Origin of the sequence: Bradyrhizobium sp. Rc2d (assembly GCF_900099855.1) — a bacterium.
In the GTDB taxonomy this organism is placed as follows: domain Bacteria; phylum Pseudomonadota; class Alphaproteobacteria; order Rhizobiales; family Xanthobacteraceae; genus Bradyrhizobium.
Window position 1 is genome coordinate 1 of sequence record NZ_FNCU01000040.1, and the last position, 57,671, is coordinate 57,671.

Sequence of the window (57,671 nt, forward strand, 5' to 3'; positions counted from 1 at the left end):
CGCAAAGCCAAGGTTGCGGTTGCCCGAAAACTTGCTGTCATTCTGCATCGGATGTGGATCGATGGTACCGAATTTAAATGGTCATCAAAGGATGCTGCTGATCAGCCTGCATAAAGGATAACGAGTTCCCGCCGAACAGCGGGAGCGAACGTCCCTGCCGGGACGCTGGCGTTGGTGAGATCGCCCCTGGCTTTGCGGTGCTCGAAAGGGCAAAGCGCGCTTCACACATTGATCCGCTAACGTCATCTTACGCCATCATGCGGAGGGCACGCCCCTACCGCGGAGAGAACCATGGACCCGGCAAGGATGTTCAAGGAGAGATTGACCTCGCGCCCGGAATTAGAGAACAGCCAGGGTCCGAAGCCGAACAGCGCTTAAGTCGCTATCACGTCAGCTGCCAGCAGTAGTCCGGACATCCTTACGATTTGAGGGAAAGCAGTCTTGAGATTAGCCCGGCGGTCAACAGAGTCGCCGGACCGTCTGGCGCTATGGCGTAAACGAGCGCGCGGCGGTTATGCGCCGCCGGGTCTTGCTCGATCTCGCGGGCGGCTTGCACGGCCGCGAGAACGGTGGGTCGCTTTTCGATCCGATATTGGCCGCGCCCGAGAAACAGCGAGGCGGTGAAGTGATCCGCTTTCCGGATCGCATATCGATGTCCGAAAATTGCGTCATGCGTTGATCCCCTTTTCGGCGCGCAGACCCGCAAGTCGGAATTGATGCTCGATTGTGCCGGCCAGCGGCTCGACCAGCGGCCGGGCCCGATCCTGTACGTCGGACCGAACAAGCAATTCCTGACCGAGCAGTTCGAGCCGCGCGTCCTGGCGTTGCTCGATCAATCGCCGACGTTGACCGCGAAGCTGGCGCGCGGCAAGCGGATGACGAAAACGCGCAAGATGATCGGCGGCGTGCCGTTCCGCCTCGCGCATTCGGGATCATCGACCGCCCTCAAGTCCGATCCGGCCGTACTCGCGCTGATCGACGAATACGATGAAATGGTCACGAACGTGAACCAGCAAGGTGGCCCGCTCGGCCTGGTCGAGCGGCGCGGCGATACCTATGCCGACTTTGTTTGCGTGGTCACGTCAACGCCGAAAAGAGGACAGGTCGCAGCGGTCGAGGACCAAAAAAGCAAGCTGGTCTTTTGGGACGTTGCCATGTCGGAAGATATCGCAAGCCCGATTTGGCAACTCTGGCAGCAACGCACCGGCACCACTGGTGCTGGCCGTGTCCTCATTGCGAGGAATATTTCGTCCCGCGCTTCAATCTGATGCGCTGGCCGCCGAACAGCACGCCGATGGCGGCGGCGCGCGCGGTCTATCTCGAATGCCCGCATTGAGCTCGCTGCTGATCGGCGGTGCATTCATCGCCGCCGGCATCCTGACGTGGCTGCTTTGGTATCAAAACCGCAATCCGACTTGAGGCACGGCCATGATCGCGACACCGAGGATTTCCGGCTCCGGATCGGTGGCGTCCGCGAGGAACTGTACAAGCTCGGCGCGGGCGATGTCGTCGAGGCTTCTCGGGCATGACGATCTTGTCGGCCGCGATGGCACGGATTTGTCGCCGCTGCCGATGTTCAAGGATCATCCGGATTGGCTGCTCTATTGGCTGATCGTCAATGGCTTCATCTCGGAATTCATTCGACGGCGCGGCACCGAAGTGGTCCAGACGCAAGCCTATGTCCCCGATGTCGGGCACGTTGACGTTTTGAAGCTCGTGGATACGAGCGTCCCGCCGCCGAAAGGCTGATCAATGCTGACCGCGATCTTCTCGCAATTCGGAATGTCGATCATCAACGGCGTGCTCGACAGGTTTCTCGATGCTTTCAAGGCATACGAGAACAAGCAAATCTCGATCGAGGAATTGAGGACCCGTCTTTACGAGGCGATGCTCGGCGTGGTCAAGGAGATCGAAGTCGCGCACGCCGACGCGCTTGCGAAAACCTATCAGGCGTTCATGGGCGCGCTGGCGCAATCGCCGCTGATGCAGCGCGTGTGGGCGACCGCCGTGCTCTCGCAGCTATTCGTGCTGGTCTATCACCAGTTCGGAATTCGGCTGATCGTGCTGATCATCCGGGCGGCCTATGAGCCGCGCTGGCAATATCCGTCGAGCGGGACGACGGTCGAGTGGGCCTATTTGCTGCTCGGCGCGTTGATGGGCATGGGGCCGATGGTGATGCGCGCCGGCCCCGGCGCTGGATCGTTCGCCGATCGGCTTAAGGCGATGGTTGGGGCGGGCCCAGCATAGAGCTGCCGACGTTCAAGAGTTGCGAAATGGCGGTGATAAGCTGCGCGGTCGCGAACGGCTTTTGCAGCAGGACGCTATTGGGCACGCCTTGCACGGGCCATTCGCCAGCATGACCACCGGTCATGTATACGACAGGGAATGCAGGATCGATCAGTCTGGCCTGTCGCGCGACCTCCCACCCGCCGGTGGGACCGTCGAGTTTAATATCGGTCACCAGTGCTCTGTAGTGGACCACGCCACTTTTCAGCAAGGTTACTGCCTGCTCACCGGAAGCAGCCGAAGTGAAATCAAAGCCTGCATCTCTCAAGGCTTCTTGAAGGATATGCTGCAACTCCTCTTCGTCTTCGGCAATGAGGACTACAGGCAGCTCGTTCATTCGCTTCCCCAGCGCGATCTTCTCGGTGCAATGCGGAATTACGCACGGTGCGGGGTTCCAGTTCCCAACAATTGAATTGTACTTTTGGCTGACGACCGCTGCTGCTGATTTTCGCTGAGTTGCTTGAAAGCAAACTCCTAACCCGTTCTTCGGCGCTGGCTGGCTTGTGCCGTAGCCGTGGCCCAGCCTGCGGTATCGGCTGTCAACCGTGCGACTCGCCGAGGGCCGCTCCAGAATTCTATCACCGGGTGCGCTTCGAGGAATTTCACAGCTCGACGCTTAGCATCATCGTCGCAGTCGCACTCCAGCTCATAGGTCGCATGGGTGACGCCCCACAGATCGACTGCATATGCCACGTAACGCATGGGTCCTGCACACTAAGAGGACGTCGGCTGACCGATTAACGACTCGTGCGCGCCCTGTTTGTTCCTCCTGTATCGAGTTTTCCGCCCCCAGCAGGACAGCGCGTCAAAGCTCGCGGTCTATCGCGGGGTGGCTGCGGTTCTTGACCTTGATCCAGAACTTTTGCGGGCCGCCGCGGTATGGCCGATCGCGATGCGGGGTGGCCGTTTCAGTCAGGATTCCGGTCACGACACGACATCCAGCGGGACGCTGCAAACGGCGGCACCATCCTCGTCGATAACGAAGATTGCATACTTTTTGCCGATCAGTTGCGGTCTCGTTTCGCGCAGCGATCGAGCGAGCTTGATAGCTTCTGTCCGCGCCTCCGCCTCGCCCGGCAGGTCATGCACGCCGAAATCCGAGACCAACTGGGAATCGATGAGCTTGAAGGAAAAGAGAGGCATCGAAACTTGCCTGGGTTCGTGCCAAAGCGAAGCCCCCGCCAGCGTTAGGAAGGCGGGGGCTCGCGGATGGATGGTTCGAGGCTAGGGAAAACCTAGGTGTCGCACCAAGGACCCGCAGTTATCAGAACGCCATCATGAGGCCTCGTGTACCGCGCAAATGTTGGGCAGGTCGCGCAAATAAGAGGCCGTTGCGCGAGAGCAGGCGCACACTCTTGTCCTCCCGGATCACCAGCATCCGGTAGCCATCATGCTTTACTTCGTGGATCCAGTCCGGCCCGTTCGGGACTCCTGCGGTCGCCAGGCACAGCTCGTATGCCTTAAACATACTAAGCAGATAAATAATTCGGCGCGAAATTGCGAGTCCCAGCCTCAGCGCCTCGCCGCTCTCTCCACGAACTTCAGGACGCATGCCGGCACTTCGTACTCGACAACTCTGCGGCCTAGCTCATCTGCGATCTCTACGGTTACATCGCGCGACCATCCCTCTACCGTGTTGAAGGCCACGATGCGAGTGGGATGCTCATATAGGCCGTCCATCAGGTGCCGCATCAGCGTCGCGCGACCGGTGTCCTCTTCGGCTGTTTCGCACCAGGCTCGCCGGCCGGCAAATTCCTCGACCACAAGGTAGACATCCGGGTGTGCTGCCATAGGAGGCACAATCGACGGGGAGCGGCTCATACCCCAGAAAACTCCAACAAAATTGCAAGTTCCACTCGCTATTAAATCAAGAAATAAATAACACATAATACCAATTAAACAATTAAATCGTGCAAACTATTTAAATTTTGATTAGGCTAGGAATGGTTCGGGGGAAATTGCGAGGCGAACCATGCACTTCCTATCGGCGGGTGATCTATTTCTCATATCCGCGATGACAGGGACGGTCTTGCTGGTTGAGATCGGACTTTTCATCATTTTGGGCATGATCTAACGGACGCCAGGAAGCGGGGCTTTACAGCATCACCGTTGCTTCTTGCGCTGCTTGCCTGCTCAATCGATCCTCGGCTGGAAGATGGGAGCGGAAGCCGTGGGGCTCAGCATCACCGCGCAGGAGTTCGCCTTCGACAACATGGCGCGCTTCATCGGCAACACGCTGACGGCATTGGGACGGCCGGTCACCAGGTTGCGCTTCCCGAGCAAAGACGTGCCGGCGGACACGATGAAGATCCTGGCGCTCGACGACGCGCGCCCCGAGGCCAGCCGCCGCCTGATCCAGCAGGCAAGCAACGACGCCGATCTCGCCAAGAGCGCCTGCGACGATCCCAACAATCCCGAAGGACGGATGGTGAAGGCCCTGATGATGGGCCTGCCCGCGATGCCGAAGACCGGCGTATAGATGGAGGTGGCGAAATGAAGGACTGCAGCGAACGGGTGTCCGGCTTCGAGCGCGCCGCTGTGCGCATGTCGAAGGACGACCGCGCCGATATCTTCGGTAAGGCCAAGATCAACCGGGCTCAAGTCTGGCCTCGAGCGCAACGGCAGCCCCAAGGCGATCGGGTCGCGCACGCAGGGCTCCTACGCCATGAAGACCATGATCCTGCACGACCGCGGCGACTATGACGTCGATGACGGGGTCTACTTCAAACGCGACAGCCTGAAGAACGACCAAGGCGAGGACCAGTCCCCCGAAGACGCCAGAAAGATGGTCAGCGACGCGCTGCAGGACAAGCGTTTCGCCGACCAGTCCGAACCCCGTAACAACTGTGTGCGGGTCTACTACAAGCAGGAAGGCTACCACGTCGACGTGCCGGTCTACCGCGAGAACCGCACCACGGATCCCATCACGAACGCGGAGAAGAAGTGGTTCGAAATCGCAGCCGGCGACAAGTGGAGGACATCCGATCCGCTCGCCAACACGAAATGGTTCAAGGACGCGAACGCCACGAAGTCGCCGGATGCCAGCGCCGCCGGTGCCGGGCGATCGCGTCCGGACCGTACAGGCGGCGCTCGCCGAAGCGTTCAAGCTCCTCACCGAGAACGAGACTCAGCAGCACGACGACGACTTCCGCGAGGATTTCGGTCTCTACTGGCTGAACTGGGCCAACAGATCCGATCTTCGCGTCGAAGTCATGCCGGGCACGGAGGGTGCCAACGAGTCGATGCTCGGCCGCGCGGCTCTGATGGAAGGGCGGGTCTTCGTATTCCCGGACAAGGGCTACGCTGGCAGGTTCTGCACGAACTTGACCGGAGTCGCGTCGAAGTGGCTCAAGGAAACGCCGGTCATCTCTATCGATCCTCTGCCAGCTCCCGATCGCTATCCTGAAACCGCCGACGAACTGAGGGCTCTCGTCGAGGCGCGATCGCAGGGCGGCACCGACCTGCTGGCGCGCCTGATGGCCAACGCTCCCAAGGAGGCGTTCGTCGTCCTCGCCGGCAAGGCTCCCTTGAGCCGCGAACATTACGCCGCCGTGTACCCTCGCCGGCCGTTGGATCGCGAAGGTCGACCGCTCAACCGGCGGGCCTTGCGGACCTCGGGGGCAGCGCGGTCGGTCACGGAACGGCCAAGGCCTTAGCGCATTCGATCCGTGCGGACTTCCCGATGATCGGCTTCGTGGAGAGCTACGTAACCACGTTCGCTACCTTCGCGCGGGCTTTCGACGAAGGCGGCAGGACGGCCTGTTCAAGTGCTTGTGCTAGGAACTATGGAGCGGGAGTGTTCAGATATCATCGCTAGATTCAAGAAGGCCATCAAATCGTTAGCCGAGGTCGTCAACGGATTCGATATCACGGGAGATGCGGATTTCGTTCTATACGTTACCGACGGCGCGGTCGTGATGTTTATGATGCCTTTTGTACGAAACGCACCGCCGAGGTGACGGACTCAGGCAAGAAACGAAATTGTTCGTTCGTTACGTACTGTATCTGTCGTAGCACGGTCCGCGGGACTAAGGTATTTGTCGCTGGAGTCCGACCCTAGCGTCGTATGGTGAAGTCATCCCTTGCTGTTCGGAAGGTGACGCTGGTCCGATGGTCCTAACATGAAAGACAGCAATAGCAGCCACCCTGGAATATCGGAGATGACAGATGACCAGCGCGAATTGAGGCGCTGCAAGCAAGAGATTGCGCGTCTCAAACAGCTGGTTGTGGAGCTTTCCGAAATTGTCTTGCGCAACGTCGTAAAGAGCGACGAGGGGCGACAATCGGAACGCCCGCTGAGTCTCTGAGCGACGTCGAATTGGTGCGCTGTTTCCCAGCAGCGTGGCTTCCCGCCTTGGGGAGCACGGGGAGCGGCCCTGCCCTTATGCTCCATGAGGCAGGGCTCTTAATTTTTAGTTGGAAGCGTAGGATAGGCCAGGAGACACATTGATGACGGGATGAACTGATCAAGCGCGCGTCTTGTTGTAGCTGATTGTAGCTGATGGCAGCGATTGCTTCTGATCTGGCGCGGCGCGCTCATTTCAACCGTTTTTTTGATGGATCACACGCGGCCTAGGCGAATGAGTGGTGGGAGCGGTCAAACGCCAATGTCACCATTCGACAAAATCGCGCTCTTTATCGACGGCGCCAACCTTCACGCAACCTGCAAGGCGCTTGGCTTCGACATTGACCTACAGGCGCTTGCTCGGGGAGCTTCAGAGCCGCGGCACGGTGCTGCGAGGAACAGGAATGTTCGCCAATCAGGCCGCTCATCGATTGGTTCAGGTATAACGGCTACACGGTTGTCACCAAGTTGACCAAGGAATTCATCGACGCCAGCGGCCGCCGCAAGGTCAAGGGCAACATGGATATCGAGCTGGCGGTCGACGCCATGGAGCTTGCCGAGCATATCGACCAGATGGTCCTGTTCAGGGGCTTTATGGCGATCCATTCATGGTCGGCGAGTTCGTAGCGCATGATTCGAGCCCCCAGTGCGCGGCGAGTTTGAATCACAGGGGGCCGGCCAAACGCAACGTCCTGGCCTGGCCGCGGTCATCGCTCACGGTGGAAACGCCCATGAATCCGCCCGATTCGATCGATGCGCGATGTCCGCTGCTACGCAGGCTCCAGGGATTTCCAAACAGCCTAAATCCTAGCCCGCCTTGCGCAAAAGATGTGCAATCAATGATTGCTGTAACAAAAATTTCAACTAAATCTTGGTAAAAAATTTACTGGATGGCCTGCAGCATGACGACGTTTAGGAAACATCGTCTTCCAATATTTTCCATTTGTGCTGTCGCTCATTTCGCAGGAGTCCCTTGCCATGCTTTCGCGCTATTCGATCAGGAGCAAACTCGTCGTCGTTATTTCTTTGCTCCTTCTCGTGTTCGGCGGCACTGGCCTGCTCGCCATCAGCAACATGCGGCTCATCCAGGGGGGCGTCGCTGAGTTCCAATCCCGTTGGCTGCCCGCGGTCCGCCTGCTCGGTAACCTCAGAGCCTACACCATCCGATATGGCAGCGTCGTGCGGGATCACATTCTGGAATCCGACTCCGCGAAGAAAGCTTCAGCCGAGAAGCTTCTTGCCGACCTGACGCGCGACATCGAAAAGGAGGGCGCCGCCTACGAGCTGCTGCTCTCCTCTCCGGAAGAGCGCAAGCTTTACACGGACTTCCAACAACTCTGGAGCGCGTATGTCGCGCAAGTTCCAGACGTGCTCTCTGCGTCCCGCAGGAATGATATTGCCACAGCCAGCGATCTGATCGTTCATCAAATGCAACCGCTGCGTCAGGACAGCGGACAGGCCCTGCTGAAGGCAATGGACATCAACAACAAGCGTGCAGCGGCCGCCGGTCAAAGTGCTGAGCAGACCTATGCCTTCGCGTTTGCTCTCATTGTTGGGACTCTTGTCCTCACCTTGGTACTCAGTTCTATCGTCGGCCTATTGCTGTTGCGCGACATCTCAATGGGGATTAGATCCATCATTGCGCCGATGCGGGCATTGGCCAACGGCGATGTTACCGTGGCGGTCCATAGCCGGGCCAAGCATACCGAGATCGGCCAAATGGCCGCTGCCCTGCAGGTCTTCAAAGAGTCCCTCATCGCAAAGCAAGCCGCGGACAAGCTTGCCGCAGCAGAGGCCGAGGCTAAGATCTTACGCGGTCGGCGGATTGACCAGATTACTGGCGGCTTCCGATCAATGATCGGCGAACTCGTCGCCGCGCTATCCACCTCCTCCGGCGAACTGGAAGCGGCCGCAGAGACTCTATCTAAGACTGCTGATACAGCCCTGCATATTTCGGCAACAGTGGCCGCGGCCTCCGAAGAAGCATCTCTCAACGTTCAGACTGTTGCGTCCGCTACTGAGGAGATGACATCGTCCGTTAGCGAGATCGGCCGACAGGTTGAGGCATCGACTAAAGTCGCGAGCGAAGCGGTTCGTCAGGCTGCAGAAACCAATCATCGGATCAACAAATTGTCCGCGGCAGCAACGCGCATAGGCGATGTTGTCAGCCTTATCACGACCATCGCAGGGCAAACCAACCTGTTGGCTCTGAACGCGACGATAGAAGCGGCGCGGGCTGGAGAATCCGGCAGGGGCTTTGCGGTCGTTGCTTCCGAAGTTAAAGCCCTCGCCGGCCAGACCGCGCGGGCGACCAGCGAGATAAGCGAGCAGATCAGCGAAATACAAATCGCAACGCAGGAATCCGCCGACGCGATCAAACATATCAGCACAACAATAGATCGCATCTCGGCGATTACGGCTGCAATTGCCGCTGCCGTGGAACAGCAGGCCAATACGACCGGAGAAATTTCGCGCAGCTTGCAGCATGCCGCCCGGGGAACGGTACAAGTCGCTTCGAACATAACTGAAGTAAAACAGGGCGCAGTCGAGGCAGGATCAGCATCCTCGCAGGTGCTATCGTCCGCGCAGTCTCTCACGAGAGAACGCAGTCGCTTGGAACACGAAGTCCAGAGATTTCTCTCTGCCATCCAGGCCGCTTAAGCGCGCATTTCGAGCCATTTCCAGTGCCGCATATTCAACAATCACGCCAGCAATCCAAAAATAGATCTGGAGATAGCCATGGGGACGGTCGTTCATTTCAAGCCAGCTGGTCGGCCGCTATTGCCGTTCGAGGTCCAAGAAGGTGAGCGCGTTCTTGCGGAGGCACTGGACAGACTCACGAAAGCGAGGCTGTGGACCGCCGTGGGCCATCTCCAGACAGCTCTGATTGGCGCCAACAAAATTCGCGACCGACTGCCGGCCGGACCGATCAAGGATGATTTCGAGCAGAAGCTGGCGGCGCTTATACGGCACCTCTCCCATTTGCGCGAACAGGTCGAGCAATTGTAGCCTCATGATGAGACACAGTTCGGAAGCCAGTGAGGTCACCAAGTGGCTCATCGCGTCATTTGAGCGGTTGCACAAAGGCGGCGGGTACCAGAGCGAAGCCGGCATCGACGCGCCCTAAACTAACAAGCCGGGCGGAAAACGTTGCATAGTAGCGCGCGGTTCGCGGCAGCGTGGCTCCCCGCCCTTGGGGGGCAGGCGGAGCGGCCTCGCCCTTGGCTCCATGGAGCCTCCATGACGGTGTCATTCGGCCTGCAATTTTGGGACGCCGATTGATATTCTAATAGAAGTAGTGCTCCGGGCGCACCGCACGGTGCAGATTTGAGCTTGACCCGCGGCCGGTACTCAGCAACCATACGTAGATTGACTGAGGAATCACCGCCTAGTGGCGTCGAGGTGGTGCTGAAAGATAAGCTCGGCGTCATCATGACAATGCAAAGCATGTTGTGACGTTTCATAGACTCGCGTCGTGGACGACGCGAACAGACGTATAGGATAATAGCATGCGGCTTCTTATTGTCGGCACCTTGAAGGGCCAGCTCACGACAGCCACCAAGATCGCCATCGACAATGGCGCGACCGTTACCCAGACCGAGGATTATGAACTGGCGATGCGGGTTTTGCGCGGCGGCGAGGGTGCCGACCTGCTCTTGGTCGACGTCGGGCTCGACATCCGCGACCTCGTAATGCGGCTGGAAGCCGAGCACATTTACGTGCCGATCGTCGCCTGCGGCATCACCAACGACGCCCGCGCCGCGGCCGCGGCGATCCGTGCCGGCGCCAAGGAATATATCCCGCTGCCGCCGGAACCGGAACTGATCGCAGCGATTTTCGTAACGGTGGCCGACGAGGCCCGCGACTTTGTCTACCGGGACGACGAGATGGCGCGGGGGATCATGCTCGCCCAGCAGATCGCCGCCTCCAGCGATACGAGTGAAACTATTCTATCCTAATGCTTCGGGGCCTTCATACGATGGAAGGCACCGGTGACGCCATGACCATGGTCGGTTTACCGCACCGTTGGTACCCGGGGGATAGCGCCGGTCGCAATGTGTTTCACATCGTGCTGTCCGCGGGCGGAGCTTGACCGGATGCGTACGTCCAAACAGCGACGATGCCTGTGGACACGGCTTTCTCCGTCGCAAGCGGCTATGGCTCGCTCGATATCGTCGGCAATAAGGGAATCCCGGAACCGAGCCAATCGCCAATTGGCGAAGAGCGTCCTGGTCAGCGCTGAACTACGCCAACCTCGTCGTTGGTCGGTGGCGGCTACGCCCTCATCTGATCGCGCTGAGCCGCATCGATGCTACGCCTCGCGTCCTGCGAGGCCCCGCGCTCGGCTACAGCGTCGCGCATCACGTCTTCGGCTTCGTCCTCTGGGCATGATAGTCTGTAACCATGCGGCGTAGGCCGCAGGATCAACGCTTCAGCAGTTTGGGGTTTTCCTTGTAGAACTTGATGAGCTGGATCAGGTTTACGAAGACCGTCCCTCCGATGGTTGTCCTGTAGGGCATGATCGGTGGTTATCCCCGGATCAAGGCGAGCGCTTCGGCATGAAGCCGCGGCGTTGCGGTTGCCAAGATGCACCCTTCCGAGTGAATCGAGAGCGGGCATCCCTCCCAATCGGTGATGCAGCCGCCGGCGCCCTGCACGATCGGCACCAGCGCCATGTAGTCATATGGCTGAAGCCCCGTTTCGAGAACGATGTCGCAGTGTCCCGACGCAAGCAGGCCATAGATGTAGCAATCGCCGCCGAAACGGCGCATCCGCGCAGCTCGCGACAGCCGCTCGAATGGCTCCATCTCGCCTTTGCGGAACATGTCAGGCGATGTGGTGTAGAAGCGTGCGTCGGCGACGCTCTCGCATGCGCTGGTCCGTGCCAATCCATCGCCGAACCGCGCTACGCCGGGCTTCGCCATCCACCGCTCGCCCGAAAAGGGGACGTCGATCAGGCCGCAGAATGCTTGCTGCTGATAGGTCAACGCGATCAGCGTGCCGAACAAGGGAAAGCCGCTGATGAAGCTCTTGGTGCCGTCGATCGGATCGACGATCCAGGTGAAAGCGCCACCTGGCTTGTTTCCGATCTCCTCGCCGATGATGCCATGCTCCGGAAAGCGCGCCTCGATCCTTTCCCTGAGACGCAGCTCGACGGCTCGATCGGCAATCGTCACCGGACTGGCGTCGGATTTGGCGGCGACGTCCAGCGGAGTGCGGAAATAAGACAGCACGATGGGCCTGACCGAATCTGCGAGTTCAGCGGCGAATGACAGATAGACGTCGGCATCGTCTGCCGTGACGGCATGCTGGGCCATTTCGAGCGTTCGGCGCGCTGCTCGAGGGCCGTTTCGGGATTGCCGAGCGCTTTCGGTGAAGGTGCCGATGGTAGCCATTGTATCATTCCCTTTGTTTTCTCGGGCCGCGCCGATCACGTCCTCGATGGCGGTCGTGAGACCGGAGACGGTCGCGTCAATGCGGGATTCGCGTCGCGCGGCCTCCCCAATACTTCCAGTCCCGCTCATCAACGGTTACGAAGAGATCGTCCGCTGGGAAGAAGCAAAAGAACACCGTTTGGCACGAGATCTCTTCATTTCGCGCCTGCGGTTGCGGTCCAGCCACGGCGTCCCGGTCCGGAACGCGCCAATATTGCCTCAAGCAATCCGCTTAGGCGGCTCCAGGCTCCCGCCCCAAACGTCCTGCGTCTGCCACCAGGATTTCAAGAGTCGTTTCGCGACAGCGGCGGGATCATCGTCCTTGCCAAGGGCGGCCTGATACGCAACGCCACTATCCTTGAACTTGTTAAGCAGTACGTATCCATCCTCGACCTTATATTGTCCTTCCGCTATCTCGCCGGTATCGCCCTTCGCGCCCGACGGGGACCGAACGATAACACTAAGGCTGCGATAGTCATGCGGCATTTGGACACCCTAGATATGTGATTTGTCTATTAACGACTTGCCGATCAACGTCGCGCGCGAGGTGCCATATGTGTTCGTCAAACGCTACGACATTGCCCCTCCACCTGATCGAGCATGACCGGTGAAGGAAACTGCCCGGGCATCTTTCGGGCAGCGCCTGACTAACCCCGTCCCCTGACCAAAAGCTGACGGCCGCGATCAATTCCTCGAATTCGGGAACTTGCGGGGCGCGATGCACCCCAGTCAACTTAGAACAGCGATGCTACAAGCCTCAAACTTGTCAGAGTTTTCCAGCCGCGCAGGCAGCCTTCGTCTTTGTCAAGGTCTTCACCAATCGTGGCGCCTTGATGAACCTTGCCGCCATCAGGCCACGTCAGCAACTGCGGGTTCAAGGCTCAAGGGCTGACCGTCAAAAACAAAGGAAACTTCGTCATCTTCGATTCGCTTTGACGATGTCAGCGTCGGAGGTTGATTGGGTAGTCGGCCCATTCCACTTCATTCGGCCGTGAATACGCCAACCCAATTACATTCTTGGAGCAAACTGTATCGGCGCTGCATCGAATTGGCGCCGAACATGAGGCTTGCCTTGTGGGCGCCAACCAGTGCTCCTTCCACCCACCGTGCAGAAAGACAGCGGATGACAATCGCTTTGCGCTGATTATCGCCGTGATTGCAATGCTAAGATGCGCTTGGTATTTGCCCAAGACCGATACGGTCAGTGTATTCGCAATACTGTCATGTTAGGCATTTTCCTCCGGAGTCGCCGCTGGCAATGCGACTTTGGATTTTGTGAATAGCTATGTTTCGCCCGCATGCAAACGCTTACCGCATCATTCGGTACTGGCCCTTGGTTCGAGCGAGCCTTGATCAAATGTGCTCATCGCGAGATGGTCCGCCATCACAACGCGGACTAGCGCGCCGGAGACTGCTAGTCTGGCAATCGCGTTCCACCCAACGGCCAAGGCGAAGGAATGAAAGTCAATCATATCGTGCTTAGGAACCGGTCTAGACGATGGAGCAAGGAAGAGGACAAGCGCCTGCTCGAACTTACGTCAAACAACGAAATACCGAAGCGCATTTCTATCCTACTCGAGAGAAGCGAACTCGCTGTCGTTCAGCGGATGAGGAAATTGCGCGTGTGGCGTCCAAACTCCGGACCTCCTGAGAGGCCAGACAAGCGATAAGCGAAGGCGCCGAGCGCGATCACCACCGTGCCGGAGGAGGCGCCGACCCCGGAGCACATCGCCGTAAAGCCGGGACAGAAACTCCGCTTCCGGCCCCGCCCACGTACCAGAGCCCGCCTATGACCGATAAGCCAGAGAGAGAAATAACGCACGAACGGGCCGCGCTGCGCGGCGATGAACGCGCCAAGGCCTGCCCGTTCTGCGGCGGGATGCCCGAGGTCGAGCTAGGCCTGACGGCAAGGATCGCCTGCATCGAGGTCGACTGCCTTAATCCTATCGTTCATTCGCCGACGCTCGCAGACGCGCTGGCCTTCTGGAACATGCGCCGGGCGTCCGGACCGGCGGTAAGCTTGACCGGCGAGCACGGCTCGAGGAGAGCGACTTCCTCAAGAGCTAAGATTGGCAGATGGCTCTCGATTGTCGCGGGCCGTAATCTCCGCCACGCAGAGACCGGGGATGATCATCCCATGGCCAAAACCCTCGTTGAATTTATTGGCGGCCCCGCACATGGAGCCAGGATGACGCGTCCGCGCGTTGCGACGGTAAACGTTCCTACTCCGAGTCTCGGCAGGTTCGCCTACACGATCCGACGTTGCCGCGACAATGACGGCAATCTCGTCGAAATCCTGGCGCCTGCCGGTCGCGAAGTCGATCCCGCCTTTCTTGCCAAGCGAGGACTCCGGAATTGATGGCGGTAGCTGATGTCCATAATGCTGCCGTCGGCGATGCGCTGGAGGGACCAAGATCTCCGATATGCTGGTCGCCAGGGACTTGATGGAGAATGTAGCGATGACGAAGGAACCTGACGACGTCCGCGTGTCGAGGAGATCGAAATCGACGAGTCGGCTGCGATCATAGTTGGGCAGATCGATGATGAGATCACCGTCGCCATTGCGAGGTTGTCGGCGTTCATTTCCGGGTAACGCGGATCAGGCGCTCAAACTCTCTCGCGCCTTGGCTGTGGCCGCGGAGAATGCGGCTAAATTCCTGGCATCCATCGAGAGGTAACGGCGGAGAGGACACCAAGAGATGCAGGCGGATTTTTCCAGCCGGAGACGAGCGAATCGCCCGTTGGACACCGGCACAAAGAGGGGCCTTGGGCGCGAGAGGCGAAGCTCCAGCAAAACGGCTTGCTCACTCTTGCGCGTCAATCAAATCGCGCACAAGCGACAGCACTTCCGATCCTGAGTCTTCGGTGTCAGTGATTTGTTCGATAACCGCGTCTATCACATTGAGGAGCGCGCGTCGAGCCGCTTCCCTGTTCTCGTTTCGCTGTCTGAAGTACGCGTCTATCAGGGACCCAAGTCACCGTACTCCTTCAGGCCATGATAGGCAGCGCTGGCGGCTTTTAGTTCTATTCGCGCGGCGTCATCTACACATGCATCCGAGAGCTTCAAACACACGTTTTTCGATGCGCTCGTCTTCGACCTCGTGATTCTTTTGGCGGACCACCCAACGATCCGCTCGCGCTCGGGGAAGCATGGATCGAGTAAGCGCCAATTGCAGCCGTCATCAGAAGGAGCAATCCGAAATCGACCATCAGCAAACCGGCGATTTTGATGTTTGCAAGCGCTTGCTGTCGCTTTCCAAAGATTTCAATTTAACGAGCTTGAGGTCTTGCTCAATCAGATTGAGGCCGGTTTCCAGTTTAGCCCTGGCTGAAGCGTCGCAATGTTTTTGTATGGTCGCTCGTATCTGACGATGGTTCTGCTCCAGCGTGGCGATGGCGTGATCAATCGTGAGTTTGGCATTCGCTTGAACGGTTTCAAGCCGTTGATCTGCACGTCGACCGGGATCGCGTGCCATCGGTAACGGCACTATCAGCGTGTCACACCTCCTGCATCCAAAGTTCCGCGCGTGCAGCTATGCGAATGGATCCCCGATATGAATCGAAACGCTTAACGAGTGACCCACATTTGCCCTGTATTGAAGTCTAACATCGGCGGCACAGACAGTCGCACCAGCCCTCCGGCGCCATTCACATGATGACGACAGGACTGAGATGAAAACTGTCGAAGAGCTCAAGCTAAATGATCTCAAAGTATCTCCGACGTTCAAAGTCGGTGACCCGATGTTGAACGGCTTCCCATTCCCAACGGCGGGAGCAAGAAAAGGCTTCAACAAACCTTTCTCCGAAGACATCATTGGCCGCTGGAGACTGTGCAAACCGATATGTTGCCTCTGATAGGCTTTGAGGCAGTCTCACAGACGGACGACACATCTCCACGCTTGCATCACCGACGATCGACGCCGGCAGTGCCACATCTGTCTCGACGCCCAGTATGCCGGAACCAATGGCACATGCGAGGGCGAGATATGGGTTCGCGTCAGCGCCAGCCAGCCTATACTCCAGGCGATGGGCAGACGGATCTCCCGGAATCGCCCGAACCGCGCAGGAGCGGTTGTCAACTCCCCAGCTTGGACAGATTGGCGCCCAGCAGCCAGGTACCAATCTCTTGTAGCTATTGAAGTTCGGCGCAGCGAGCACACAGAAATCATTCATGTACTCTAGTTGTCCGGCGATGAATTGCCTCATAAGCTTCGAAACGTTACCGAACGCATCGCTGTCGTAAAAGGCATTCTGACCATCCGAGGACATCGAGATGTGAATATGGCCGGACTGGCCGGGCCATTTCTCGGAAACCTTGGCCATGAATGTAGCCATCATGCCTCGCGTTTGCGCCCACGCTTTTATCATCGACTTGAATATGGTTGCTCGATCGGCAGCTTCCAGCGCATCACAATGACGAAGTGACGCTTCAACCACGCCAGGCCCCGTTTCAAAGTGCAGTCCGCTTAGAGGTATTCTCGCCTTCTCACAAAGCGCCAAGATCTCATCGAACAGCTCATGTTGAGCGACAGAACGCGCAATCGAGTAGCCGAACGGGCCCCGTGTTAAAGGAGCCCATTCGCCGAACGGCTTGTCTTCAATTGTGTCGGCGTTCTCCTTGAACAGCATAAACTCAAACTCGAACCCGGCAGTGCAGCCGTAGCCGTGGTCAGCAGCCCTTCTCAGGACCTTACGCAGAATACCGCGCGGGCAGATGTTCTCATGTGCGCCCGTGAACTCGGCGAGGTAGAGATATTGATCGCCGACATAAGACACCGAACGGCCGGTGCCTGACAGGATACGCAGATCAGCATCTCCGAATGCTGATAGCGGCTTTTGCGTGAAACTGGCCGGAATGATCTGATCCGAACAATCCCACGCCAGCACCGCTTCAGAGAACTTGATAACTTTATCTCCATCCGAGAGATCTTCACCTAAGACGTGTTTGCCTCGCAGGACGCCATCGAAGTCGCTTACGCCGATCATCGCCGCGCGGGCTGGATTCGCCCCGGTCAACCTGGCACCAGTTGGCATTAGTCGCGATCCATTAAATCGAACACCTGATCCATCCGCATTGCTCGCAACTTGCGATAGTCATCCTCAAGCTGTGTCGAGTCGCTATTCACGAGATAAACGATGCCTGGTGTCGACACCAAGTCGATCGTCGGAACCAGCTCTTGACCAATCGGAACGAATGCAATGGCATCCGCGAAGCTCGGGAGCTTGCGGATTGTTTCGAGTCCCGGGTAACCGGCAACGACACCGCCTATATCGGAGATCAGCGAGACGCATAGTGCGTGAGCCTGCCGCTTGTAGGGCCCGCGCAGCCTCATGTATTCACCAAAGCCCTTGGGATCTGCGTAGCGCCAGGCCGTCAGCGTCATATGGTTGTGCCCCAACGCCATGGTTCGTGCTTTTGCCGACATGGTCCCTTGAAGTCTCGCTCCGAAGTCCACCAGAACCGGCCCCCGATGATCGACAATGATCTCAGCATGAGCCGGTCCGTCGACGATCTGAAGCGCCTGCAGCGCACGCACCAAGTAGCCGGACAGCTCCTGAACGATTGGTTCGCTGCCGCCCAACAACCTCTCAAGTGAGCAGACCGATGATGCCCCCTCAATAGGAACGGTGTCATAGGTCCAGGCCTCCGTAACGAAGGCTTCCCCGTCGATCGAGACGGCATTTACGGTGTATTGCTGGCCGTTTATTTTTTCCTGCCCAAGGGCAAAATGATTCAACGCTCCGACACGGTTCGTCTTCCCGACAATTGCGCTTAGAGCCCGCTGAATATCAGCATCTGTCGAGCAAAAGAATACATCCTCGGTACCCGTACTGTTCAGAGGCTTGATCACGATCTGATCGAACTTCGCTTCACGCTTCCAGCTCGCGATCTCTACAGCACTGTCGGACACGACTTGTCTGATCGATCGCACGCCTGCAGAGCTCAGCGCGCAAGACAATCGCGCTTTGTCACGCCGAGCAGCCGATAGCGCGGTCCCATTTGAAGGTAAGCCCAGCCGCTCCGACAAAGAATCGGCGAGCTCAACTCCGGTCTCGCAGCCCGCGATAACGAACTCCAACTCCCTGCCATGGAGAGCCTGAAGATGATATTCAACGATGTCGTCATACCCCATGCGCTCGCTGGGGCGAATGACTTCATCATACAGATCCGCATTGAAATGCGATTGGAATATGGGTGGAATCTGTGCAGCCGACATCACATGCACCGTTCCAATTCCATAACGCCTGAATTCTTCCGGTAGGTACCGGCCGGTAGAGTATGCGTCTACGATTACACAGTTCCGTTCTTTCATGTGGATCTCCGATACTGCAAGTAGATGTTGCCGACAGCGACAGCCGTAATGAGAACATTTCCAACGAACGTATGTGACGAAGGCACGATGCGAGAATCGAAGTACTGGAACAGGAAGGTGATGATGGGGGCGGTGGACAGGACCATGTTGACGGTGAAGGGCTCTACGCGGCGTATGCCCTGCTGGATCAAGAGCAAAGGAACAAGGATCGTCGACAGCCCAATTGCTGCGATCGCAAACCAATGCTGCGAGATCTCGGGCACGATAGATGAATGGTCGACCAGGCCCAGCAGCAAGAGAATCGTTCCATAAAAGCGATGCGCCAGCACTTGTCGGCCAGAAAACCCACGGTCGAACAGCAGTTTGACCAGTATATTTGTGAGGGCCAGCGATAGGCCGGCCACGATCGCCAAGACGATGCCAAAGGACGATCGAGCCCCCCACTCCACGCCCGCGTTGCCGCTGGCCGAGATCCAAATCATGTAACTTCCGATCGTTGCGATCGTAACGCTCACGACGATATCGGATGCTGGAGGGGTACCCCGGCGCCTGATCAGTGCGTTTAACCACACAGTTGCGGTGGGCCCCAACGCCACCATGAAGGCGACGACGATCGCAGGTTCAGCGTATTTCAGTCCGATAAATAGGCCGATCCAGCTGATCGCTGTCACGACATTGAGCGCGACGAAGACCAGGAGCGACCATTTCGCCACCCTTGCCTCGCCTCCCTCGTGGCGAGCCAGGAGATTGAACGTCAGACAAACCACAGCGAAGGACAGCAGGAGCGCGACGAACACATCTGCTTGCTGAAAATACGATGCCGCATAAACCTCACCTGCCGCGCTCACGACGACATAAAGCGCCACAAAGAAAACTCCTAGAGCGAAGCGATTCGTCAATCGCTGCCCGCGCGGCGACGCACGGCCCGCGGAGGACCAGGCGCGTGCATCGGCTCCGAGGGACTCTCCTTTCGACCTGCACGGACCACGTTTGGTTTGAAATGTCACAATCCGCCTCTAGTGCTTCTTAGCTCTGCAGTACCCAACACACGCCTCACCAAGTGACTTGAACAGTTGCTTGCTGAGGAGATCGGTTGAGACGTGCCATTCGGGGTGCCATTGCACGCCGATTTGCAGTGTCGGCGCGCCAATGACCGAAGCCGCCTCGACCAGGCCGTCAGGCGCCCACGCCTCCCGCCTCAGCGCCGGGGCAAGCGCCTCGATGCCTTGATTGTGCAGCGAGTTGACTTGCGCTTCGATCGTCCGCGCGATTGGGAAGAGCGCGCCATCGGAACATATCCTGACGCTGTGCGCGGCGTCGTACTGACGGTCTCTTGGACGATCTGGCTTTTCGGCATGCATCGCGCCACTTTCCGGCCTCCACTCCGCAAGCGATGGGCGGAGTGTGCCGCCGAAATAGACGTTGAGTTCCTGAAGCCCACGGCAGATGCCCAGAATAGGCATTCCGAGCGCGATGGCGCTCTCTATGGTTACGGCAGAGAGCCTGTCCCGCGGACGGTCAAGGATCCCAACCTCAACGTCCTGCCGATCAGCCTCCGTCAAGGACGAAGGCGCTCTCAGGATGGCGGGGTCGATGTTCGATTCATCACCAGTCAACACCAGGCCATCGAGCCGGCCTATGATCGCCGGGGCGACCTCCTCCCTCGCATCTTCCGCGTCGACCGTCGGCAATATGACGCACGCCACTCCCGCATGACGATGGAGTGCCTGCACGTATTTGCGCCGCAACCAGTCGCGATGCACACCATCCACCAATAGACGGTTCGAAGTGACGCCGACCACGGCTCGGGCGCGCTCTGGCCGTAGCAACGTCACGCCACCTGCCCTCGCGTGCGAACCTCGGCAACGGACTGCTCATACAACCGTCGATTTCGCTCTTTCAACTGAGTTATGACGCTAGGTTGACCTTGGGGTCCCTTGACAAAGAGCCCGCCCCAGGTCTCGGCAACCTTCGCGTAGTTCGGATCCTGCATTCGGATTTTCTGAGCTTTGCGCAACAGCCAAAACGGGATACCCGGCGAAAGGTGATGCTCGAGGTGGTACTCATCCAGATTCTGTCCGAGGATGGCCCGCTCAAGGAAACTTCCTTTCCGATTCCTGGTGAGATAGACGTTCTGCGTCTCGGTTTCGCACATAGGTGAGTGCTCGGCGAGCTCGATAAACCAGCCGAGGACCTGAAACGTGGTGAGATAGGGCACGATCCAAAATAGGACGACGATATGGAGCAGCCCAATAGCATATGACCCGGCCAGGATGCTGATCCAGAAGAGATAGAAGCCATACTTGTCGATAAGTATGCCTGAGCGGCTCTGATCCTCGGCTTCTGTGATCGAAAACCGGTTGGTCCAAAGATACTTCAGATACGCCACTGTCGCGCCGCCGAAGATCGGCTTCCAGATCATGTTGAAAGCGTACCGCTCCGGAGGCTGCACGTCGTAAACGCCGCTGGCCAGGAAGAACTTCAGGTCGGGATCCTTGTCCGGGTCCCCGAGATAGGGATGATGCAAATAGACGTGCGAAATCCGGTAGGCCCAGTGGCGCTGGAACAAGGGATAGGAAGCGAACAGAATGCCGAGGACGTAGTTCCAGGTCGTGTTCTTCGCGAGCGTCCGATGAGCCGCATCATGAGCGATGGTTGTCAATCCGCGCTGATAGGCACCAATCAGAAGAACGGCGAGCGGGTAGAGCCACCATGAGATGGACACGGTCGCGAGCGTGCACGCTGCGATGACAGCGTAATCTTTGGCAATATAGGCCGCTCCCGTGATGTTGTCGGGCCTCAGCTCGGAGAGCTGCTTATTGACCTCCCGGCTGAATTGAACGGCCTCATAGCGTGATGACCTCAGTTTCCAAGCGTCTGCCTGATTCATGAGAACCTCTTCCTGATCGCCTTGCTGGTTGTCAGATTGCGGAAAGCGCCTTGTCCAGATCGCGTACGATGTCGTTGACATCTTCGATGCCGACGCAAAGTCGGATCGAGCCGCCATATATGCCGGCGGCTTCACGCTTTTCCCGCGGGACGGTGGTGTGGGTCGTCGAGACAGGATGAGTCACGAGCGTTCGGGCATCGCCTACATTCGAAACGTGATACATCAAGTCGACGTTCTGGATGAACTTGCGCCCAGCCTGCTCGTCCTCCACTTCGAACATGACCATCGCCCCGTGTCCGTATGCGGTATTGAGTGTCTGTTCGACGGTTTCCCGATCGGCGCGTTCAAAGAGCCCCGGGTAGAAGACACGGCGCACTTTAGGGTGCTCCTTGAGAACGTCGGCCACGATCCTGGCATTCGCGCAGTGCTGCTTCATGCGAAGGGGCAGCGTTTCAAGCCCTTGGATCAGTTGAAAGCTCGCAAACGGGGCGATGGCCGCGCCTGTATCGCGCAACCAGGTCATGCGAGCCTTGAGCAGAAACTCACTCTTTCCAAGATCGTCGACATCGCGCACCGCGTTATGCCAGACAATTCCGCCATGCGCATCGTCGGGACGGTTGAACAAGGGAAAGCGAGAGGCTTTCCGGTAGCTAAACTCGCCGTTGTCAACGATCAGTCCGCCAAGCGTCGTGCCATGGCCGCATATATATTTCGTTGCGGAGTACGTCGTAATCGCAGCGCCGAGATCTGACGGCCGGCATACCAGTGGCGTCGTCGTATTGTCCACGACCAAAGGCACACCGTACTTTCGGCCGATCTCCGCCAGCTGCTTGACGGGGAGCGGAATCAGACAGGGATTCGAAATCACCTCTCCGAACAGGCATATCGTGCGATCATCAATGGCACGTTCGAACGTCTCGGGCCTTCGAGGATCTGCCGTCCTCACGCTGATCCCAAGACGCTTTAATGTGTTGTGGAGCAGGTTCCAGGTATTGCCATATAGATAGGGAGAGGCGACGACATTGTCCCCCACTTCGCCACTTGAAAGGTTGACGATAGCAAGGAACGTCGCCGCTTGACCTGACGCAACGGCGAGCGAGTCGCTGCCCATATCGACGGCGGCGTAGCGCTTTTCCAGCGCGCGGGTCGTCGGATTGATGATCCTCGTGTAGGTGAACCCATCGGCCTTGACGTTGTAGACGTCAGCAATGTGGTTTAGATCGCCATCGAGTTCATAAGCCGTATTCTGGTAAATCGGCACTGCGACGGCTTTCGTCACCGGGTCGCGTCGATAGCCCGCATGCAGAACAGCAGTCTCCGCGGAAAACGGTAGCTGCGGGTCCCCGGCCGCTCGAGCCGGCATCTTTACGCGAGCCCCGCATGCCTCATGGCTCGACATCGGCCTTGCTGACCGAGCCTGACCGGACCGGAAATATGTACGAAAAGCGCACCCCAACTGCTCGATCCAGCTGGATTGGATTTCCCCAATGCAACCGACGCGAAAACTCCGCGTCGGAAGATGCAGCTTCGAGTAGACGTAAAGGTTGTGGGCCGCCAAGTGGCGATACAGCCCATCGAATCCTGCCTGGTCCACGATTCCGGACGGCGCACTGAACGCGACGCAGACCGGCGACTGCAAGTCCGGGGACAGCAGCGGAGACACCACTCCTTCGAGTTCCTTGAGGAGATCGTCCCTGACCTTCTCGTACCTGCAGCGCCTGGCATCGATGCCCTCCTCGTGCAGAATCTTCAAAGCCTTTGTCGTTGCCTGAACGATATGGGTCGGAGGGGTCGATCGCCACTCACCCGTGCGTTCGAGCGAGAGCCATTGATCTCTCACGTCGAGCACAAACGACCTCGGTTCTTGAACCGCATTCTCCAGCAGCTCGCGAGACGCGATGACAAATGCCACTCCCGGCGGCCCTTCTATGCACTTGTTGCTCGAGGTGACCAGGACGTCAGGTCCACGCTGGCTCAGGTCGATGTTAAGGGCGCCGAAAGAACTCATCCCATCGATGATGGTCTTTACGCCACGTCGCCTCGCCTCCTCCACGATTGCGTCCAGCGGATTGACGATTCCAGTTGTTGTCTCACAATGCACGAGACATAGGTGCGTAACGCCAGGATTTCGGCTCAGATACTCGCCAATTTCTTGAGGATCAAAAGGATCGGTCGCTCGCTTGACAAGCTTCAGTGCTTCGACGCCCCATAGCCGCAAAATTTTTAAAATGCGCTCGCCATAGATGCCGTTTATGCAGACGAGCGGCCTGTGGGCTCGGGACACAAATGAAGAGAGAGCGGCTTCCATTGCAAAGGAGCCGCCTCCCTGAATAGGCACCACCGAATAGTCGTCAGCATTTCCCAGCAAGTTGAGCATCAGCCGCCTCATGCAGGCGGTCACTTCCTTGAACTCGCAATCGCGCGATGCGAGATCAAGCTGCATCTGGCTCCTGACCGCCAGCGATAACGACAATGGACCAGGCGTCAGCAAAGAGCGCTGTCTTGTCAAACCATTCCTCCTCAAGTTGTACTCGTCAACGGATCTGGAATACGCCCACCCCACCAGTGAGCCCCTGTGGCGAGCGTCGACTTCCTCGGTCAACAGCTTTGGGTCAAACGCCATGGATCGCGGGCGCGTTTCGGGTCGCTGTCCGAAAACCCTGTCGGATGACAACCTCCATATCTCATCCCAGATGCAGAACGATCTTTCACAAAGCTCCTCACCGATGCCATTCAGACCTCCCAGAAATTGGCTTTGCCACCGCGCCCTCGAACGCAATTGGCGCCGACGCGCGCTCTCATCCAGCCATCACGCATGCGCAGGCTTGAGCGCGGTCGCCTTCTTGCGTCGCGAAGCGGCAGCTCGGCCGACCGAATTACGTGTGAACCTGCGCCATTCAGGCAAACTTGACGTTAGGAAAACGATGCAGTCGGATCATCGCGCCCGGATGCAGATCAAGGCATGGCACACTTGATGATCGTGGTTCGCGACGGGAGTCTGATGCGTGGGCTTGAGACTTGATGCATTCGCACTCCGTCGCGCGTTGGAGAGTTTGGGACGCTGATGACTGTCGTTGTCCATTTCGAGATCGTACAACTTGACGTTAGGGGCGTTTCAACCCTCTCCGAGATTTTCTTGCGTGAATTTTTCCTGACCGTACTCCCATCTGGCGGCGAGAAGCCGACGTAGGCAGCAGAGTGCGGAGATTCACAGCGAGCTAGAATAATTTGAGAGTTCGACATCAGGACCGTCGGCATTCCGCCTGCGAGCGCGCTACCTGCAGGTAAGTGATGGCCCAATCTTCCCGTTCACGTACGATTCCTCGCCACCCCCCAGACGGATGACCGAGCTTTTCCCCGGTGCCGGCGCGATCCTCCTGGATGCTGGTGCCTGGAAAGTGTACGCCCTCGTCGCACATGACTTCCGGTATCACGTCGTTGCGCTTGAATGGAGCGGCCTTGTCCGGGTGTGGTCGAGTCCGGCTTGAAGGCAATTGAGCGACCTTGGATCGCTGGCCGTTTAGCAACGGTCAGTTTGACACCTTTCGGCGAGTCGCCGCAGAACATGTCGTCCTGCTTTGCTAGGCTACGTCGAGCCGACTCCAGATGAGTGGTACGTGGCCCTCTCTGAGAGCGATCGCCAGGCTGGCAGCATCTCTCGGTTTTGCACGCCGCTTCGCGGCGAGAACGTCTCACGGATCAATCATCGCCAAGGTGAGCGTGCCGTGGTTGACGGCTGGTCCAAAGCGTGAGCCCCAGGGTGAGCCGGAGTTCCATCGCGTCGCGGCACTCAATGAACGCAAGTACCTCGGCGGTGAGGCGCTCTGGTTCGACGGATCGCACCTCCGAGCCGTTCTGCTCGCGTCGGCTCCTCTGCAGCGCCTGCTCGTTGATGGCGAGCTCACGTTCGATGCGGTCTACCGCGCGGTCGAACAGGTTGACGGTTGAAAAGAGCAGATCATCGAGAGATCGTCCTTGTCGCCCGCCATGGATGAGCTCCCTTGCCTTTTCGGCCGCGCCCATCGCCGCCTTCATGGCGATCAACGACGGCAGGCGGGATGGAGCAGAATCCGAAGCGCGGCGGCGGTCCGTAGCGCAGCGCAGGATGGCTAAGGTTCGCGGCTGCGTTGTCTCGCGACGCGAAGGCGCGGGGCTTACGCGGGCGGTGTCCGCCGACGAGCGGCGGGCCAAAAGGAGGCAAGCTTCCGAAAGCTGGCATGGCCGCGAAAGGAGTCGTGGTCGACTGCTAAGTTCGGATTGGTCAATATACTGAAGCAAGCGCCCGCTCGCCGGATGCGGCCAGGCCCGGAAAACCGAGGCCTCACCCTCATACTGCGCGAGAGATCGAAGCCGGCCGAGACGCTGCCTGGCTCGGCTTTAACGGGAGCTTTCGTGTCGCTGGCCGCACGCGTAGCAAGAAGCGCTAAGCGAAAAACTCAACCTACTGGAAGTCGGACTTCCTCTCTGGCCTTTGTTATCGCGTCGTAGATTCTGATCTGGAGCATGGGACGGCGCTTCTTGAGCTCCTCCGCTCCCGCCCATGCTCCATCTCTGCTCGCGTACTCGGTCTTGAATTGACCATCCACTTCCAGCACGTAACCGGAAGCGGGCAGTCGAGGAGTGGGTGCGACCATTTTGTTCCTTTAGAGTTGAGAAGTCCGATCGCAGGCCCGCCTGAGCCGAATCGCCTTGGCCGCGCCAGCAGGATATTGTGCGAATCGATGGTGCGATGTGAGGGACATCTAACCATCAAGAATTGAGCGCGCCATCAAAACATCCACCACCGCTTCCGCTGAATGCTCTAGGGTCTGCTCCATGGTCCTGAGATGAATCTCCGGTGTTGTTGGTGCTTCGTAGCACGAATCGATCCCGGTGAAGTTCTTGATCTTGCCGGATTTTACCTTTGAATACAGGCCTTTTGGGTCTCGCCGCGCGCATTCCTCGATCGGCGTATCGACAAAGACCTCTATGAACTCTTCCTTGCCAACCAGGCCGCGCACCCTGTCCCGTTCGGCCCTAGAGGGCGAGATGAACGAGCAGATCACGATCAAGCCGCTGTCCGCCATCAACTTGGCAACTTCACCGACACGCCGAATGTTCTCCACGCGGTCCACCTCCGAGAAGCCAAGGTCCGCGTTTAATCCATGCCGGAGGTTGTCGCCATCCAGCAGCATGGTATGCCGCGACATCGCAAACAGCTTTTGATCAACCAGGTTGGCAATCGTCGACTTTCCCGCGCCAGACAGGCCAGTGAACCAGATGACGCAAGGCTTCTGATTCTTGAGCGCGGCGCGCTCCCTCCTGTCCACGGATAGCGCTTGCCTAGCAATATTGGTGGCCCGCCGTAGCGGAAAGGCTATCATGCCGGCCCCGACCGTACGATTCGTGTAACGATCGATGAAGATAAATGATCCAGTCTTTCGATTGACGTCGTAAGGATCGAATACTGCGGGCATTGCGGTCGCAACATCGCAGAAGGCGATCTCGTTGAGGGAAAGCGTCCCGGCGGCCAGATGCTCACAAGTGTTGACGTCGATCCGATGCCTGATTGCGGTAATGCTGCCGGCAATCGTCTGCGATCCAATCCGCAGGACGTAACTGCGTCCGGGAGCGAGCGGCTCCTTGTCCATCCAGATCACATAAGCGGCGAACTGGTCGGCGACCTTCGGTCGGTCGTCCGGTCGGGACAGAATGTCGCCACGGCCGATGTCGATTTCGTCTTCCAGTGTAATGGTAACCGCATCGCCGGCTTCGGCGCCGACAAGGTCGCCATCATGGGTCACGATCCGCTTGACGCGCGTGGTCCGTCCCGACGCGGCGACAACGATCTCGTCTCCTGCCGAGATACTCCCGGAAGCCACCGACCCGGCATAGCCCCGAAAATCCGGGTTGGGCCGGTTCACCCATTGGACCGGAAAGCGGAAAGCCTGGCTTGCGGTGCTGGACTGGATGTCAATGCTCTCCAAATGCTCGAGCAGGCAGGGACCATGATACCAGTTGGCATGAGCGGAGCGGTCCACGACGTTGTCCCCGTAGCGCGCCGAGATCGGGATCGGAACGATCGAGGTGAAGCCGAGACCGGCGGCAAAGGCCAGATAGTCACGGGCGATCCGATCGAAGCACTCCTTGTTGTATGCGACAAGATCGATCTTGTTCACTGCCAGCACGACATGACGAATACCGAGCAGCGAACAGATAAAGGAGTGGCGGCGGGTCTGAACCATCACGCCTTTGCGGGCATCGATCAGGATGATGGCGAGCTGAGCATGCGAGGCGCCGGTAGCCATATTTCGGGTATACTGCTCGTGACCGGGAGTGTCGGCCACCATGAAGGAGCGCCGCGGCGTCGTGAAGAAGCGGTAGGCGACGTCGATCGTGATGCCCTGCTCCCGTTCGGCCTCCAGCCCGTCCACGAGCAGCGCGAAATCGATGTCATTCCCGGTGCTACCGTGCTTGATGCTGTCGCGTTCCAGCACCGTGAGCTGATCGTGGTAGATCATCTTGCTGTCGTGCAGTAATCGGCCGATCAACGTCGATTTGCCGTCGTCCACCGAGCCACATGTGATGAATCGCAGCTGATCCTTTGTCCTGGCCGGGACCGGTTCCGTCGTCGGCTTTGTAAACATCAAAAGTAGCCTTCCCGCTTCTTCTTCTCCATTGAAGCGGCTTCATCGGTATCAATTAGGCGTCCCTGGCGCTCCGACACAGTCGCAATCTGCATTTCTGCGACGATGTCTTCGATCGTCGTCGCATCGGATTCAATAGCCCCGCTCAAAGGATAACATCCAAGCGTACGAAAGCGGATCATCCGCATTTCCGGCGTCTCGTCGCAGTTAAGCGGCAATCGCTTGTCGTCGATCATGATCGTCGCACCATTTCGACGCACTATCGGTCTTTGTTTTGCGAAGTAGAGCGGAACGACCGGAATCTTCTCGAGCATGATGTATTCCCACACATCGAGCTCGGTCCAGTTTGACATCGCAAACACGCGCATGGTTTCGCCCTGGCGGATCCGTGTGTTGAATAGGCTCCAGAGCTCCGGCCGCTGGTTACGGGGGTCCCATACGTGTCCGGCCGAACGGAAGGAGAGTATCCGTTCTTTTGCGCGGCTCTTTTCCTCATCGCGCCGGGCTCCGCCAAAGGCCGCATCAAATCCGTGGAGGTCGAGCGCCTGCTTCAGCGCGTCTGTCTTCATCACCTGGGTATGGAGCGCGGAGCCGGAATCGATTGGATTGATCCCGCGCGCGATGCCCTCCTTGTTGACATGGACGATCAGGTCGAGGCCCAGCCGCCTGGCCGTCGCATCGCGGAAGCTGATCATCTCGCGGAACTTCCAGGTCGTGTCAACGTGAAGCAGGGGGAAAGGCACTTTTGCCGGATAGAACGCCTTGATCGCAATGTGCAGCATCACGCTTGAGTCTTTTCCGATCGAGTAAAGCATGACCGGCCTTTTGAACTCGGCGACCACATCACGCATGATTTCAATCGATTCAGCCTCGAGACGGCGCAGATGTTTCGGCAGCATATATCTTCTTTTCGATGCAGGATCTCTGTTCTTCGCCGTTCTATGGCTCCAGCCCAGAGTGGGAATATCCGCGACGGAAACGACCGGCCAAGACGCATGGCTCGTCCATGAGGTCAAGCCCCGTTGGACAGCAGACTTGCAGACGTGGCGCTGATGCTGCCGGCGCCTGCGTCACACCTGATCGGGAGATCAGCTCGCGCGGGTTAAGGATCTTGGCTAAATCAACCAGCGTGTTTTGATCGCAAGCATTCAGATCGGCCTAGGGGATATTGAGGATCTGCTCAAGCCGCGCGACCTCGCCTCGCAACATCTCGATAGCCGTGTCGCGGTTGCGAATGGCGTCCAGCCCCGCAGCTCGATCAGCTTCTGACGCCAACAGCGCCTGTTGCAACTGGGCCGCCATCGAAGTGGCCGGTCGCAAATTCTCCTCAACGTTTGCGCCCGATGGACCGTTCGCCTGTCGCACCTTGGAGACGTCGCACGCAGAGCGAATTTTCTCCGAAACGTCCCAAGCAGTATGGACCGGCTCTCCAGGGTGAGATGGGCCGGATAATGCTCCCGCCTTGGTACTTCGCACATCCCACCAGGTTCGGAATATCTGACGATAAAGTTCGGTTACCTCCCTTCCCCTATCCAGGACTCCGGCTTGCTGTGCAAGCAGCAGTTCCTGCTCATATCCGAGTTCTAGCAAAAGCTCGGCGCCGACCAGATCGGTCACGGTTTGCATCTCTTCGACGCTCAATTGAGATTGCCATGTCTTGACAGAGCTTTGGTCGACGGCGTTTCGTTCCAGGATTTTTCGGTCTCCGAAGCTGCTGGATCGAAGATAATCTGCTTGTCCCATCCCCGCCGATGCAACGGCCGCTGGATCACAGCCGAGCCCAGTCAACAGACGCCGGATCTCCTCGTCCGGATGCGCCACGAGGAGTTCGTAGTGCACGAACTGTGTCTGCGGGCGAGTGCGATGCGCGGCGAGCTTGGGAAGGCCCAGAACCAAATCGGCGAGTGAAGATATGATGACGTCGGGTAGACGGAGCATGAGATCGGCGAGACTGGATACGCTGACCGAATGCGAGCTTTCTGCCCGCAGTGGGATGCCCCACGTCGATTTCAGTGAAGCGGCAACGGCATAGGGGTTGCGCATCAGAAGGATGTGTGGCGCTTCTGGATAAACAGATTCAAGAAACTCAAGCGCCGTCCAATAGCGTGGTGTCTTGTCTAAGATGATGCGCTTGCCCGCTTCTGCCAGATACTGATCATATGCTGCATCGGCAAAAGCGCGGCTGACGATCGTGCGATCTATCCGCCCCAGGAATTCGGAGGTCGCGGCTTCAATCAGTGAGCTGCCCGCCGGATGGCGCTGATCCACCCTGCCAAATGCTTCAAGCGCCAGCATCAACCAGGGTTCAGGCGGAGCCACAATGTCTGGATGGTGCTGGAGCAAATGCGCCAGGAGTGTCGTCCCGGATCGTGGAAGACCGAGGAGAAAGCACACCGCAGGCGAACGGCCAAAACGTCCGCTCATCGTTCAGACCCTCGTGCTTGAAAAGCGAACCCTGTCGGCGCTCGCTCGATTGAGCGAAACAAAGCCAGCCGCGGGATCACATGAGGAACCGCTTGCGTACAAAGCGTCAAACGACAAGAATTTTGTCTGCCACTCATCAGGAGAGCCGTTGAGTTCGATCGATCGGGCGGGATCGCAGAAGGATAACTGCAATCGCCTCCTCGATTGCTCGACAGTTGAAACGAAGTCAAGCGCCGCTCAATTGCACGAAGATTGATCGCGGATATGGGAAGGTTGGAAAGAACTATACGGACGTTTGCCGAAGATCGCCCGCAGCACATGGAAGGTTATTACGTATAGTCACAAGCTGCCTGTTGGTGGAGCATTGAAGACGGAAATGCGACATGCACCTCGCTGATGCTCGGCATACACCAACCTCGGCAAAAGAGCGGACAGCTCGGCGAGTGCGGCAAAGAAGCAGACCATATCGCGGACATCTCACACCTGGCGAGGCGCAGCTATCTTGTCAACGCGTATCGATCCCGACGCAACTTTCCCGTGAGTGCTGCCGTTGGTCCTTCAAGACACTGAGCCATGGCTCCGGCCAGCCTGTTGTTCGCAAGCCCATCCGGCCGAACTGTACCAAGTATTTGATTTACCTGCTCTTGCAGCGCTGCCCCTCCCCTAATCGGCGCTAAGGAGGCTTGTAAAGGATGGAACCTGGCTTAAAATGCCGCCGGATTTACCTGATCCAGCAAGCGCGCTTGGCCGCATCACTGACGGAGACGAGATTGTCCGGCCGTTCACGTGGGAGATCAGATCGATCCATGCGTGTCTCGAAGAACTTGCCAAAATCCGCGCCAATGTGCTCGGCATCACTGGGCCACGGTGGGCAATCCTGATGGCGGTGACCTATTTGGGCAGAGAAAAGGATGTACCGGTCAATCTGATGTCACGATTGATGCACGTCGACCCTTGCTTCGTGACGACCCACTCAAAGCTGCTAGAGAAAAACGGTTTCCTGCGGCATAAGTCCTCCGCGATGCCCGGATCGTGCAGATGTCGCTGACGGCCAAAACGCGCAAGCATCTCGCGACTTTGGCGCCACGACAGCAAGCGCAGGATGAGCTCGCTCTTGATGAATTCGGCGTTGAGCGATCAAGCGAGTTCATTGCCAAGCTTGCTACAGTGAGGCATCGCCCGGAGAGGGCCCGCTCTGGCATTCAGAAGACCAAACGCACGACCGTCGGAAATGGAGCTCGCTAACGATGTCGAGTCTCCCGTCCTTCGAGTATTTCTTGAAGCAGCGCGGTCGAAGGTGGTTGTGGTCCGTTCACAACGCCGAGGGCGCGCAGGTGATGACGGGTTCAGGACGTAACCGCTCCGCCGCCATCTATCAGGCTAACAGAGCGCTTTTTCAATTGCTGCTGAGCGCGCCATATCGCCTCGGAGCTCGAGCTAGCCGACAGGCTCGGCGGCGTCCGCTTACGCCCAAACTTTAGCCTGGCATGAGCTTCGAGGATGCTCCATTCGCGAGGTTGTTTCCATATGGCTAACGCGATCAGTCCGTTCGGCCCAGCGCGCCCAAGGCTGCCTCGCCGAAGCTGAAGAAGCTGCTGGCCGAACGGATGCTAGATTCGGCCCCTGCGGAGTTCCTCTGCAACTGGTCAGCTTCTCGAAAGCTAACGCGCCTAGCACTGGCGTTGTTTTGTTGGCTTCCCGCCGGCAAGTTATTCGGAGATTGAAGCCTTTACCGGCTTCTCAGCGCTTACGCCCAGATCTGAGCTTGGCTGCGCAGACTTGCGGACAGCCTGGGGTTGGGACGGAGAGCGGTATGGATGATTCACACTCCTGGCAGTTGCACAGATGGGTGCCGCGATTTCCTCAGAATGGCGAAATCCCGGCGGGCCAAGAGGGGGATGATGCGAGCCTGCAAGCAAGCTTTGAGCATCAGCTGTACCAGTTGCAATCTGGTTCGCGCGAGGACGGCGGTGGACAGATCCAGCGAAGCGAACTCGGCCCTTCACTGGCGATACCGGTTTGGCCCAATGCGCGGGACGACCTGTTTAGTGACGGGCGCTACACCTCGAACGCGGCGGCGCACGAACCAGCCGCCTCGCCGCAGAATGGTTCGCAGCAACCGGAATTAGTGAATACGGAGATTCGTGAGGGTCGCGCCAAGCGTGACCGCTCCGAACCCTTTGCTGAGGACGTAACACTCGTCTCTGCCTTCAAGAAGGCAGCCCGCGCCGCAGGCATGCCCGAGCCAAGCGTCAAGACAGCGGGAGCCAATCTGACCGGTTTGAGCAGCTGGCTCCGCCAGAACTTTCGGGCCCCCATAGCAAACCGATTTGGCCGCGATTCTCCCGGCCATGATTCGTTCGTGAGTGACGTTGGGGCCTATCTGAAAGATGGCGGCCGTTCGGCTGTCGTTGGGCTGCTGAACAAGATCGCCCCCGGTAGCCTCCCTTCCGCCGACGAGCTGATCGGGGAGCTCCCTGCCGAAGATGCAAACCTGCTGGCAAGGTTACGAGCAGACGGCGCGCGAAGAAAAATTCCCAAAACGACCATAGACAAAAGCTTCTATGGACTTAGGGCGTTTATGCGGTGGCTCCAGGCTAACAAGAAGGATCCTATCGCTACTAGGTTGCAAGGCGATTCATTATCCAAGGATCTTTCGACGTACAGGAGCCAGGGGGGAGACCCTCAATACCGCCTCAAATCGGCCTTGGAGGATCTCCCGAGGCTCGCGTCTGGGGGTGAAAACGCCGAAGCACGCGGACCCGGAACGCGTGCGATGGGGCGGCGCCGAGGTACGCTGGCTCCTCATCCCGAAGACGACTCCCTCATCCAGAGTGCGCTCAACCAAGCCTTGCACGATCTCAGAAGTTCGACTCCGACGCAGAGGCAGTCTGCCCAGAAGCGGGCTTCGCGTCTGCGTGGGTTCAGTGCTTGGCTGAAGGATAAGGGCGGAGAGAGCGTGATCGCCCGGCTCAATGGCCCTGAGCAGCAGCAGGGAACGTTGCAAAAAGACGTGACGACGTTCAGGCAGGCCAGAGGTAGAGTAGCAGACGCGGATTTATCGCATCTTCGGAGCTACTTGAAACTTATCGAAGCGAACCGGGCACTGGGCATGCAAGCACGAGAGCAGTTGACTTCGCCAGCTGTGCCGGACGCCAGGCGGCCCAAACTGTTGCAGGTGCTTCCCGCGCCCAGCCCGAGCGGGGATGGTGCGGCTTTTTTGAGCGAGGCAGTGCAAGAACCCGCGTCATCATCGGCCGCCAAGGCTCGCTCAGACACCTACGCTGGCCTTGAGTCCTTTGTTGACTTGAATCCGCCGACGCCGTTTGAATTGCGCGACGATGCTCACTTTGCGCCGTTGCCCGCCAGGGCTCGCTCAGACACCTTCGCTGGTCTTGAGTCCTTTGTTGATCTGAATGCACAGACGCCGTCCGAATTGCGCGACGATGCTCACTTTGCGCCGTTGCCCGCGAGGGCTCGCTCAGACACCTTCGCTGGTCTTGAGTCCTTTGTTGATCTGGATGCACCGACGCCGTCCGAATTAGACGACGACGCTCACTTTGCGCCAGCGCAGCCTGCCAGGGCACGCTCAGACACCTTCGCTGATCTTGAGTCATTGATTGATCTGAATCCGCCGACGCCGTTTGAATTGCGCGACGATGCTCACTTTGCGCCGCTGCCCACCAGGGCTCGCTCAGACACCTTCGCTGGTCTTGAGTCCTTTGTTGATCTGAATGCACCGACGCCGTCCGAATTAGACGACGACGCTCACATTGCGCCAGCGGAGCCTGCCAGGGCACGCTCGGACACCTTCGCTGATGTTGAGTCATTGATTGATCTGAATGCGCCGACGCCATCCGAATTGCGCGACGACGCTCACTTTGCACCAGCGCACTCGGCCGACACTCGGTCAGATAGTTACGGCGATCTCTCTATTATTGATCTGAATACGCCGCCCCCGTCCGAATTGGACGAGGAGGTTGATTCTGCGCGAGCATTTCCGGCCCCCACCTCCGCTGCTCAGATCGGAGGTTGGGACCCGACAGCCCCTTCGCGAGGCCCCGGACTGGTGCTCGGGGATGAACAATGGCTCGGCGACGAGCACATCCAGAGGGATTACGAGTTGCTGGAGCAGTGGTTGCAGGAGAACCATCCGGATCTCGCCGTCCGGACGCAGCTCGTGGATCCCCTTGTCGCCCACTATCAGATACGCCTGGCGGCCGTCGATGGCGAGGCACGAAGTCGATTTCAGCGCCTCATCGATCGAAATGGCGACGATACTGCCGACTTCCTGTTTCTGCCAATGAACGATGCCGATCGTCCTGATCAACGCGGCACCCATTGGTCGCTGCTGTTCGTTGATCGCAGAGACCGGCAACGGCCGGTCGCCTATCACTACGACTCCATCCGGGGATACAATGACGGCCGTGCAGCAGAGCTCGCAAGGCGGCTGGGACTCAGCCGGAGACCAGCCGAAATGGCCCAGCAGCAGAACAGCTATGATTGCGGCGTCTTTGTCCTGGACGGCACGCGAGCGCTGGTTCGGGGATTGGCAATAGGACAGCCGGACCTGCTGAACCTTAAGAACCTCAGGGTCAGCCGGCTGGCGCTGCAAAACCGGCTAAGGAGCTGAGGTCGGCTAGCGGCTCTCGCCGAGGCCGGTCAGGCCGGTGTGCTTGCGCTTGCGGAAAACCGGTCGCCTCGCGCCGTTACCGTGACCAATCGAGGGCCGGTGTAGCTCTCGGCAACGATCCGCTGCTTCTCTTCGAATATACAGTGGCGCCGAGCGGCCGTTGATAATTTCCAGCCGGGAAACCGTCGAAATAGGATATGATCAGTCATAAGCCTAGTCTTCACTCTCGATCATGCCGCGCCAAGCGGCCTTCGCCGTCAATGCCTCCTTTCAGGACTCAACAAAGATGACGAAGCACTGGAGCCCGTTCCGCGACAATGAAAGGCCAAGTGCGTGAAAAGCTCTTTTCACCGCAATTGGTAGGGCCAATTTGCGACACAGTTTCAATGGCCATAAAGGGCGGCCCGCGAGCCGCCCTACTGGGCTACTTACCAGCGCTCATCAGTAAGCTACCGCTGATGTCCGAGTCCGATTCCGAGATTCAAGGCCTTCTGGCGTAGCGCACCGACGCTGCGTTTGGTCATTTTTGCTATTTTTATGACCGGGGTCCGCGCCTTCGAATGGACCTTGAGCTCTTTGATATCTGCCTTGGTCCACTCGCGCCGCTTAACGCGTTTCTTGGTTTCTTTTTTCACCATGAATGCTCCTTTTGAGGAGCGGCTTGTAACATAGTTTTTTCGGAGCGACGACCGTAAAAAAGGCAATTTAGGAACTCGCGCCACGTTACAAGCTCGGTCATGTGTTCACAAGACAAGGCGTCTGGACTCGTGCAGCTGTGGAATTGTAAACTTCGTACAGACGCCGTGTTGAGAGGCTTCGTTATAATTGAATGCAGCCCCAGACTCCAGGTACGCCAGAGGTGGTCAGAGCGCTGAAGGACCCGGCAGAGTCCCTCGCCAGACGACGTCGTCAACCAATACGCAGGTTCTCCGCACTTATTTTGCTTGAACGACCGGCGTTCATCTCGCAACTGACCCGGGCGCCTTCCGCAAGATTGGTGTAGCCGGCCTTCTCGACCGCGCTGATGTGCACGAAGACGTCAGCTCCTCCATCCTCAGGTTGGATGAAACCATATCCCTTGGTCGCGTTGAACACTTCACAGTACCCATTGCCACTGCATTATCTCCAAACTGAATTTGCGCGATCTAATCGGAGTACGTCGCCATCAGCAAGGGACCGAGCGGCAAGCCGTCACGCCGATAGCCCTTTGCGCGGGCTCAATCGCTTGCCGGGGAGCGCTTTCTGCGCGCGCTCGTTCGCGGCTGCGAAGTCACCAGGGGCGGCTGCTCATCTTCAGGCACTTGCGCGATGTCCCGCTCAACCGGCCCCTGCATAGCACCTCGATCTAGCTGTTCGAGCGTCTCAAGAGCCTTCCTTCCCTCCTCGGAGATAATCCAGCACCCGGCCTCTCGCTCGATCAGCCTTTGGCCGAAAATATCGAGTTGGGGCGCGCGGCTCGCGATGCGCTTCATACGCGCCGGCCACTCTGGGCCGCTGCTATAATAGATGGCCAAATGCTGTTTAACGATTTCAATGCTCGCCCGCCCGTGCGGCTGGCCGGCAAGTATCTTCAGTATGGACAGCTGAAAACTCACGCGCGGACGCCATCGACTCAAGGAAAAGCTCCATAATACTTATCCTGAGGGAAGCCGCAGCGCCGTGCGCCGCTTTTCAAAAGAAACCTTGCTCCTTAAGCCTAATGAAGCAGGATACCCACTGCCGTCGACGCGGTAAGCAAGGCTCTCGACGGCATCGGCGACATCCTGCCCAGAGTGTTTCGAAGAATGAGTCAGCGTAGATAGCCGCGTTGGCTACGCGTGTGACGAAGTCTCAACTGCCGCACTCGACCGATTTGAGATCAAACTACGTCGGTGGTAACCGCGCTGTTGCACATCTTGGCGAATGACATCGCTCACTGAACGCACCGCCCGCTTCTTTCGCTTCCAATTGCCGTCCAATCCCGCGGGGATCGCAAAGCCTCGCGGAACGACCAAAAGGTCGTGTCTTCCGTTCAAATAAATATCGAACATGTCGTCCCTCGTTTGATACGAGCGTAGATCGCCGGTTCATCCATTTGGTGACATCGAAGCAACAGTCGCGTTTAAAGACTCTACGCGAGTTTTCTCCGGATTTCGCCCGCACTTGAGCGTGCATGCCGCAGAGCGCGCCACGATATCGAGTGCACCAAAGGAAGACAGAGCGGAGGCTCTGGTCCGCATTGGCGCGAACAGGCGGCAACAAGCGCCGCAGGGCCTAACCGTTATCCACCAGTCACGCCTCTCTGGCGGCTTTGAGACGGCAGAATGTAGTACACCAAGGTGTCGGCGCCGAATGCGGACAGATGAAGCTCACGTGCGATCGCATTGATGCCCTGCGGGCTCAAGTAAGCCGGTTCGGATGTCCGGGACAGGCTCGCGCGTAACCGGCTGAGCAGATTTCTAATCCGTCAAGGACATTGATATGTGCAGATTGGCCAAGCATGCGTACCCTTCGAAACAGCCATAGCTGCCGCAGGCAGACTTGTTTTTGACGTGAATCAAACAAGACCGATGTGGGAGCAAATGCTTCGATCCGGATGGCCCTGCCGGTACGACGCTTGGCGGAGCGCTGCAGAGCCAGTTGAACGGCAGGCCGGCAAACCCTCCAGCAAGGTCCGCTTAGGTGTCGCGAGACAACAGGGCGCCTGCCGAATTGACCAGCATCACGGCACGACCCTGTCCGGGATCACGCCTAGATTCACAGATTGGCCCCACAATTCAATTCGCAGACTTCCCTCGCCAAAGTCAGCTAACCACCCCATGCCGGCGGCAATGCAGGCGGGGTTCGAAGCTCTATCACATCGGCGAAGACTGTCCAATCGCGGACACTCTTTTGCTTGCAGAAATCGGTCTCCGCCTGCTGTGCAGCAGCACTCAGCGAGTCGGCATCGACCTTGAACGCTGCCTGACAGGCACGATGTTCGTGGCCGGTATCGTCACAAACGGTCTTAATGAATCGAACGTTAAATGAAGGCATGGCACCCTCTTGCCGTGGGTTTGCTTATCCATCATTCTGCCATTCGCGCCACAAGAGTATTTGATCTGCCTCAAGCGGCATTCCCAAGAGGTTGTCCGCTCCTGCATCGAGATAAGCTCGAGACTTTGGCAGCGCGACGCGAGCGCTCCTGTTGTCCCGCAGACCAGGCGATTGCTATCTGTCCAGTTCGGCGGATCGCACTCTGTTTTGAGCCGAGGGACAGCGCCTTCTGGTCTGCTCATGCCCTCGACCGACAAAATTGAGGCGATGATCGAGGAATGTCTCGAAGAGACGATTGAGAGCAGCATGCGCCGTCACGCCGAGATGCCGGCTATTGATCTCTATCGATCCCATACTTCTCGAGACGCCGCGAACTTTGCACACGATACTTGGTGGTCTCACGAGGCATTGCCGCAAACACCGGATCATTGCGCCAATCACCGGGCAGAGCCATTTCTGACGCGCACCGGCGGGCGGGGGCTATCGACGGCGAGACCTACGCGCACGTGATCGTGGGGCCAATGAGGCGAACGCCCCGATCTCGCTTCTGACGGTCCACCCTGCCGCCGCGACAGCAAAGCCGATGATCAGGCTCGTCGCAGCCAACGTTTCGATAAGCCCAAGGTTCAGGACTTCAGCTCCAAAGCCTATGGCTGGGATCAGCGCCGGCAAGGCTACCGACAATGCGAGGCGAGCGATCAATTCCCATCCGCTTGCCGGCTATCGCGGCATTGAGGACAAATGCTGTCGTGGCCCATTCGCGAGCGGTGCGCCTCAAATCAACCCGGCTCCACGCTGGCGTGTTGCCGGACCAACGCGAGGCCCTGGCGGATCGCCGGAGTTGGGACATGTCGCCTGCCAACGCGGGCCTGTCCGGCTCGCAGCGGCCGCTCGAGCTCGGCCATTCTGGACACGCATCAGCTCTTTTGACCTGTATCAATACTGCGGCGAGTGCCTACTGATAGAAGCGATCTCCCAGTCCAAGGTCACACACATGGCAGACAGAAAGACTTGGCGCCCCATCACCTTTTCATGTCCAGATACCGGCGACCGAGTTCAAGGACTGCTGCCGGACGCACCCGAGTCGCGTGCCGATGACCTGTACCCGATAACCTGCGCCGCGTGCGATGGTGTCCACTTCATCGATCTGCGGACCGGCGCGATGATCGGCGCCGAGCGCAGCTAGGCCCATCCGAATGGTGTCAAGCGAATTCTGGCGTCTTCCCGTTCTCGCTTGGGGATGCCGCCCCGCTCGCAAGGGCGCGGCTGACGTCATCACAACCCAACGCCCCACGCTGACGCCGTGGGACAAGGAGATTTCTCACCAACGAAGGATGTTCGACATGACAGACCACGGGGACATTTGTCCCGCCGCGGGCCAGCTTGCGGGAGCGGCAGTCCAGTTTAACTTCTGCAGAACAGCGATTAATATCAACCGCCGAGGTCTTGAGCTGATCCAGATCGAATCGACCGAAGCCCGGGAGTTGTTTCGCCGCGCCAATCCTAATATTTCGGTTGGCGAGCGGATCATGTCCCGGCACGATAGGTTCCACGGCGCCACGGCCGATAAAACCCCGGCCGCGGCTGACGCGATCGAGACCACGCGCCGCCTGCCCAATATTGGGCTGAGCTTGTTCGCGCGGCGACCAAGCGATCTCGTCCGTCGTGTTCAGAAGGTTGCCTGAATTTGTCAGCCGGCAGCGATGAACACCGTCCAAGATCCAATGGCGACCTGACCTGGGAGCGGCTCGAAACGACGCCGCCCTTTGATCGGGATCTGGAGATTGCCGTGGTCGAGGATAATACCATTCACCGGGTGGTCTTTCCTTGCCGCCGGATCTTCGGCGGCTGGATCAAGGCCAAGACCGGAGAACACGTAGCCGTGCAGCCGACGCACTGGCGCATCTGGCCCAGATAGCGGCGACCATCCTGCACAATAGATTGGCGCGAGTTGAGGCGCGTCTGCCTCCGGCGGCCTCTCGTGGGAAACAATGTAGAGTCGATCGAATGAGAGGGTCTGCCAGGAAACATGTCCGACCACGTCTGGTACGGCTATGGCACTGCCGCGGCAGCCGCCGCGCTGGCTCTCGTGCTGCGCCTGGCGCTAGATCCATAACTTCAGGAACGCACGTTCACGAACATCTACCTTCCGTCGTCGTTTTTGCCGCTTTCGCCGCGGCCGCGGACCGGGAACTTCGCTACCCTGCTCTGCCTCGTCATCACCGTGGCGTTTCTTGCGAAAGGTCTTATCACCGATTCCGCAAACATGATCGATATCGCGGAATTCGCGGTACTTGGTCCCCTCCTTGGCTTCGGGGGCAATCGGCTGCGGCGGGAAACAGAGCAGGCGCGGTATGGGCTAGACCATCTGCAGTTGAGCCTAGATACCGTGCCGGAAGCCATGATCGTGATTGACGAGAAGGACATCATTCGCTCCTTCACCGCCGCGGCAGTGCGTTTATTTGGTTGGTCTCCGGACGACGTGGTCGGAATGAATGTATCGAGGTTGACGCCGCAGCTCTACCGCGCCGAGCACGAGCGCTACATTAAACGTTATCTGACCAACGGCGAGCGGCACATCATCGGCATCGGCCGCATCGTGGTCGGCGAACGGAGCGACGGCTCGACCTCCGTCGGTGAGGTCAAAGTGCGCGGCGAACGGTTCTTCACCGGTTTCATCCGAAAACGCATCAAAGGGCGGGCGCAGGAACGGCGGTTGCAAGAGCTGCAATCTGAACTCGTGCACGTGTCGCGGCTGACCGCCATGGGTGAGATGGCATCGTCTATTGCCCATGAGATCAACCGGCCGCTCTCCGCAATTACAAACTACATGCGCGGCGCAGAGGCTCTGCTGGCGCCCGATAAGCCGGACACCAACTGCATTAATGATGCACTCGAACACGCCGCCCAACAGGCTCTGCGCGCCAAGGATATCATCAAGCGCCTGCGGGAATTCGTTGCCAAGGGCGAGCACACTGTGGAGACTCCGCTCACGCTCCTTGAAGAAGCTGTGGCTCTGGCCCTCGTCGGCCCCAAGGAGCAAGGCGTACGCGTGATGATCCGCAGCGATCGCGATCTGCCTTTGATAGTCGACGAGATCCAGATCCAGCAGGTTGCGCTGAACCTGATACGCAATGCAATCGAGGCCATCGCTTCCTGCCCGCGCCGCGAATTGACCGTCGAAGTTGCCAAGGTCGACAGGTTTACCGTTGCTGATAAGGGCCCCGGCATCAGCCCTGGTATCGCCGACCGCCTGTTCCAGCCCTTTGTCACGACTAAAAAGCATGGCCTGGGTGTGGGGCTATCAATTTGCCGGACGATCGTCGAGTCACATGGCGGCCACATCGTCGCGGAAACGAATCCGGGCGGCGGCACGATCTTTCAGTTCACCCCGCCATTTGTGGAGGTTAGTGAAGAGACATGATTGGGCGGCGCATTCTTGTAATCGACGATGACGCCGCGATGCGGGACTCGCTTGCGTTTCTGCTTGATGTTAACGGTTTCTACGTAGCAACCTATGAGACGGCGACCGCGTTTCTCAATGACGTCGCGAGCGGTCCGGTTGACTGCATTGTGTCAGACATCCGCATGCCGGGTATGAGCGGGCTCGAACTGGTCCGCAAAGTGAAGGCCGATCGCGTCGACTGCCCCGTCGTCCTGATAACTGGTCATGGCGACGTATCGCTCGCAGTCGAAGCGATGAAAGCGGGTGCGGTCGACTTCATCGAGAAGCCGTTCGAGGAGGAGGTGCTATTGCGCGCGATCAATAGTGCTTTGGAAGCGCGACCAACAAAGCCAGCCGATGACGCAGCGAAACTGCAGGCGGAAGCCCGCCTCGCGGACCTCTCGTCGCGCGAGCATGACGTCCTGCAGGGACTATTAGCCGGCAAGATCAACAAGGTGATCGCCCATGATCTCGGCATCAGTCCCCGGACAGTCGAGGTCTACCGTGCGAACCTCATGGCCAAGACCAATGTCCGCAGCATGTCCGAGTTGATGCGGATCGCCATTACGGCGGGACTCTAGCAGCAGCGCAAATGACGCGAATGGCCTATTCATGCATTCAAGCTGCGCAATCCAGACGACGAACGGAGGGTTTTCGGGCGCGCCGCGCCGAACCGATCATGTTTTCGGTGACGGCTACCGATGCAACGCACGCGATGCTGGTTTCTTGCCACCGGACCATCGCGAGAGCTGCTGCCTGCCGGTTTGATCGTGCTTAAACAAAATCACGGCGGCGTATGAAGCAGATCAATTGCGCCGGCCCAGGTTTGTGCTCCGATGGGCAGCAGGTCTATCACCCCGGAGAACGGCATAGTTCGGCAATATATTGGTCCATCCTCCCACGGAGCTCCCGGTGCGGGCTGTAAACGGTCCGATTTCCTTCGCATTGGGCATGGGTGCGCATCTTGGCGCTGTGGCGGTCGGTTACGGGAGGACCATTGTGCGGTCATTGCGCTCGGCTGGGCGGCAGTCACTTCGGTCTTCGAAATCAAACGGTCGCGTGCGTTGGAGCGGGCCGAAGCGGCACTGCGGGCACGGAACGCCGGCAGCCAGGCCGGCGGCCCTGTTTGGTACCTGCCATGGATTTTCCATGGCGCTTTTTCGATCAGACGAATTCGGATTTGCTGGCGCGGCCGCCGCCGTGCGGCCCGCGCGTTGCAAGACGCGATGCCGCTGCTGTGTAAAGCAGACGCCCCGTCGTCGCGACCGCCACTCCGGCAGGGTGCCGGCGGAAAGCTCCACCGCCTGTCTGGGTCAGTATCTTGCAAAGCCGGGGCTTTCTGCAAAGGTCGTCTCAGACATCCCGGTCGGCGCAGCGCGCCCTCCTATCGCTTGCGGCGGACGCAAGCCTCGACCTGCTGATGATGGGTGGATACGGCCGCTCTCGGCTGTAAGGCTGTTCGGCGGTATCGCGGGAGATATCCTTCGTGCAATCACCATCCAGTCCTGATGTCGCACTGAGGGCAAGAATTCCAGATGCGGTCAGAACGCCGTCGCAATCGGCGCAATAGCGACGCCAGGCGCGCGACCAGGAACAGGAGTGCCGTCTGTCCGGGCCCTCACGCGTTCGTCGGCGCCCCATCGACGAGGTGCGGGCGAACCCGCCATCATGCGACACTGCTTCGAACGCTACACGCTAACGGTCGAAATGCCGCATGACAGTCTGTCATCGGCCATCCGACGATGCCCCGAGCTCAGCTTCAAGCCAGGCCAAGTCGCGATTTCCTCCCGTTTCAAAAATCGCTGGAGAGCGGCAAGCTGGCCGTTGAGCCAGGTCAATCTGTCACGCGAGCCGAATTCTATGATCCGGGTCCCAACTCGGTCCACATGCGTACGTATCGGATGATGTCCAAGCACGTCGTCCACATCGGCCAGCGTAGATCGATCAGGATGCCGTCAATATCCGCTTCGTCACACGGCCCATCGATGCTGATCGGGACTCAGAGTCACGGCGTCCGAACAAGACTTCCTGCGGCGAGCCGAAAGTGGCGGTCGACGACAGCGTTCGGCCTGGCTGGAGTTCTTCACGGGTTCGGCCGTGCGCTTCCGACTGGTTCCATGGACGCGGCTGACGAAGCCAGCATGCAGCTTTCTAATCCGATTTGAGCATGTTTGAGCAACCAAGGGACAGCGCCGGTTCAAGACGCCCTCCTCCACGGGACCTACGTGTAAATACTTAGGGGCTTCTACCTAGGGGAAACATCCAAATTTCCCAGTTCGTCAGGAGCAGCCAATTTGCGTCCCATCGACGTTCGCAAGATAGGGTCCGCCATGCACGCCCAGGCCCCCAGGTTTACCGAGACCAGCCGCCATCCGACCAGGGTCTTGCGTGGGCAACCTCATGCGTGTGGACCGTTTGGCATGATTGCGACACCGATGCGGTTCACTCGCAATAGCGAGATCTACAGCGAAGACGAGGCGGCGGAATACCTGTATCAGGTGGTCTCGGGCGCTGTGCGAACCTACAAGATTCTGGAAGACGGACGCCGTCAGATCGGTGCGTTTTATCTGCCCGGCGACATCTTCGGCTTCGAGGCCGGAGGAAGTCATATCTCTTCGGCCGGAGCGATTTGTGAGACACAGCTGCTGCTGGTGAATCGTACCGCCCTCATTGTTCGCGCCAGTCACGAGAGGGAGCTAACACGGCAGCTGTGGGACGCGATGGCGCTCGAACTCCGCCGCTTTCAGGAACATATGATGCTCCTGATCAGCAGCGCTGAAGACCGGGTCGTGGCCTTCCTGCTCGATATGTCTCGCCGCGCTACGAAGAACGCTGCCATCGAACTGCCCATGTCACGGCAGGATGTTGCCGATTATCTTGGCTTGACGATCGAAACGGTGTCGCGCACGTTTACCCAACTTGAGCAGAATGGCGTGATCGCCCTGCCGACCTCACGCCGAGTCGAGCTGCGTACCGACAGATTGCCCAGGAGCTTTGTGCAAAACTTCGGCTAAGTTCATTTACGCCAGCTCGAATTGAATCGCGCTACTTTTTTGCGCCGAACAGCGCGGACAAATTGCAGCGCAGCGAAGGACACCGAATTCGGCTTGGGCGATCTGGCAAATTGTAGAAACGCTTCCAGCCTACATTGTGCCTCCAGGAGTACCGCAATGATCATCGATCTTTTGCTTCGCGAGCATCGCAATATTGATCTGCTTCTGGTCGCTCTTCAACGCGAATTGGAGATTTTTGAGAAAGGGATTCGTCCCGACTATGAGGTCATTCGCGCGATTATCAGCTATTTCGAAGTTTACCCCGAGGTGTACCATCATCCACAGGAAGACTTGATTTTTTCCAAGCTCAAGGCTCGCGATTCGGATGCAGCTGCAATCGTCGGCGATCTCGCGCTTGAACATCAGGAAGTCGTCGACCGTTTGCACCACTTCGCGCAAGCTATTGACGCCATCCTCGCCGATCGTGAACTCCTTCGGCAAGACGTCGGCAATATCATACGCGACTTTATAGTACGCGAGCGGCACCACATGATATGGGAAGAACGAGATTTCTTTCCCGCCGCCCTGACGGCTCTCTCGGCTCAGGATTGGACCGAAATCGCCTCCGCCCTCACCGATCATGGAGATCCGCTGTTCAGCGAGACAGCGGCAGCGACTTCCGATGCGCTAAGAGCGCATATTCTGCAATTGGAGCAAGAAGCTGAGGCCGAACGGGGCTCGGTCGCGTTTTCGTCCGCCAAGGCCGGCAACCCGCGACACGGCGCCGAGACGGATGGGGCGTATTGACCGCTGCCGTTTCACAGCAGGGAGTGGACCTCATGCTCATCCTGTCGAAATGAAAATGGGGATGCTCGCGGGCGCGTAGGCTGCCGTACCGCCAAGATGGCTTCTGCACAATATGATCGCTTCCTCGACCACCGGTGCAAACGGCATGGCCGAGCCTTCCCGAGCTCTGGTTCCGGCACGTTCCACAATGTGACCGTCGCAGGTTTGGCATGCGCAGTAATATCGCGCGAAACGGACGCCTCTCATGTCCGCCGACCGATAAGGACGAGCGATTGCAGCGGCGCGGGTGCGGCGAAACACTTCCACTCCTTGAGCCCCGCCCGGCACGCTCTGAACCATCCGAGCGCAGCCGGTTCGACTCACTGCACGCCAACTGGACGTCGATCGCCTGGCGCAGTTCTGGCGCGATTGGATCACAACGATCTATGGGGCTCCGCATCGTAAAGGATGCGCATTCCTGGCGTGTGACCGCTTCATCGCGATCCAAAATACGATGCATGCGGCGTGCGCATGCCCTACCAAATGCGCTTTGGAGTGGCGATCAGCAAACCAGATATTTTGAGGCAGCGCAAAGCTTGCCCGGTCTGCGTCCGATAATCGGACCCAGAAAGCAAGAAAGGCGTCCGAATGCGACCGGACCTGGCACAATCCTACGGGCAGCATCGCCTACCGCGCTACACTAGCTATCCGACGTCCCCGCATTTCTCAGCGTCAGTTCGCGAGTTGGACTATCAAGCGTGGCTCAAGTCCTTGGGCGGGCAACAATCCGCCTCGATCTACGTGCACGTGCCATTTTGTCGAAGTATGTGCTGGTACTGCGGCTGCCACACGTCGGTCACGAAACGCGACGAGCCGATCGCGATCTATGCAGCTGGACTGCGCACTGAAGCCTACCTCATTGCAGAGGTCGTCGGCCAACGACAACCAATCTCTCGTATTCACTTCGGGGGTGGCACCCCTACGGTCATGACGCCTGAAACGTTTGCTGATCTGGTCGGTTCGTTACGTTATTCGTTCGCCGTCCTGCCTGATGCCGAGATCGCCGTGGAGATCGATCCACGCATGTTGAGCGAGCCGATGGCCGAGATGCTTGGCTATTGCAGGGTCAACCGGGCGAGCCTTGGCGTCCAGAGCTTCGATCCAGTTGTTCAGCGGGCCGTCAATCGTCTGCAGAGCTTCGAACAGACCGCAACCTCGGTCGATCGGTTACGCCGCGCCGGCGTCGGCCGGATCAATTTCGACCTGCTCTATGGCCTGCCCCAGCAGACAGTCGCGTCGTGCCCGGACACTGTCGCCAAATGCCTCGAGTTGCATCCGGACCGGTTTTCGGCCTTCGGCTACGCGCACATTCCTGCGTTCAAGAAGCATCAACGCAAGATCGATGAATTCACTCTGCCCGACAGTGTCGAGCGCTATCTCCAATTCGAAACGATCGCGGACGCTTTAGTTGATGCTGGATACGTACGCGTCGGCATCGATCACTTTGCCCTGCCGCACGAAAGTCTTGCCCGGGCGAGGCGGGAAGGCAGGCTGAAGCGCAACTTCCAGGGCTATACCGACGATTGCGCGGACGCCCTAATTGGTCTCGGCGCCAGCGCCATCGGGCGCATGCAACAAGGGTTTGTCGCGAACGCTGTCTCGGCAAAGGACTACCTTGCTCGCATCAGCGAGGATCGGCTCGCCACCGCGAAGGGCTATTTGCTGACGGATGAGGATCGCTTCCGCGCCGAGATCATCGAGCGAATTATGTGCGACATGGCAGTCGATCTCTCCGAGACATCCCGTCGTCACGGTCTGGATCCGAAGCTCGCCGTCGTCGATCGTTCTCGAATCGACAGCCTTATCGCAGATGGCGTCGTGGTGATTGACGATGGCCGGCTTTCCGTAGCTGGTGGCGCAGAGTTCCTGGTCCGGAGCGTCGCATCGGCGTTCGACGCTTATCTTCCTCGGTGCGGGGCTACACACAGTCCGGCGGTCTAAACCGGCTGCGCCGAGCCGAGTCGTGTCGGGTCCGAAATCGCCGTCACTTAAATGGCCTATCTTTGGGGCAGGACCACACTCACGGCTGAGGAGCACCCTATCGGCACCCGCCACCTTCAAGCCCATGACATCCTCTGCGTCGTCCGCTCATAGATCTCAAACAGAGGCCCAAGCCGAAAACTGACTATGGGGTGGAACCGGTCGACCAAAGACCGCCTTAAGCAGGGTCCAAATCAATAGGAACCGCTCATGCATCGGCTACGTTTGCGAGATCCTTGCAGCCGGGTTTTTCGTATCGTCGCGCTGATCGAGCATATCGTTACAGGCAGGAAAGCGCACCAAGTTTGCGGTTGGTGCCCGTCCATGCGGCGACCGCCTGGCATCATCGCCCCTCGTTGCTTTCGGCAAACCGTTGCGAACGTGCTCATGAGCGACAAACCTTGGTGTAGATTTCTAATCTCGGGCTATATCGGTCGCATACCACGGCATAATTGAATCACGCTGAGCTTGTGCTTTAACTTGGCTTAGATTTTCGGCGAATGTCCTCGCCGTGATCGAACCGTCGGCCTCCCTCTCTCCGCCGATGGAAGTCCGCGCGATGCGTCAGCGTCGCTCCTCCTAGACCTAACTTCCGCCCGGCCCGCTAAGCGCGGCCGGGCTTTTTGTGTTCCCAAGGCTCCCTCGAAATTACTGAGAGCGCAAATGACTACAAGCGGATCAGCTTTCTCGAGGAGAGACCCAAGCCCGGGATCAACGGCCTCGCGGATCGGATGCAGCGCGCAGTTCGCGGGCGGCAGCGACCATGTTGGCCAGCGCCGGCCGAACCTCCTCCCATTTGCGAGTCTTCAGGCCGCAGTCCGGATTGACCCAGAGCTGCGAATCCTGCAGCCGTGTCCGAGCCAACGCGATCAGCTCCTTCATTTCGCCCGTCTCGGGAACGCGTGGAGAGTGGATGTCGTACACGCCCGGCCCGATCTGATTTGGATATTCGTAGTTCCTGAATGCGTCGAGTAGTTCCATTTTCGAGCGCGACGTCTCGATCGAGATGACATCCGCGTCCATTGCAGCGATCGCACCGATGATGTCGTTGAACTCCGAGTAGCACATATGCGTATGAATTTGCGTTTGATTGGCGACGCCCGATGAGCAGATGCGGAAGCAATCCACGGCCCAGTCGAGATAAGCCGTCCACTCCGATCGACGCAACGGCAATCCTTCGCGGAGTGCCGCTTCGTCGATCTGGATCATGGTCGCACCAGCATTCTCGAGATCGCGGACTTCGTCTCGGATCGCGAGCGCAATCTGGCGGCAGACCTCGCTTCTGGGAATATCATCGCGGACAAACGACCAGTTCAAGATCGTCACCGGTCCGGTCAACATCGCCTTCATCGGCTTCCTGGTTAGTGATTGCGCATAGCGCCACCAATCCACGGTGATAGGCTTCGACCGCAAGACATCGCCAAACAGGATCGGTGGCCTGACGCAGCGCGAGCCGTAGGATTGCACCCATCCGTTCCTGGTAAATGCGAAGCCGGCGAGTTGCTCGCCGAAGTACTGCACCATGTCATTGCGCTCAAATTCACCGTGCACGAGGACGTCCAGACCGATGTCCTCCTGCCAACGTACGGCGCGCGCAGTCTCCTCCTTGAGGAACCTGTCGTATTGCTCGTCGCTCATCGCGCCTCGCGCATGCGCCGCGCGGGCATTACGGACCTCTGTGGTCTGAGGAAACGATCCGATCGTCGTGGTCGGAAAAGCCGGTAGTCCGAAGCGATTGCTTTGGATCTCGGCACGACGGGCAAATGTGCTGGCGCGCCGGCGCATGGTCTGGTCGATAGCTCTCATCCGGACAGCGACATTGGCATCACGGATCTTCGGCGAAGTCCGGCGGACGGTCGCGGCACGTTCCGACTCGGCAAAGGCTGGCGCAACATTTTGGTCGCCCGCGAGTGCACGCGCCAGGATCGCAAGCTCGCGCATCTTCTGAACCGAGAAAGCAAGCCAGCTCTTGACGTCGGAAGCGAGACCGGTCTCGAGTTCAACATCGACCGGCACATGAAGCAGAGAGCAGGATGGGGCGATCTGTACACGATCCTTGCCGAGCTTCGCAATCGCGGGTTCTAGCCGCTGGCGCAGCGACGACAAATTCGACCGCCATACATTCCGGCCGTCGACGACACCGAGCGAGATGACGAGATCACTTCGCCCGCCGGCAATGATCTGATCCAATAACTGTGGCGCTCGAACCAGATCGAGGTGCAATCCGGCAATTGGCAGCCTCAAGGCGGTGTCTAGATTGTCGCCGAGGTCGCCGAAATAGCTGGCAACCATGATCTTCATGGCCGGGCCCTCCTTGGCGAGCCGGTCATAGGCATGTAGCAAAGATTTTCGCGACCCCTCATCCAGATCAAGAACCAGGCAGGGCTCGTCGAACTGAACCCAATTTGCCCCGCGTTTGGCCAATTCCTGCAGAACCTCGATATAGGCCGGTATCAGATCATCCAGTAGTGAGAGTGGCAGGAACGCAGGATCGGCACTCTTGCCGAGCTTCAAGAATGTAACCGGCCCGATCAGGACAGGGCGGGTCTGGAAGCCAAGGGCCTTGGCTTCCTCATACTCCTCGATCGGCTTTCGAGAGCGCAATCTGAAAGTCTGTCCCCTGTGAAACTCGGGGACCATGTAGTGGTAGTTGGTATCGAACCACTTGGTCATCTCCTGCGCGGGTGCGCCAAATCCGCGCGGTCCGTGACCGCAACTCGCACCCTGGTCGTCGCATTGTGAACCGCGGGCCATGGCGAAGTACGTCTTGAGCGAAACGGATTCGGTTTTCGAGGCGTAGATCTCCGGGATAGCGCCAACCATGAGACTTGTGTCGAGCACCTGGTCATACAGCGAGAAATCGTTCGATGGAATGACCGTGACGCCGATAGATTTCTGACGAGCCCAGTTCGCGGCACGCAGGCCAGCTGCGTCCTCGAGCAACTGCTGTTCGCTGCTTTTTCCGGCCCAGTAGCTTTCTAGAGCGAGTTTGAGCTCGCGCCTGGGACCGATGCGTGGCGTTCCGAGCGTGGCAACCGGAAGAGAGAGAAGAGACATAGCGTTAACCCGATGTTGGGGGCAAAGGCCATGGCGGACGCAGGCAGGGGAAGTCGCGCGGTGCGACGGCTGCTTGGCGCACCACCGGGACACCCCGCCCGTGGACGAATATATTGTCGGGGCAGGTCTCCTGGCTCGCGGGTCATCGCTGCTGTCCGGCCTTCCCGAAGCCGCGCAGGCTTCAGTGACATCGTTGGACAGCGGCTCGCCGCTCACAGTTGCGGGGGCAGCGCCGGCATTTTCACCGGCTTCCCTCTTAGCTCCGGATCAAATGGAAACCGGAGAACCTCGACGACTTGGATTATCGGCAAGAGAACTCTTCCGTCAACCTCTCAGATTTGTCTCAAGCTAAATGCTGCGACATCTGCTACGCGAATGGCCATGCATCTCTATCGTTGAGACGATGTAGAAGCGCTCTCCAATCAGCGATATCGGAATGACCATCGGAGCTGCCCGCGGCCCGCACGCCGGATAGGTGGCAGGGACAAATGCGGCTTGCGCGGTCGGGACTGCGGCCTCGAGCAGAACGCATTTGATGCGAGTCCCGGCTTCCGAGCGGTTCTTCGAGCACGTCCGCCGTCCAGCCGCCTTCTCGACCAACAGGATCCGTGTTGAATAGGCCCAAGACACCTGGCGAAGCCAGCAACAGACCCGGCGAGCACGTTGATTTGCGGTGCCAGCCCGACTCCAAATGCTCGGCGGTGAAGATCGGCTTCGCGTCGTTGGCCATCGTGTGCAAAGCGCACCTGGCTGAGGCTGCTCTCGAATTCCGGAGCGCCGCATGTCGCGAAAGGCGCGCCAAACGCGCCAGGGCCCTTCGTCGCAAGTGCCCAACGGCATGGCAGAGATCGAAAGCCCATATTCCGGCAACGATACCGAACCAAACGGTTCAATGGCGGCAACGTGCTCCCAATTCTCATCAGGAACTTGGCACCGAGGCGTTCCGCTGCGCCGTCGAATACCCGCTGCGTGCGAGGTTGCATAAGCCGCGATGGATAGGCTGAATGGAAACATCGAGACGTGGGCAAGTCGGAAAGTCGACAAAGAGGACATAAAACCGGTGCGAATTGCCGTCTATTACGTGGCACGAAGAATGCAAGTCCTCGGCATGCCCAGTCTCCTCCTGCTGGGCAGGTCCAGCACAGCAAATTGAGGCTGTCGCTGGCAACTGAAGTTAGCGGCGCGCGACATAGAGGGGAGCGCATGCTCGCGCGGGACCGGCGGTCGCCCCGTTGCGTCGCCGCTAACTTCTTGCGCTCGCGCATAACAGGTTGAAGGTTGCCCGCTTTGGAATGATGTGTGGATGAATAGGCCGACGGTTATGAAGAAAATGTCTCGAAGACGCGCGCTATGGTTTTGTCTCGGTCGATCACTGATCTGCCTGGCCGGGCTGGCTGCGACGAGCAACAGTGTTCGCGCCAACGACAGCGCGCCTGTCGAAAGAGTCAAGTCAACGTGGCGAGCGCAGGACGGTGAGACAATAGAACAAATTCTCTCCAACGTCTCGAAGGTGGCACACTTCGTCCCTCGAATGTGGGGCGTCGCTGAAGGAGTTGACCAAAGTGAATATGTTTTCGTTTCGTGGACCAGGCACCGGGACAATAAATCAGACGAACAGTACGTTATCGCTTGGAAGATCGCGCTCGACGGGACGATTGAACTTGCGTCGACCTATGCAAAGCCGATGGAATTGGGCTGGCGCGCCCTGGCGCTCTCGTTGATCGCCAGTGAAGTCAAGGCTGGCGAAAGGGACGCAAATCTTCGCTTTCTGCATGACCCGGCCAACTTCAACTTTGTGACGACCAAGCAAGGCCAGCTCGGCAATCTTCTGCGGCAGGGCCGCTGCACTATCGTTGAGCCTGTTGGAGTGGACTACTTGCCGAAGCAGAATGACAAGCCGACCGAGAAAGGTGATCTGTGGCGCGTTCTGCTTTTGGTGAACTGTGATATCCCAGGGCCCCGTTTTTTTACCCACAACGGCGTCATCACTTTCGAGAAGAGCGAAGGACAAGATTGGGAGCCGCAATCCCCTTTTGCCGAGCGTATCGCGGCCTATCCTCCTGGCTCCTGGTTCACTCGCATGGAGCCAAGGAACGGGAAGAGTTAAAGGGGCGGGAAACGTCTCGGTAAATGGTCGCGCAGGGCAAGATCGCGCCGCAGCTCCTTTAGCGCCGAACGCCTCAGAGCAACTGCAAGACATATCAGCTCTAAAGTCGCGGTGTTTACGCCTTCGCAACAGTCGCGAGCCTTTCCCGCAGCCTTCAGCCCATCATCGGAAAAGTCGGGCAGCACGATTGGGCTCGACTCTTTCCGCGAGGAGTCGAGCTCAACGGCGCGTGCCAGCTTGCGAGAACTGGTTTGGCCCCGGCGCACCCCCACGCAGTGAGAGGACACCAATCTGCGAGGGAACCAGCTCTCAATGCCATTCTTCACGGGACCGGGCCTGGAGATGCCTCGGGCCCAAGCCCGATCCGGCGTGCGCGCCGCGCATCGCGCGACTGACTGGCACCCGCAAGAGCGTGGAGCATGCCGACGCCGAGGCGGCACGCGGGATCGAGTGCGGCGACGACACCGGTGAAGACGGCAACGGGGTCGTGTTAGCGACGCCGGCATACCCCTGAGCGCCGGCCCTTTTTCCGAGTGCACCCGGCGAGGAGCCCAGGAGCCGTGCGCGAGGCATTGAGGACCGAACTTGAGTCGGCGCTAGATTTCCTCGCGCGCATTCGTCTGCGCGTCATAGATCCGGATTTGAAGCATCGGAAAACGCTTCTTTAGTTCTGCTCCACCTGCCCTGGCGCCGTCTCTGGTTGCGAATTCGGCTCTGAGCCGGCCATCTACTTCTAGCGCGTAAGAAGAGACCGGCAATTCACGGGTGGCTGCAACCATTTCATTTCCATTGTGCAGTGAGGTGGTTGAGAATGATGCGTAGCTTGAGTCGGCCAACCGCACCAGAGCTACCTGGCCGAGTGCGGTGATGGGCCAACGCATGTTGTGGATTGATGCCTCGCACTGAATGGCTACGATGGCCACTCGCGATCGCCCGACCAGGCGGGCAGCTTACCGCTTGCCCGGTGCGTATACGACAAAGCAACGGCTCGACATGGTTGCCCTTCCAAATTCCCTGGCGCAAACGCACGCCCTCATGCCGGGCTTGGTGGGTCCACTTGTGACCGTGGGGAAACGTACTACGAAAGAGCGGCCGCCCGTCGCGCCGCCTGGGTCATGAACAATCCTGTCCTTGTTACGAACGGGGCGGCTGCACCACGAACGATTATGGTGCAGCGCGGAGGTGCGAAAAGCCACAATGCGATTGGCATCAGCGACCATCCCGGCCGGCTCCAAAGAGGGCTCCGGGTTCTGCACGGTCTGCGCAAACGATACCCATTCAGTTACGCAGCGAGCGTTGAGCTGAACTCCCTGGCGCCTTTGTCCAAATCTCAGAGGAAGCGAGACCAGATTTCTTTCGAACATCGGTCTTTTCGTGACAAGAATTTACGGCGAAATGTCATCCCCCTCGTCGAAACCGTCGGCAGCCTTCTGTCTGCCGATGGAGGTTGGCACGAAGCATAGCAAGGTTGCTCCTCCACGCCTGACTTCCACTCAACCGCCGAAATTCACAGGCGCTTTTTGAAAAAGCGCGGGAGAAACAGCGTTCCGAGGTCGGCTTTCTCCTGACATCGCGAGTTTGGCCCTGAGCGATGGGGATCTCCTCCTCAGGTCGAGAGGGTGCGCGCCCAGAGAGAGAGAGACAGAGAGAGAGAGAGAGAGAGAGAGAGACGGGCGAGGCTCGACGGATACCGCGACACGCACACCGGAAGAAATCGCTTGAACCTCACGCAGCGTCAGGTCGTAGGTTCGAAATCACGACCAAGCTTTCATAAAGCACACGTCAAACGATGCGGGCCCAATAACGGACATGATGCGTCCAGCAGTCGAATGTGGCGGCACCGGATCGTGCGTGAACATAGATCAAGAGCTAAAGGTTATTGTCGGGATGAAACACCGCGTAATGATGGTCGCATTGCTCGCTCTCATCACATCTCCGGTCTGCGCGGCGACACTCAGCGGTGCTCCGCGCATCGTCGACGGCAATACGATCGAGATCGAGCAAACCAAGATTCGGCTCTCAGGCATCGAAGCTCCTGAGACTGATCAGATTTGCCTCGACGCCCACGGCCGGAAATGGGCTTGCGGCGTAGCTGCTCGCGACGAGCTTATCAAGCATTCGAACGGACGAACGTGGGATTGTCATACCACAGGAGTTGATGAGTACAGGAGGTCACTCGGCAGTTGCTTCATCGAAGGCGAGGATGTGAACGCCTGGATGGTGCGCTCGGGCTGGGCACTATCGTCGGGTCCATCTAACCATACCTACGCTATCTATGAGTTGGTAGCGAGCACAGGCTATGCAGGGCTGTGGTCGGGCGCGTTCATCGCGCCTTGGGACTGGCGTCGCCGCAACAAGAGGACGATCATCGTCGGCGCGAGCTCGGTTCCGATCGACGCTCAGGAACTCCTGCTCGGATCCGCTCTGCTATCGGACCCGCCCTCGCCCGAGTGTCTGATAAAAGGCACCGTGGACCTCAACGGCGAGCGCATTTATCACCTGCCCGGGCAACTCAGTTACGGACAGATCGACATGACGAAGAAGCCCGGTGAACGCTGGCTCTGCAGCGAAGCGGAAGCCGAAGCCACCGGGTGGCGTAAAGCCGCGCGATGAGGTGACACGCATGCATGCAGGCCGTTCTCCGAATATGTCCTATCTGACCAAGATCGCGCCTTCGCGCCGCTCGCTGTTGCTGTTCGCTGTTTCGGCGGTTTGCCTGCGGCTTGGCAACAACATTGTCGATGCGAAGCAAGCAAAAGCGCCGCCCAAGCCGGATAACCTGCTCTCGCCGGATGCTGCCCTGAAGCGGCTGATGGAAGGGAACGATCGCTATGTCCAGGGTGCGTCACGAGGCGACGATTTCAAGCGCGAGCGCCCGGTTTTGGTTGATGGGCAAAATCCATATGCGGCGGTTCTGAGCTGCGCCGATTCTCGCGTGGCGCCTGAACTTGTCTTCGGCAGCGGACTTGGTGATCTGTTTGTCTGCCGCCTCGCCGGCAACTTCGCCAACGATGACACGCTCGCTAGTATGGAATATGCGGTCGCCGTGCTGAACACGCCGCTGATCCTGGTACTTGGCCACGATCATTGCGGTGCGATAGACGCCACGATCAAGTCGCTCCACGACGATAAGCCGCCGCCGGGGCACATTTCATCCCTCGTCGCTGCGCTTGCGCCTGCGGTAAAAGCATCGCGCCAGCAAACCGGTGACATGTTCGCCGAAGCAACCCGACAAAATGTAATCGATAATGTCAACAAACTCAAATCGACGGGGCCGATTCTGAACGCGGCAATTGAGCAGAACAGACTGAAGGTCGTCGGGGGCCTGTATCGGCTCGACACCGGCAGGGTCGATTTGCTGAGCTGACGCTGGCACCTTCGCGCGGACGGCTAGTCGTTTGCCGCCTGATACAGCGCTTCGGTCGAGTTCCGCGCAATTCGCTCGTCCATCGGCTGCATCAAATGCACCGAATACATTCCGCTCCACAATTGTCATAGCTTCGGGAAGACCTTTGGTATGCGCGGCCTCTTAATTCTCCTCGTATTCTACGTACTCATGTTGGCAACGCGCGGCCAGCACCAAGAAACACTCATACCGCGGCCGACAGCATTCATGCCTCCACGTTGATGCGCCGGGTCAACAGAGGTGGTTCAAGCGGCAGATTGCGGTGCGAGGCATGCTGGGTCTGAGCTCTCGGCGTACGGAACACGCGACATTTCCGGCACGCTCTCACCCGCGATCCGGCAAACCACCTATGGTCCTGCTTATGATCACCAGGCTCAGCCAGGGCCGAAGATCACATAGAGCAGGATTACGACCACCACGACTGCCCAGCCGGCGGATGTAAAGAAAAATGCTACTCGCGTCGGCATCGGACGGTCTCTCCGGCATCAGCCATGTGGGAGACCGCCAGTGTCGGAAAAGCAGCCTCGTTGCATCTGTCTTGGGCCTGTATCCTGGGTTGCGCGCACGACAATTGCGACCACCGGTTCGAGCGGAGAACAATCTTTTGTGCCCTCGCCGGAGTTCGTCAAGCCTGCCGGTCAACTATCGACGAACGCCTTGACGTGCCATCCAAAGAGCGTTCCTGGCTCTGCGCAGGCGGGCCTTGTCATTGGGATTTCCGAAGTGCGCATCGAAAAGGGGCATCTTTTGCGCGCCGGCGCGCACATTTGAAGATCGCTTTGCCGATGCGGACATCAGCCTCATGATCGCGGCCCGCGTCCTCATCGCACGTCGCCCCAGGTCTCTTCGACCAACGCATCGATCATATCGGATACATCAAGTTGCCCGACGTTAAGCGTCAGCGAGATCCGCAACCTTGCCGTTCCCACAGGCACTGTTGGCGGCCGTATCCCGCGGATATCAAAGCCGCGCGCCTGTAGTGCAGAGGCGAGCCGCATCGCGCGGGCGTTGTCGCCCACGACGTAAGGAATGATCTGGGAGTTCGAACGGCTCGGGCGCCCGCACACAACGAGCTGACGATGTGTAAAGTCGATCAGATCGATCAGGCGTTGCTGCCGCTCAGGCTCCTCCTTCAGGATCAAGAGTGCTTCTCGCACCGCGACAGCCATAAGGGGTGATGGCGCGGTGGCGAAAATGAATGGACGGCATCGATTGACCATGAAGTCGCACAATACGCCGGAAGCAGTGACAAGCGCGCCCGCCGCGCCCAGCGCCTTCCCGCAGGTGTGGACCACCACCAGATCTTCGCGCCCCTCATAGGAAGCGGTGAGCCCCCGTCCCTGCTCGCCGTAAACGCCTGTGGCATGAGCCTCGTCCACGACCAGGAACGCCTCGTAGCGCTCGGCGATTGCGACCAGATCTTCAAGCGGCGCGAAGTCACCGTCCATACTGTAGAGGCTCTCCACCACGATCCAGATGCGCCCCATTCCGCCCTTGGCGCGCCAGCCGCCAATCGTATCTTCAACCGACTGTAGATCATTATGGGCGCTTATCCGAAACTCGGCTCGGCCCGCTCGCGCGGCTTCATGAATGCTGGCGTGCACGAGCGAATCGAGCACGAGCAGATCGCCCCGCTGCGGCAGCGTTGTCAGAACAGCGAAGTTTGCGATATAGCCGCCGCCAAAGAACAGCGCTGCTTCCGATCGGAAGAACTGCGCCGCCTCGGCTTCGAGAGCTTCGTGCTCCTCGCAATTGCCGCGCAGCAGCCGTGACCCACCAGATCCGATCGGCGTGCCGGCCTCAAGCGCGGTGAACAGAGCCTTTTTCATGCGCGGCGCGCTCGCCAGGGCCAGATAATCGTTCGAAGCA

46 protein-coding genes, 6 pseudogenes and 1 riboswitch (1 of these 53 running past the window's edge) are annotated in these 57,671 nt (G+C 58.6%); of the genes and pseudogenes, 27 read left to right on the forward strand and 25 right to left on the reverse strand.

The genetic code is table 11. The annotated features are described in order from the left end of the window. The 6 genes and pseudogenes from BLV07_RS46725 to BLV07_RS33770 form a co-directional block, all read left to right on the forward strand. Positions 1-114 (forward strand): annotated as a pseudogene (locus BLV07_RS46725) (IS110 family RNA-guided transposase); the annotation flags it as partial. A gap of 400 nt (positions 115-514) precedes the next feature. Then, positions 515-679: a hypothetical protein gene (locus BLV07_RS49820; protein ID WP_176945933.1), complete on the forward strand. Its 165-nt coding sequence runs from the start codon at positions 515-517 to the stop codon at positions 677-679. A gap of 37 nt (positions 680-716) precedes the next feature. After that, a pseudogene (locus BLV07_RS49825) lies at positions 717-1,064 on the forward strand (phage terminase large subunit family protein); the annotation flags it as partial. 116 nt (positions 1,065-1,180) lie between these two features. Continuing rightward, complete coding sequence (locus BLV07_RS49830) at positions 1,181-1,336, forward strand: phage terminase large subunit family protein (RefSeq protein WP_283806555.1); 156 nt, start codon at positions 1,181-1,183, stop codon at positions 1,334-1,336. Positions 1,337-1,503: 167 nt separating this feature from the next. Beyond that, entirely contained in the window at positions 1,504-1,749 is a 246-nt protein-coding gene (locus tag BLV07_RS33765; RefSeq protein ID WP_091894570.1) for a hypothetical protein, read from the forward strand. 3 nt (positions 1,750-1,752) lie between these two features. Next, complete coding sequence (locus BLV07_RS33770) at positions 1,753-2,247, forward strand: hypothetical protein (RefSeq protein ID WP_091894572.1); 495 nt, start codon at positions 1,753-1,755, stop codon at positions 2,245-2,247. Here the strand turns inward: BLV07_RS33770 and BLV07_RS33775 are convergent. From BLV07_RS33775 to BLV07_RS49100, 4 genes are all read right to left on the reverse strand, one after another. Further along, positions 2,216-2,623 carry a response regulator gene (locus BLV07_RS33775; RefSeq protein ID WP_091894574.1) on the reverse strand — a complete coding sequence of 136 codons (408 nt, stop codon included), beginning with the start codon at positions 2,621-2,623 and terminating at the stop codon, positions 2,216-2,218. The two genes, BLV07_RS33770 and BLV07_RS33775, sit on opposite strands and share 32 nt — an antisense overlap. Positions 2,624-3,091: 468 nt before the next feature. Continuing rightward, entirely contained in the window at positions 3,092-3,214 is a 123-nt protein-coding gene (locus BLV07_RS49835; protein ID WP_283806556.1) for a hypothetical protein, read from the reverse strand. Beyond that, positions 3,211-3,429 carry a DUF6894 family protein gene (locus tag BLV07_RS33785; RefSeq protein ID WP_091894579.1) on the reverse strand — a complete coding sequence of 73 codons (219 nt, stop codon included), beginning with the start codon at positions 3,427-3,429 and terminating at the stop codon, positions 3,211-3,213. Before BLV07_RS33785 ends, BLV07_RS49835 begins: the two co-directional genes overlap by 4 nt. A 121-nt stretch (positions 3,430-3,550) precedes the next feature. Continuing rightward, complete coding sequence (locus BLV07_RS49100) at positions 3,551-3,838, reverse strand: DNA ligase-like domain-containing protein (RefSeq protein WP_244551291.1); 288 nt, start codon at positions 3,836-3,838, stop codon at positions 3,551-3,553. 618 nt (positions 3,839-4,456) lie between these two features. Here BLV07_RS49100 and BLV07_RS33800 point away from each other — a divergent pair. The 8 genes and pseudogenes from BLV07_RS33800 to BLV07_RS33840 form a co-directional block, all read left to right on the forward strand. Further along, positions 4,457-4,765: a hypothetical protein gene (locus BLV07_RS33800; protein WP_143035566.1), complete on the forward strand. Its 309-nt coding sequence runs from the start codon at positions 4,457-4,459 to the stop codon at positions 4,763-4,765. Between the two features lie 156 nt (positions 4,766-4,921). Beyond that, positions 4,922-5,173: pseudogene (locus BLV07_RS50435) on the forward strand (cyclic GMP-AMP synthase DncV-like nucleotidyltransferase); the annotation flags it as partial. A gap of 151 nt (positions 5,174-5,324) precedes the next feature. Further along, positions 5,325-5,942, forward strand: a complete 618-nt coding sequence (locus tag BLV07_RS33810; RefSeq protein WP_091894587.1) for a hypothetical protein — start codon at positions 5,325-5,327, stop codon at positions 5,940-5,942. A gap of 465 nt (positions 5,943-6,407) precedes the next feature. After that, the gene (locus tag BLV07_RS33820) at positions 6,408-6,593 is read left to right on the forward strand and encodes a hypothetical protein (protein WP_091894589.1); all 186 of its coding nucleotides are present in this window, start codon (positions 6,408-6,410) and stop codon (positions 6,591-6,593) included. Positions 6,594-6,893: 300 nt separating this feature from the next. Next, a pseudogene (locus tag BLV07_RS33825) lies at positions 6,894-7,222 on the forward strand (NYN domain-containing protein); the annotation flags it as partial. A 387-nt stretch (positions 7,223-7,609) separates the two neighbouring features. Then, the gene (locus tag BLV07_RS33830) at positions 7,610-9,292 is read left to right on the forward strand and encodes a methyl-accepting chemotaxis protein (RefSeq protein WP_091894669.1); all 1,683 of its coding nucleotides are present in this window, start codon (positions 7,610-7,612) and stop codon (positions 9,290-9,292) included. A 78-nt stretch (positions 9,293-9,370) separates the two neighbouring features. Beyond that, positions 9,371-9,640 carry a hypothetical protein gene (locus tag BLV07_RS33835; RefSeq protein ID WP_091894591.1) on the forward strand — a complete coding sequence of 90 codons (270 nt, stop codon included), beginning with the start codon at positions 9,371-9,373 and terminating at the stop codon, positions 9,638-9,640. Positions 9,641-10,140: 500 nt separating this feature from the next. After that, positions 10,141-10,560 (forward strand): annotated as a pseudogene (locus tag BLV07_RS33840) (sigma-54-dependent Fis family transcriptional regulator); the annotation flags it as partial. A 600-nt stretch (positions 10,561-11,160) separates the two neighbouring features. Here the strand turns inward: BLV07_RS33840 and hisN are convergent. Together hisN and BLV07_RS33850 are read right to left on the reverse strand one after the other, a co-directional pair. Further along, complete coding sequence (gene hisN / locus BLV07_RS33845) at positions 11,161-11,949, reverse strand: histidinol-phosphatase (protein WP_091894671.1); 789 nt, start codon at positions 11,947-11,949, stop codon at positions 11,161-11,163. Positions 11,950-12,285: 336 nt separating this feature from the next. Further along, a complete protein-coding gene (locus BLV07_RS33850; protein ID WP_091894593.1) occupies positions 12,286-12,552 on the reverse strand; it encodes a hypothetical protein in 267 nt (88 codons plus the stop codon). Positions 12,553-14,203: 1,651 nt separating this feature from the next. Here BLV07_RS33850 and BLV07_RS46730 point away from each other — a divergent pair. Continuing rightward, positions 14,204-14,425, forward strand: coding sequence for a hypothetical protein (locus tag BLV07_RS46730; protein ID WP_143035567.1), 222 nt, complete (start codon positions 14,204-14,206; stop codon positions 14,423-14,425). 850 nt (positions 14,426-15,275) lie between these two features. On the opposite strand, the gene BLV07_RS46740 is transcribed toward BLV07_RS46730, so the two are convergent. The 11 genes from BLV07_RS46740 to noeE all read right to left on the reverse strand — a co-directional run bounded on the left by BLV07_RS46740 (position 15,276) and on the right by noeE (position 30,320). After that, positions 15,276-15,542 carry a hypothetical protein gene (locus tag BLV07_RS46740; RefSeq protein WP_143035568.1) on the reverse strand — a complete coding sequence of 89 codons (267 nt, stop codon included), beginning with the start codon at positions 15,540-15,542 and terminating at the stop codon, positions 15,276-15,278. 220 nt (positions 15,543-15,762) lie between these two features. Further along, entirely contained in the window at positions 15,763-17,100 is a 1,338-nt protein-coding gene (locus BLV07_RS33860) for a glutamine synthetase family protein (protein ID WP_091894596.1), read from the reverse strand. Beyond that, positions 17,100-18,380, reverse strand: a complete 1,281-nt coding sequence (locus BLV07_RS33865) for an ATP-grasp domain-containing protein (protein WP_091894598.1) — start codon at positions 18,378-18,380, stop codon at positions 17,100-17,102. Before BLV07_RS33865 ends, BLV07_RS33860 begins: the two co-directional genes overlap by 1 nt. Beyond that, entirely contained in the window at positions 18,377-19,246 is an 870-nt protein-coding gene (locus BLV07_RS33870) for an EamA family transporter (RefSeq protein WP_244551292.1), read from the reverse strand. The genes BLV07_RS33865 and BLV07_RS33870 overlap by 4 nt, the downstream gene beginning before the upstream one ends. A gap of 150 nt (positions 19,247-19,396) precedes the next feature. Continuing rightward, the gene (locus BLV07_RS33875; protein ID WP_244551293.1) at positions 19,397-20,182 is read right to left on the reverse strand and encodes a gamma-glutamyl-gamma-aminobutyrate hydrolase family protein; all 786 of its coding nucleotides are present in this window, start codon (positions 20,180-20,182) and stop codon (positions 19,397-19,399) included. Between the two features lie 29 nt (positions 20,183-20,211). Continuing rightward, the gene (gene rtxC, locus BLV07_RS33880; RefSeq protein ID WP_091894604.1) at positions 20,212-21,270 is read right to left on the reverse strand and encodes a dhydrorhizobitoxine desaturase; all 1,059 of its coding nucleotides are present in this window, start codon (positions 21,268-21,270) and stop codon (positions 20,212-20,214) included. Between the two features lie 31 nt (positions 21,271-21,301). Further along, entirely contained in the window at positions 21,302-23,713 is a 2,412-nt protein-coding gene (locus tag BLV07_RS33885; protein ID WP_244551294.1) for a 2-aminoethylphosphonate--pyruvate transaminase, read from the reverse strand. A gap of 1,256 nt (positions 23,714-24,969) precedes the next feature. Next, positions 24,970-25,305: a hypothetical protein gene (locus BLV07_RS33890; RefSeq protein WP_091894606.1), complete on the reverse strand. Its 336-nt coding sequence runs from the start codon at positions 25,303-25,305 to the stop codon at positions 24,970-24,972. A gap of 707 nt (positions 25,306-26,012) precedes the next feature. Beyond that, positions 26,013-27,896 carry a sulfate adenylyltransferase subunit CysN gene (cysN, locus tag BLV07_RS33900; protein ID WP_091894610.1) on the reverse strand — a complete coding sequence of 628 codons (1,884 nt, stop codon included), beginning with the start codon at positions 27,894-27,896 and terminating at the stop codon, positions 26,013-26,015. Beyond that, positions 27,896-28,852, reverse strand: coding sequence for a sulfate adenylyltransferase subunit CysD (gene cysD / locus BLV07_RS33905; RefSeq protein WP_283806558.1), 957 nt, complete (start codon positions 28,850-28,852; stop codon positions 27,896-27,898). The genes cysN and cysD overlap by 1 nt, the downstream gene beginning before the upstream one ends. Positions 28,853-29,054: 202 nt before the next feature. Further along, positions 29,055-30,320 (reverse strand): nodulation protein NoeE, encoded by a 1,266-nt coding sequence (gene noeE, locus BLV07_RS33910; protein ID WP_091894614.1) that lies wholly within the window; start codon positions 30,318-30,320, stop codon positions 29,055-29,057. A 709-nt stretch (positions 30,321-31,029) separates the two neighbouring features. Between noeE and BLV07_RS49110 the strand changes: the two genes are divergently transcribed. Both BLV07_RS49110 and BLV07_RS33920 read left to right on the forward strand, forming a co-directional pair. Further along, positions 31,030-31,368 carry a hypothetical protein gene (locus tag BLV07_RS49110; RefSeq protein ID WP_244551295.1) on the forward strand — a complete coding sequence of 113 codons (339 nt, stop codon included), beginning with the start codon at positions 31,030-31,032 and terminating at the stop codon, positions 31,366-31,368. A 765-nt stretch (positions 31,369-32,133) separates the two neighbouring features. Continuing rightward, entirely contained in the window at positions 32,134-34,953 is a 2,820-nt protein-coding gene (locus BLV07_RS33920; protein WP_244551296.1) for a Ulp1 family isopeptidase, read from the forward strand. Positions 34,954-35,402: 449 nt separating this feature from the next. Here the strand turns inward: BLV07_RS33920 and BLV07_RS33925 are convergent, their stop codons facing one another. The 4 genes and pseudogenes from BLV07_RS33925 to BLV07_RS33945 form a co-directional block, all read right to left on the reverse strand. Continuing rightward, positions 35,403-35,591, reverse strand: a complete 189-nt coding sequence (locus tag BLV07_RS33925) for a hypothetical protein (RefSeq protein ID WP_091894617.1) — start codon at positions 35,589-35,591, stop codon at positions 35,403-35,405. Between the two features lie 271 nt (positions 35,592-35,862). Further along, positions 35,863-36,068 (reverse strand): annotated as a pseudogene (locus BLV07_RS33930) (cold-shock protein). Positions 36,069-36,170: 102 nt separating this feature from the next. After that, positions 36,171-36,548 carry a hypothetical protein gene (locus tag BLV07_RS49115; protein WP_244551297.1) on the reverse strand — a complete coding sequence of 126 codons (378 nt, stop codon included), beginning with the start codon at positions 36,546-36,548 and terminating at the stop codon, positions 36,171-36,173. A 1,192-nt stretch (positions 36,549-37,740) separates the two neighbouring features. Then, positions 37,741-37,968 carry an LYR motif-containing protein gene (locus BLV07_RS33945; RefSeq protein ID WP_091894623.1) on the reverse strand — a complete coding sequence of 76 codons (228 nt, stop codon included), beginning with the start codon at positions 37,966-37,968 and terminating at the stop codon, positions 37,741-37,743. A 1,343-nt stretch (positions 37,969-39,311) separates the two neighbouring features. Between BLV07_RS33945 and BLV07_RS33950 the strand changes: the two genes are divergently transcribed. Next, positions 39,312-39,653: a hypothetical protein gene (locus BLV07_RS33950; RefSeq protein WP_143035569.1), complete on the forward strand. Its 342-nt coding sequence runs from the start codon at positions 39,312-39,314 to the stop codon at positions 39,651-39,653. Positions 39,654-39,658: 5 nt separating this feature from the next. Here the strand turns inward: BLV07_RS33950 and BLV07_RS47920 are convergent, their stop codons facing one another. Next, a complete protein-coding gene (locus BLV07_RS47920; RefSeq protein ID WP_176945935.1) occupies positions 39,659-39,865 on the reverse strand; it encodes a hypothetical protein in 207 nt (68 codons plus the stop codon). 369 nt (positions 39,866-40,234) lie between these two features. Between BLV07_RS47920 and BLV07_RS33960 the strand changes: the two genes are divergently transcribed. From BLV07_RS33960 to hemN, 5 genes are all read left to right on the forward strand, one after another. Beyond that, positions 40,235-41,392 carry a sensor histidine kinase gene (locus BLV07_RS33960; RefSeq protein WP_244551298.1) on the forward strand — a complete coding sequence of 386 codons (1,158 nt, stop codon included), beginning with the start codon at positions 40,235-40,237 and terminating at the stop codon, positions 41,390-41,392. Beyond that, entirely contained in the window at positions 41,389-41,994 is a 606-nt protein-coding gene (gene fixJ, locus BLV07_RS33965; RefSeq protein WP_091894629.1) for a response regulator FixJ, read from the forward strand. Before BLV07_RS33960 ends, fixJ begins: the two co-directional genes overlap by 4 nt. 1,839 nt (positions 41,995-43,833) lie before the next feature. Then, a complete protein-coding gene (locus tag BLV07_RS33975) occupies positions 43,834-44,427 on the forward strand; it encodes a helix-turn-helix domain-containing protein (RefSeq protein WP_091894631.1) in 594 nt (197 codons plus the stop codon). Positions 44,428-44,583: 156 nt separating this feature from the next. Continuing rightward, positions 44,584-45,213: a hemerythrin domain-containing protein gene (locus tag BLV07_RS47925; RefSeq protein ID WP_176945936.1), complete on the forward strand. Its 630-nt coding sequence runs from the start codon at positions 44,584-44,586 to the stop codon at positions 45,211-45,213. A 627-nt stretch (positions 45,214-45,840) separates the two neighbouring features. After that, entirely contained in the window at positions 45,841-47,193 is a 1,353-nt protein-coding gene (gene hemN / locus BLV07_RS33990; RefSeq protein ID WP_091894637.1) for an oxygen-independent coproporphyrinogen III oxidase, read from the forward strand. A 750-nt stretch (positions 47,194-47,943) separates the two neighbouring features. On the opposite strand, the gene metE is transcribed toward hemN, so the two are convergent. Beyond that, positions 47,944-50,289, reverse strand: a complete 2,346-nt coding sequence (gene metE / locus BLV07_RS33995; RefSeq protein WP_091894639.1) for a 5-methyltetrahydropteroyltriglutamate--homocysteine S-methyltransferase — start codon at positions 50,287-50,289, stop codon at positions 47,944-47,946. A gap of 103 nt (positions 50,290-50,392) precedes the next feature. Continuing rightward, positions 50,393-50,595, reverse strand: a riboswitch (cobalamin riboswitch). 997 nt (positions 50,596-51,592) lie between these two features. Between metE and BLV07_RS34000 the strand changes: the two genes are divergently transcribed. Then, a complete protein-coding gene (locus BLV07_RS34000; protein ID WP_244551299.1) occupies positions 51,593-52,396 on the forward strand; it encodes a nodulate formation efficiency C protein in 804 nt (267 codons plus the stop codon). 596 nt (positions 52,397-52,992) lie between these two features. Here BLV07_RS34000 and BLV07_RS49120 read toward each other — a convergent pair. Further along, the gene (locus BLV07_RS49120) at positions 52,993-53,319 is read right to left on the reverse strand and encodes a hypothetical protein (protein ID WP_244551300.1); all 327 of its coding nucleotides are present in this window, start codon (positions 53,317-53,319) and stop codon (positions 52,993-52,995) included. A 979-nt stretch (positions 53,320-54,298) separates the two neighbouring features. Between BLV07_RS49120 and BLV07_RS34010 the strand changes: the two genes are divergently transcribed. From BLV07_RS34010 to BLV07_RS46750, 3 genes are all read left to right on the forward strand, one after another. Continuing rightward, entirely contained in the window at positions 54,299-55,009 is a 711-nt protein-coding gene (locus BLV07_RS34010; RefSeq protein ID WP_244551301.1) for a thermonuclease family protein, read from the forward strand. Positions 55,010-55,019: 10 nt separating this feature from the next. After that, positions 55,020-55,763, forward strand: a complete 744-nt coding sequence (locus tag BLV07_RS34015; RefSeq protein WP_091894644.1) for a carbonic anhydrase — start codon at positions 55,020-55,022, stop codon at positions 55,761-55,763. A gap of 546 nt (positions 55,764-56,309) precedes the next feature. Next, positions 56,310-56,573, forward strand: a complete 264-nt coding sequence (locus tag BLV07_RS46750) for a hypothetical protein (protein ID WP_143035570.1) — start codon at positions 56,310-56,312, stop codon at positions 56,571-56,573. A gap of 50 nt (positions 56,574-56,623) precedes the next feature. Here BLV07_RS46750 and BLV07_RS34020 read toward each other — a convergent pair whose 3' ends face one another. Continuing rightward, positions 56,624-57,671 carry the 3' portion of an 8-amino-7-oxononanoate synthase gene (locus BLV07_RS34020; protein WP_091894646.1) on the reverse strand. The gene runs 107 nt beyond the window's last position, so 1,048 of the gene's 1,155 nt are visible here — the last part of the coding sequence; its start codon lies beyond the right edge, outside the window — the gene reads right to left on this strand; its stop codon occupies positions 56,624-56,626.

Bases quoted from the DNA above. Each gene is read 5' to 3' on its own strand.
- BLV07_RS49820 (WP_176945933.1), top strand. From the start codon at position 515: ATGCGCCGCCGGGTCTTGCTCGATCTCGCGGGCGGCTTGCACGGCCGC.
- BLV07_RS33765 (WP_091894570.1), top strand. From the start codon at position 1,504: ATGTCGTCGAGGCTTCTCGGGCATGACGATCTTGTCGGCCGCGATGGC.
- BLV07_RS33770 (WP_091894572.1), top strand. From the start codon at position 1,753: ATGCTGACCGCGATCTTCTCGCAATTCGGAATGTCGATCATCAACGGC.
- BLV07_RS33775 (WP_091894574.1), bottom strand. From the start codon at position 2,623: ATGAACGAGCTGCCTGTAGTCCTCATTGCCGAAGACGAAGAGGAGTTG.
- BLV07_RS33785 (WP_091894579.1), bottom strand. From the start codon at position 3,429: ATGCCTCTCTTTTCCTTCAAGCTCATCGATTCCCAGTTGGTCTCGGAT.
- BLV07_RS49100 (WP_244551291.1), bottom strand. From the start codon at position 3,838: ATGCGTCCTGAAGTTCGTGGAGAGAGCGGCGAGGCGCTGAGGCTGGGA.
- BLV07_RS33810 (WP_091894587.1), top strand. From the start codon at position 5,325: ATGCCAGCGCCGCCGGTGCCGGGCGATCGCGTCCGGACCGTACAGGCG.
- BLV07_RS33820 (WP_091894589.1), top strand. From the start codon at position 6,408: ATGAAAGACAGCAATAGCAGCCACCCTGGAATATCGGAGATGACAGAT.
- BLV07_RS33830 (WP_091894669.1), top strand. From the start codon at position 7,610: ATGCTTTCGCGCTATTCGATCAGGAGCAAACTCGTCGTCGTTATTTCT.
- BLV07_RS33835 (WP_091894591.1), top strand. From the start codon at position 9,371: ATGGGGACGGTCGTTCATTTCAAGCCAGCTGGTCGGCCGCTATTGCCG.
- hisN (WP_091894671.1), bottom strand. From the start codon at position 11,949: ATGGCCCAGCATGCCGTCACGGCAGACGATGCCGACGTCTATCTGTCA.
- BLV07_RS33850 (WP_091894593.1), bottom strand. From the start codon at position 12,552: ATGCCGCATGACTATCGCAGCCTTAGTGTTATCGTTCGGTCCCCGTCG.
- BLV07_RS46730 (WP_143035567.1), top strand. From the start codon at position 14,204: ATGGCCAAAACCCTCGTTGAATTTATTGGCGGCCCCGCACATGGAGCC.
- BLV07_RS46740 (WP_143035568.1), bottom strand. From the start codon at position 15,542: ATGGCACGCGATCCCGGTCGACGTGCAGATCAACGGCTTGAAACCGTT.
- BLV07_RS33860 (WP_091894596.1), bottom strand. From the start codon at position 17,100: ATGCCAACTGGTGCCAGGTTGACCGGGGCGAATCCAGCCCGCGCGGCG.
- BLV07_RS33865 (WP_091894598.1), bottom strand. From the start codon at position 18,380: ATGAAAGAACGGAACTGTGTAATCGTAGACGCATACTCTACCGGCCGG.
- rtxC (WP_091894604.1), bottom strand. From the start codon at position 21,270: ATGAATCAGGCAGACGCTTGGAAACTGAGGTCATCACGCTATGAGGCC.
- BLV07_RS33885 (WP_244551294.1), bottom strand. From the start codon at position 23,713: ATGCAGCTTGATCTCGCATCGCGCGATTGCGAGTTCAAGGAAGTGACC.
- BLV07_RS33890 (WP_091894606.1), bottom strand. From the start codon at position 25,305: ATGAAGGCGGCGATGGGCGCGGCCGAAAAGGCAAGGGAGCTCATCCAT.
- cysN (WP_091894610.1), bottom strand. From the start codon at position 27,896: ATGTTTACAAAGCCGACGACGGAACCGGTCCCGGCCAGGACAAAGGAT.
- noeE (WP_091894614.1), bottom strand. From the start codon at position 30,320: ATGAGCGGACGTTTTGGCCGTTCGCCTGCGGTGTGCTTTCTCCTCGGT.
- BLV07_RS49110 (WP_244551295.1), top strand. From the start codon at position 31,030: ATGCCGCCGGATTTACCTGATCCAGCAAGCGCGCTTGGCCGCATCACT.
- BLV07_RS33920 (WP_244551296.1), top strand. From the start codon at position 32,134: ATGGATGATTCACACTCCTGGCAGTTGCACAGATGGGTGCCGCGATTT.
- BLV07_RS33925 (WP_091894617.1), bottom strand. From the start codon at position 35,591: ATGGTGAAAAAAGAAACCAAGAAACGCGTTAAGCGGCGCGAGTGGACC.
- BLV07_RS33945 (WP_091894623.1), bottom strand. From the start codon at position 37,968: ATGCCTTCATTTAACGTTCGATTCATTAAGACCGTTTGTGACGATACC.
- BLV07_RS33950 (WP_143035569.1), top strand. From the start codon at position 39,312: ATGACAGACCACGGGGACATTTGTCCCGCCGCGGGCCAGCTTGCGGGA.
- BLV07_RS33960 (WP_244551298.1), top strand. From the start codon at position 40,235: ATGATCGATATCGCGGAATTCGCGGTACTTGGTCCCCTCCTTGGCTTC.
- fixJ (WP_091894629.1), top strand. From the start codon at position 41,389: ATGATTGGGCGGCGCATTCTTGTAATCGACGATGACGCCGCGATGCGG.
- BLV07_RS33975 (WP_091894631.1), top strand. From the start codon at position 43,834: ATGATTGCGACACCGATGCGGTTCACTCGCAATAGCGAGATCTACAGC.
- BLV07_RS47925 (WP_176945936.1), top strand. From the start codon at position 44,584: ATGATCATCGATCTTTTGCTTCGCGAGCATCGCAATATTGATCTGCTT.
- hemN (WP_091894637.1), top strand. From the start codon at position 45,841: ATGCGACCGGACCTGGCACAATCCTACGGGCAGCATCGCCTACCGCGC.
- metE (WP_091894639.1), bottom strand. From the start codon at position 50,289: ATGTCTCTTCTCTCTCTTCCGGTTGCCACGCTCGGAACGCCACGCATC.
- BLV07_RS34000 (WP_244551299.1), top strand. From the start codon at position 51,593: ATGAATAGGCCGACGGTTATGAAGAAAATGTCTCGAAGACGCGCGCTA.
- BLV07_RS34010 (WP_244551301.1), top strand. From the start codon at position 54,299: ATGATGGTCGCATTGCTCGCTCTCATCACATCTCCGGTCTGCGCGGCG.
- BLV07_RS34015 (WP_091894644.1), top strand. From the start codon at position 55,020: ATGCATGCAGGCCGTTCTCCGAATATGTCCTATCTGACCAAGATCGCG.